50 protein-coding genes (1 of these 50 running past the window's edge) are annotated in these 57,470 nt (G+C 68.2%); 26 read left to right on the top strand and 24 right to left on the bottom strand.

The features are described from left to right. Positions 1-333, bottom strand: the start of a protein-coding gene (gene queG / locus ASD78_RS12205) for a tRNA epoxyqueuosine(34) reductase QueG (protein ID WP_056101701.1). Its footprint begins 762 nt before the window's first position; only the first 333 of its 1,095 coding nucleotides appear in the window; its start codon is at positions 331-333; its stop codon lies off the left edge, out of view. A 31-nt stretch (positions 334-364) separates the two neighbouring features. Here queG and ASD78_RS12200 point away from each other — a divergent pair, with 31 nt between their 5' ends. The 6 genes from ASD78_RS12200 to ASD78_RS12175 all read left to right on the top strand — a co-directional run bounded on the left by ASD78_RS12200 (position 365) and on the right by ASD78_RS12175 (position 8,162). After that, positions 365-1,849, top strand: coding sequence for a bifunctional ADP-dependent NAD(P)H-hydrate dehydratase/NAD(P)H-hydrate epimerase (locus ASD78_RS12200; protein WP_056101698.1), 1,485 nt, complete (start codon positions 365-367; stop codon positions 1,847-1,849). Positions 1,850-1,857: 8 nt separating this feature from the next. Continuing rightward, positions 1,858-2,373, top strand: coding sequence for a tRNA (adenosine(37)-N6)-threonylcarbamoyltransferase complex ATPase subunit type 1 TsaE (gene tsaE / locus ASD78_RS12195; RefSeq protein ID WP_056101913.1), 516 nt, complete (start codon positions 1,858-1,860; stop codon positions 2,371-2,373). 129 nt (positions 2,374-2,502) lie between these two features. Then, positions 2,503-4,095, top strand: a complete 1,593-nt coding sequence (locus ASD78_RS12190) for an N-acetylmuramoyl-L-alanine amidase (RefSeq protein WP_156087746.1) — start codon at positions 2,503-2,505, stop codon at positions 4,093-4,095. Positions 4,096-4,253: 158 nt separating this feature from the next. After that, positions 4,254-6,086, top strand: coding sequence for a DNA mismatch repair endonuclease MutL (gene mutL, locus ASD78_RS12185; protein ID WP_056101692.1), 1,833 nt, complete (start codon positions 4,254-4,256; stop codon positions 6,084-6,086). Positions 6,087-6,088: 2 nt separating this feature from the next. After that, positions 6,089-7,102 (top strand): DUF1684 domain-containing protein, encoded by a 1,014-nt coding sequence (locus ASD78_RS12180; protein WP_235566490.1) that lies wholly within the window; start codon positions 6,089-6,091, stop codon positions 7,100-7,102. A 22-nt stretch (positions 7,103-7,124) separates the two neighbouring features. Next, positions 7,125-8,162, top strand: coding sequence for a TraB/GumN family protein (locus ASD78_RS12175; protein ID WP_056101688.1), 1,038 nt, complete (start codon positions 7,125-7,127; stop codon positions 8,160-8,162). A gap of 136 nt (positions 8,163-8,298) precedes the next feature. Here ASD78_RS12175 and rnfB read toward each other — a convergent pair whose 3' ends face one another. The 5 genes from rnfB to ASD78_RS12150 all read right to left on the bottom strand — a co-directional run bounded on the left by rnfB (position 8,299) and on the right by ASD78_RS12150 (position 17,853). After that, a complete protein-coding gene (rnfB, locus tag ASD78_RS12170; RefSeq protein ID WP_082575598.1) occupies positions 8,299-8,745 on the bottom strand; it encodes an Rnf electron transport complex subunit RnfB in 447 nt (148 codons plus the stop codon). Positions 8,746-8,779: 34 nt separating this feature from the next. Continuing rightward, positions 8,780-10,870, bottom strand: coding sequence for a methionine--tRNA ligase (metG, locus tag ASD78_RS12165; RefSeq protein ID WP_056101685.1), 2,091 nt, complete (start codon positions 10,868-10,870; stop codon positions 8,780-8,782). Positions 10,871-11,091: 221 nt separating this feature from the next. After that, positions 11,092-11,526: a DUF2147 domain-containing protein gene (locus ASD78_RS12160; protein WP_056101680.1), complete on the bottom strand. Its 435-nt coding sequence runs from the start codon at positions 11,524-11,526 to the stop codon at positions 11,092-11,094. 165 nt (positions 11,527-11,691) lie between these two features. After that, on the bottom strand, positions 11,692-14,607 hold the full coding sequence (locus tag ASD78_RS12155) for a TonB-dependent receptor (protein WP_055899884.1): 2,916 nt from the start codon (positions 14,605-14,607) through the stop codon (positions 11,692-11,694). A 411-nt stretch (positions 14,608-15,018) separates the two neighbouring features. Further along, positions 15,019-17,853, bottom strand: coding sequence for a TonB-dependent receptor (locus tag ASD78_RS12150; protein WP_162250170.1), 2,835 nt, complete (start codon positions 17,851-17,853; stop codon positions 15,019-15,021). A 548-nt stretch (positions 17,854-18,401) separates the two neighbouring features. Between ASD78_RS12150 and apbC the strand changes: the two genes are divergently transcribed. Continuing rightward, a complete protein-coding gene (apbC, locus tag ASD78_RS12145; protein WP_082575596.1) occupies positions 18,402-19,469 on the top strand; it encodes an iron-sulfur cluster carrier protein ApbC in 1,068 nt (355 codons plus the stop codon). 99 nt (positions 19,470-19,568) lie between these two features. Next, positions 19,569-20,138, top strand: coding sequence for a dCTP deaminase (dcd, locus tag ASD78_RS12140; RefSeq protein WP_055899878.1), 570 nt, complete (start codon positions 19,569-19,571; stop codon positions 20,136-20,138). A 181-nt stretch (positions 20,139-20,319) separates the two neighbouring features. On the opposite strand, the gene ASD78_RS12135 is transcribed toward dcd, so the two are convergent. The 11 genes from ASD78_RS12135 to ASD78_RS12085 form a co-directional block, all read right to left on the bottom strand. Next, positions 20,320-20,622, bottom strand: a complete 303-nt coding sequence (locus ASD78_RS12135; protein ID WP_056101678.1) for a hypothetical protein — start codon at positions 20,620-20,622, stop codon at positions 20,320-20,322. A gap of 168 nt (positions 20,623-20,790) precedes the next feature. Next, complete coding sequence (gene pcp / locus ASD78_RS12130) at positions 20,791-21,447, bottom strand: pyroglutamyl-peptidase I (protein ID WP_056101675.1); 657 nt, start codon at positions 21,445-21,447, stop codon at positions 20,791-20,793. After that, entirely contained in the window at positions 21,444-22,397 is a 954-nt protein-coding gene (locus ASD78_RS12125; protein ID WP_055899869.1) for a DUF979 domain-containing protein, read from the bottom strand. The genes pcp and ASD78_RS12125 overlap by 4 nt, the downstream gene beginning before the upstream one ends. Continuing rightward, entirely contained in the window at positions 22,394-23,092 is a 699-nt protein-coding gene (locus ASD78_RS12120) for a DUF969 domain-containing protein (protein WP_055899866.1), read from the bottom strand. Before ASD78_RS12120 ends, ASD78_RS12125 begins: the two co-directional genes overlap by 4 nt. Positions 23,093-23,231: 139 nt before the next feature. Beyond that, the gene (locus tag ASD78_RS12115) at positions 23,232-23,999 is read right to left on the bottom strand and encodes a 5-oxoprolinase subunit PxpA (RefSeq protein ID WP_055899863.1); all 768 of its coding nucleotides are present in this window, start codon (positions 23,997-23,999) and stop codon (positions 23,232-23,234) included. 37 nt (positions 24,000-24,036) lie between these two features. Next, positions 24,037-24,219, bottom strand: coding sequence for a DUF5668 domain-containing protein (locus ASD78_RS12110; RefSeq protein WP_055899860.1), 183 nt, complete (start codon positions 24,217-24,219; stop codon positions 24,037-24,039). A gap of 104 nt (positions 24,220-24,323) precedes the next feature. Further along, positions 24,324-26,162 carry a DUF885 domain-containing protein gene (locus tag ASD78_RS12105; RefSeq protein ID WP_056101672.1) on the bottom strand — a complete coding sequence of 613 codons (1,839 nt, stop codon included), beginning with the start codon at positions 26,160-26,162 and terminating at the stop codon, positions 24,324-24,326. Positions 26,163-26,459: 297 nt separating this feature from the next. Then, a complete protein-coding gene (locus tag ASD78_RS12100; protein ID WP_055899854.1) occupies positions 26,460-27,434 on the bottom strand; it encodes a biotin-dependent carboxyltransferase family protein in 975 nt (324 codons plus the stop codon). After that, a complete protein-coding gene (gene pxpB, locus ASD78_RS12095) occupies positions 27,431-28,144 on the bottom strand; it encodes a 5-oxoprolinase subunit PxpB (RefSeq protein WP_056101669.1) in 714 nt (237 codons plus the stop codon). The genes ASD78_RS12100 and pxpB overlap by 4 nt, the downstream gene beginning before the upstream one ends. After that, positions 28,141-28,551, bottom strand: a complete 411-nt coding sequence (locus ASD78_RS12090; protein WP_055899848.1) for an HIT family protein — start codon at positions 28,549-28,551, stop codon at positions 28,141-28,143. The genes pxpB and ASD78_RS12090 overlap by 4 nt, the downstream gene beginning before the upstream one ends. Continuing rightward, complete coding sequence (locus ASD78_RS12085) at positions 28,548-29,210, bottom strand: dienelactone hydrolase family protein (protein ID WP_055899845.1); 663 nt, start codon at positions 29,208-29,210, stop codon at positions 28,548-28,550. Before ASD78_RS12085 ends, ASD78_RS12090 begins: the two co-directional genes overlap by 4 nt. A gap of 192 nt (positions 29,211-29,402) precedes the next feature. On the opposite strand from ASD78_RS12085, the gene rimO reads away from it, so the two are divergent. Further along, positions 29,403-30,776 (top strand): 30S ribosomal protein S12 methylthiotransferase RimO, encoded by a 1,374-nt coding sequence (gene rimO / locus ASD78_RS12080; RefSeq protein ID WP_055899842.1) that lies wholly within the window; start codon positions 29,403-29,405, stop codon positions 30,774-30,776. A gap of 13 nt (positions 30,777-30,789) precedes the next feature. Here the strand turns inward: rimO and ASD78_RS12075 are convergent, their stop codons facing one another. Continuing rightward, positions 30,790-32,025, bottom strand: coding sequence for a DUF4010 domain-containing protein (locus ASD78_RS12075; RefSeq protein ID WP_056101666.1), 1,236 nt, complete (start codon positions 32,023-32,025; stop codon positions 30,790-30,792). Positions 32,026-32,187: 162 nt separating this feature from the next. On the opposite strand from ASD78_RS12075, the gene ASD78_RS12070 reads away from it, so the two are divergent. Next, positions 32,188-32,856, top strand: coding sequence for a hypothetical protein (locus tag ASD78_RS12070; RefSeq protein ID WP_056101663.1), 669 nt, complete (start codon positions 32,188-32,190; stop codon positions 32,854-32,856). Between the two features lie 15 nt (positions 32,857-32,871). Here ASD78_RS12070 and greB read toward each other — a convergent pair whose 3' ends face one another. The 3 genes from greB to ASD78_RS12055 all read right to left on the bottom strand — a co-directional run bounded on the left by greB (position 32,872) and on the right by ASD78_RS12055 (position 35,541). Continuing rightward, complete coding sequence (gene greB, locus ASD78_RS12065; RefSeq protein ID WP_055899833.1) at positions 32,872-33,375, bottom strand: transcription elongation factor GreB; 504 nt, start codon at positions 33,373-33,375, stop codon at positions 32,872-32,874. A 10-nt stretch (positions 33,376-33,385) separates the two neighbouring features. Beyond that, entirely contained in the window at positions 33,386-33,883 is a 498-nt protein-coding gene (locus ASD78_RS12060) for a copper resistance protein NlpE (protein ID WP_055899830.1), read from the bottom strand. Positions 33,884-34,017: 134 nt separating this feature from the next. Then, the gene (locus tag ASD78_RS12055) at positions 34,018-35,541 is read right to left on the bottom strand and encodes a helicase HerA-like domain-containing protein (RefSeq protein ID WP_056101660.1); all 1,524 of its coding nucleotides are present in this window, start codon (positions 35,539-35,541) and stop codon (positions 34,018-34,020) included. Between the two features lie 156 nt (positions 35,542-35,697). Between ASD78_RS12055 and ASD78_RS12050 the strand changes: the two genes are divergently transcribed. The 4 genes from ASD78_RS12050 (at position 35,698) to ASD78_RS12035 (ending at position 40,292) form a co-directional block, all read left to right on the top strand. Further along, the gene (locus ASD78_RS12050) at positions 35,698-37,257 is read left to right on the top strand and encodes a transglycosylase SLT domain-containing protein (RefSeq protein WP_056101657.1); all 1,560 of its coding nucleotides are present in this window, start codon (positions 35,698-35,700) and stop codon (positions 37,255-37,257) included. A gap of 87 nt (positions 37,258-37,344) precedes the next feature. Beyond that, on the top strand, positions 37,345-38,034 hold the full coding sequence (locus ASD78_RS12045) for a lysoplasmalogenase (RefSeq protein WP_056101908.1): 690 nt from the start codon (positions 37,345-37,347) through the stop codon (positions 38,032-38,034). Between the two features lie 150 nt (positions 38,035-38,184). Continuing rightward, positions 38,185-38,859, top strand: coding sequence for a hypothetical protein (locus tag ASD78_RS12040; RefSeq protein ID WP_055899818.1), 675 nt, complete (start codon positions 38,185-38,187; stop codon positions 38,857-38,859). Between the two features lie 236 nt (positions 38,860-39,095). Further along, positions 39,096-40,292, top strand: a complete 1,197-nt coding sequence (locus tag ASD78_RS12035; RefSeq protein WP_056101654.1) for a hypothetical protein — start codon at positions 39,096-39,098, stop codon at positions 40,290-40,292. 155 nt (positions 40,293-40,447) lie between these two features. Here ASD78_RS12035 and asd read toward each other — a convergent pair whose 3' ends face one another. After that, positions 40,448-41,311 (bottom strand): archaetidylserine decarboxylase, encoded by an 864-nt coding sequence (gene asd / locus ASD78_RS12030; protein ID WP_056101651.1) that lies wholly within the window; start codon positions 41,309-41,311, stop codon positions 40,448-40,450. After that, positions 41,308-41,952: an SCO family protein gene (locus ASD78_RS12025; protein WP_056101648.1), complete on the bottom strand. Its 645-nt coding sequence runs from the start codon at positions 41,950-41,952 to the stop codon at positions 41,308-41,310. The genes asd and ASD78_RS12025 overlap by 4 nt, the downstream gene beginning before the upstream one ends. 557 nt (positions 41,953-42,509) lie before the next feature. On the opposite strand from ASD78_RS12025, the gene ASD78_RS12020 reads away from it, so the two are divergent. The 12 genes from ASD78_RS12020 (at position 42,510) to ASD78_RS11975 (ending at position 56,225) form a co-directional block, all read left to right on the top strand. Beyond that, a complete protein-coding gene (locus ASD78_RS12020) occupies positions 42,510-43,307 on the top strand; it encodes a hypothetical protein (RefSeq protein ID WP_235566489.1) in 798 nt (265 codons plus the stop codon). Between the two features lie 72 nt (positions 43,308-43,379). After that, the gene (locus ASD78_RS12015) at positions 43,380-44,411 is read left to right on the top strand and encodes a type IV secretion system protein (protein WP_056101645.1); all 1,032 of its coding nucleotides are present in this window, start codon (positions 43,380-43,382) and stop codon (positions 44,409-44,411) included. Positions 44,412-46,161: 1,750 nt separating this feature from the next. Continuing rightward, positions 46,162-46,503, top strand: a complete 342-nt coding sequence (locus ASD78_RS20750; protein WP_156087726.1) for a hypothetical protein — start codon at positions 46,162-46,164, stop codon at positions 46,501-46,503. 554 nt (positions 46,504-47,057) lie between these two features. Further along, positions 47,058-47,576, top strand: coding sequence for a DUF4189 domain-containing protein (locus tag ASD78_RS20055; RefSeq protein ID WP_162250167.1), 519 nt, complete (start codon positions 47,058-47,060; stop codon positions 47,574-47,576). A gap of 70 nt (positions 47,577-47,646) precedes the next feature. Next, positions 47,647-48,195 (top strand): hypothetical protein, encoded by a 549-nt coding sequence (locus tag ASD78_RS12010; protein ID WP_156087724.1) that lies wholly within the window; start codon positions 47,647-47,649, stop codon positions 48,193-48,195. A 93-nt stretch (positions 48,196-48,288) separates the two neighbouring features. Further along, entirely contained in the window at positions 48,289-49,218 is a 930-nt protein-coding gene (gene prmB / locus ASD78_RS12005; protein WP_235566488.1) for a 50S ribosomal protein L3 N(5)-glutamine methyltransferase, read from the top strand. A gap of 109 nt (positions 49,219-49,327) precedes the next feature. After that, positions 49,328-50,434 carry a chorismate synthase gene (gene aroC / locus ASD78_RS12000; protein WP_056101641.1) on the top strand — a complete coding sequence of 369 codons (1,107 nt, stop codon included), beginning with the start codon at positions 49,328-49,330 and terminating at the stop codon, positions 50,432-50,434. Then, positions 50,427-51,440 carry a D-glycerate dehydrogenase gene (locus ASD78_RS11995; protein ID WP_056101639.1) on the top strand — a complete coding sequence of 338 codons (1,014 nt, stop codon included), beginning with the start codon at positions 50,427-50,429 and terminating at the stop codon, positions 51,438-51,440. Before aroC ends, ASD78_RS11995 begins: the two co-directional genes overlap by 8 nt. Positions 51,441-51,649: 209 nt before the next feature. Further along, positions 51,650-52,690, top strand: coding sequence for an aspartate-semialdehyde dehydrogenase (locus ASD78_RS11990; protein ID WP_056101637.1), 1,041 nt, complete (start codon positions 51,650-51,652; stop codon positions 52,688-52,690). Positions 52,691-52,846: 156 nt separating this feature from the next. Further along, positions 52,847-54,679, top strand: a complete 1,833-nt coding sequence (locus ASD78_RS11985) for a FimV/HubP family polar landmark protein (protein WP_056101634.1) — start codon at positions 52,847-52,849, stop codon at positions 54,677-54,679. 3 nt (positions 54,680-54,682) lie between these two features. After that, on the top strand, positions 54,683-55,540 hold the full coding sequence (truA, locus tag ASD78_RS11980; RefSeq protein ID WP_082559507.1) for a tRNA pseudouridine(38-40) synthase TruA: 858 nt from the start codon (positions 54,683-54,685) through the stop codon (positions 55,538-55,540). 10 nt (positions 55,541-55,550) lie between these two features. After that, the gene (locus ASD78_RS11975; RefSeq protein ID WP_056101631.1) at positions 55,551-56,225 is read left to right on the top strand and encodes a phosphoribosylanthranilate isomerase; all 675 of its coding nucleotides are present in this window, start codon (positions 55,551-55,553) and stop codon (positions 56,223-56,225) included. 304 nt (positions 56,226-56,529) lie between these two features. Here the strand turns inward: ASD78_RS11975 and ASD78_RS11970 are convergent, their stop codons facing one another. Next, positions 56,530-57,426: a LysR family transcriptional regulator gene (locus ASD78_RS11970; protein ID WP_055899782.1), complete on the bottom strand. Its 897-nt coding sequence runs from the start codon at positions 57,424-57,426 to the stop codon at positions 56,530-56,532. Between the last annotated feature and the right edge of the window lie 44 nt (positions 57,427-57,470).

The following is a 57,470-nucleotide window of genomic DNA, read 5'->3' as shown; positions in this document are numbered from 1 at the left end:
GGCGCGTTCGCGGTCGGCGAGGGTGGCCCAGGCGTCGTCGTCGTCGTTGCGGCCGTAGTCCAGGCCGACCGAGATCACCCGCAGGGTTCCCGGGATCAGCTCCTGCGGCCGCGAACGCAGCTCGCCGTGGCGCGCCATCCAGTCCATCGAGCCGTACAGGCCCTGCGCCAGCCAATCGCGCAGATAGTCCTCGTCCGGCCCAAGCTCGATCCCGGCGATGCCGCAGCGCTGGAAACCCAGCTCGCGCGCCAGATCGCGGATACGCAGGGCCAGCGCCGCGTAGTCGGGTGCGGCGGCGGATGTCGGTTCCGGGCTGGCGGGGTGCGGACTCACGATATGGCAAGTATAGAATCGTGCGATGCCAATGCCCGTTTTTGCCGACGATTCCGCTCTTTACGACGCTGCCGCCCTGCGCGTGGCCGAGACGCGCGCGGCCGCCGAGCTCGGCGACGCGTTCGAGCCGATGCGCCGCGCCGGCGCGGCGGCCTGGCGCGAGTTGCTGCGGCGTTGGCCGGCGGCGCAGCGGATCGTGGTGGTCTGCGGGCCCGGCAACAACGGCGGCGATGGCTACGTACTGGCCGCTCATGCTCATGCGGGCGGGCGCGACGTGTGCGTGCTGCATCTGGGCGCGCATGCGCCGCGCAGCGAACTCGCACGCCGCGCCGCCGGCGACTACGCAAATGCCGGCGGACGCAGCGAGATCTACGACGGCGGCGCGCTGCAGGCCGATGTCGTGGTCGATGCTTTATTCGGTATCGGTCTGTCGCGCGCGCCGGATAGCGAAGCTGCGGTGTTGATCGAAGCGATCAATACGCAGCCGGCGCCGGTGCTGGCCTTGGACGTGCCCAGCGGCATCGATGCCGATCGCGGCGCTGCGTATGCCCCGGCCGTGGTCGCGGACTGCACCATCGAATTCATCGCGCGCAAGATCGGTTTGACCACCGGCGCGGCGCTGGACCATATCGGCGAACGCGCCCTGGCGGATTTGCAGGTCGGACCCGGCGCATTCGATCGCGCGCCCGTCGCGCGAGCCGTGCGCGCCCAGGATCTGCGCCGCTGGCTGTCGCCGCGCTCGCGCGATAGTCACAAGGGCCGCAACGGTCGCGTGCTCTGCGTCGGCGGCGATCACGGCAGCGGCGGCGCGATCGTGTTGTGCGCGCAAGCGGCGCTGCGCAGCGGCGCCGGTCTGGTCGAAGTCGCCACGCGTGCCGAGCATGTGACCGCGCTGCTGTCCCGTTTGCCCGAAGCGATGCCGCGCGAAGTGCGCGATGCGGCCCAGTTGCGCGAGGCTTTGCAACGCGCGGACTTCGTCGCTTTGGGCCCCGGCCTGGGGCAGGCGGATTGGGGCCGGGAGCTGTATGCCTGCGCGCTCGATAGCGGTATGCCTTTGTTGCTCGACGCCGACGCGCTGAATCTGTTGGCGCAACAGCCGCGACGCCTGCGCGAAGACAGTGTGCTCACGCCGCATCCTGGCGAAGCGGCGCGGCTGCTCGGTATGGACACCGCACAGGTGCAGGCCGATCGTTTCGCCGCGGCCTGCGCGTTGCGCGTTCGCTACGGCTGCGCGATCGTGTTGAAGGGGGCGGGCACCATCGTGGTCGCGCCCGATCTCGAGCCTTGCGTGATCGCCGCAGGCAATCCCGGCATGGCCGTGGGCGGCATGGGCGACGTGCTCAGCGGTACCATCGCCGCCTTGCGTGCGCAGCGATTGAATGCGTTCGATGCCGCAGTCTGCGGCGCCCTGCTGCATTCCGCTGCCGGCGATGCCGCTGCGCGCGACGGCGGCGAGCGCGGTTTGTTGCCCACCGATCTGATGCCGTGGCTGCGGCGTCTGGCCAATCCGGAGTAGTGCCGCCGATGTCGTCGAATACGACCGCCACCGCGTACGAACACGATGCGTTCGCGCTGACCTTGTCCGATGCCGATGCCACCGATGCCTTGGGCGCCGCGCTCGCGCGCACGCGGCCGGCGCGCGCCGTCGTACATCTCAGCGGCGATCTCGGCGCCGGAAAATCCACGCTCGCGCGCGCCTTGTTGCGCGCGCTGGGCGTGCAAGGCGCGATCCGCAGTCCGACCTACACCCTGGTCGAGCGTTATCCGCTCGCGGCGGGCAGCGAAGCCTGGCATTTGGACCTGTACCGCATCGGCGATGCCGGCGAACTGGAATTCCTCGGCCTGGACGGCGACGAAGCGGTGCTGTGGCTGATCGAATGGCCCGACCGCGGCCGCGGCGCGCTGCCGCCGGCCGACTTGCGGGTGGAGCTGGCGGTGGCCGGGGCAGGGCGTTCGGCCCGGCTGGTGCCGGGCTCGGCGGCGGGGCGGGGCTGGGTCCGGGCCGCGGTCGCCACCCCGGAGCTTGCGGCCGACTCCTGAACGTTTCCACAGGAAGTGGCGGCAGGTGCCGGATTCGTAAGGGAAAAGTGCTTGCTTTTATCGCGCCCTGGTGCTTGACTACCGCCCATGCGCGTAAAAGGGGCCACCGTCCAGAAATTCCTGCTCGGCATGGCGCTGCTTGCGGCGCTGGCCTGGAATCTCGCGCAGGCCAGTGAAATCAAGGGCTTGGAACTCGGCACCGGGGCCACCGGCACCCGCGCCGAGATCGCCCTGGACCGCGGCACCGAATTCAAGCTGATCTCGCTCAAGGGCCCGGACCGCCTCGCGGTCGACCTCCCGGCCTCGTCGCTGGCCAAGGGCCTGCGCCTGCCGGCCGGCACCGGCATCGTCAAATCGGTACGCACCGGCCAGCCTGCGCCGGGCACCGTGCGCATCGTGTTCGATCTCGCCCAGCCGGTCGCGGCGCTCAAGCCGCGCATCGAGCCGGGCGCCAACGGCGCGCGCCTGGTGCTGGAATGGCCGGGCGACGGCGCCGAGCCGCAAGCCGTTGCCGCCGCGCCGACCGCGCCGACGACTTCCGCACCGCCAGCTACTGCGCCTTCGATTCCCGCACAGCGCGCGCCTGCGCCACCGACGGCCACGCCGCCGACCGCCATCGCCACCGTGTCCGAAACCAGCGGCGTCGACCAGGCCGCCGCGTCCGCGGCCGCGACCACGCGCCTGATTTCCGAACTCGCTGCACGCAACGCGGCCGCTACCTCGGTGCCGGCCGCCGCGCCGCCGGCGGCTGCGCCCGTCGTTGCCGCGCCGTCGCCGCAGGTGCCGACCACCGTCGCCACTGGCGTGCCCACCCGTATTGCCACGGGCGTGCCTACCCGCGTCGCCACCGGCGTGCCGACGCCGATGCCCGGCGCCGCCGCGAGCAATCCGCCGCCGCCGGACATCGAGGCCATCACGCCCGGCGCGGTCAAGACCATGAGGGACGTGATGCGCGGCCGCGGCATGCGCCCGCTCATCATCGCCATCGATCCCGGCCATGGCGGCCAGGATCCCGGCGCGATCGGCCAGGCCGGCAAGCGCGAAAAGGACGTGACCCTGGCGATCGCGCGCGAACTGGCGCGCCAGATCAACGCCACGCCCGGCCTCAAGGCCTACCTGACCCGCGACAGCGACGTGTTCATCCCGCTGCCGCGTCGCGCCCAGCTCGCGCGCCAGGCCAAGGCCGACATGTTCGTCTCGATTCACGCCGACGCCGCCGAAAATCGCGCCGCCAAGGGTTCCTCGGTCTACGTGCTGTCGCTGAAGGGCGCGTCCTCGCAGCGCGCGCGCTGGCTCGCGGACAAGGAAAACTCGGCCGACCTGGTCGGCGGCGTGCGCCTGCAGGAAGCCGACAACACCCTGACCTCGGTGCTGCTGGACCTGACCCAGAGCGGCCACATGAAGGCCTCGGAAGACGCGGCCGCGCATGTGCTGGACGGCCTCAAGCGCGTCGGCAGCAACCACAAGCCGCAAATCGAGCGCGCCAATTTCGCCGTGCTGCGGACTTCGGACATGCCGGCGATGCTGGTCGAGACCGCCTTCATCTCCAATCCGGACGAAGAGCGCCGCCTGACCGATCCCGCGCACCAGCGCGCGCTCGCCCGCGCCGTGCTCGACGGCGTCAACACCTACTTCACCCGCCAACCGCCGCCGGGCACGATGTACGCCGCGCGCGCCGAGGCCGAGCCGGTGGCGATGGGCGCGGGCGGCGGCAGCCCCTGATCGGCCCATGCGGGCGATACCGGCCGCGACCGGTGTCGGCCTGGCGATCGCGAGTGCGGTCCTGCGTCGCGAAAGCGTAAAACGGATCGCGGAAGCCGCGGCCTAACCGCTATCATCGGCTTCGATCCTTTCCTGGCGCCGCTGCGGCGTCCGCATTCGTGGCCATCCGTCAACTTCCCGACACCCTCATCAACCAGATCGCGGCCGGCGAGGTCGTGGAGCGCCCGGCCTCGGTGGTCAAGGAGCTGGTCGAGAACGCGCTCGATGCCGGCGCCATGCGCATCGACATCGACCTGGAAGAGGGCGGCGTACGCCTGATCCGGATTCGCGACGACGGCGCCGGCATCGCCGCCGACGAACTGCCATTGGCGATCTCGCGCCACGCGACCAGCAAGATCGCCTCCCTAGACGACCTCGAAGGCGTCGCCACCCTGGGATTCCGCGGCGAAGCCCTGCCGTCGATCGCCTCGGTCAGCCGTTTCGCCCTGGTCTCGCGCCGGATCGACACCGAACACGGCGCCAGCCTGGAAGTCGACGGCGGCCGGGTCGGCGCGGTCGCGCCCAAGCCGCACCCGCAGGGCACCACGGTCGAAGTGCGCGACCTGTTCTTCAACGTGCCGGCGCGGCGCAAGTTCCTCAAGGCCGAACGCACCGAACTCGGCCACATCGAGGAATGGCTGCGCCAGCTCGCCCTGGCGCGGCCGGACGTGGAACTGCGCGTCTCCCACAACGGCAAGCCTTCGCGGCGCTGGAAAGGCGAGGGCGACCTGCTTTCGGACGCGCGCATCAACGAAACCCTGGGCGAGGAGTTCGCGCGCAATGCGCTGCGCGTCGACCACAGCGGCGCCGGCCTGCGCCTGCACGGCTGGATCGCGCAGCCCGCGTACAACCGCGCCAGCGCCGACCAGCAATACCTCTACGTCAACGGCCGCGCGGTGCGCGACCGCAGCGTCGCGCATGCGGTCAAGCAGGCCTACGCCGACGTGCTGTTCCACGGCCGTCAGCCGGCCTATGTATTGTTCCTGGAACTCGATCCGCGCCGGGTCGACGTCAACGTGCACCCGGCCAAGCACGAGGTCCGCTTCCGCGATTCGCGCCTGATCCACGACTTCGTCTACCGCACCCTGCACGATGCCCTGGCCGAGACCCGTGCCGGCGCCGCGCCGCTGCCGGCTCACGCCGATGCCGGCGCGATGGCGCAGGCGACCGATGCGCAGCCCTCGTACAACTGGAGCGCGCCGACCCGGCCGCTGGGCTTCCAGGTCGAGGAAACCCGCGCCGGCTACGCCGCGCTGTACGGCGCGCCCAACGGCACCGTCGCCGCGCCGTCCTATCCCAGCTACGCGCCGACGCCGGGGTTCGACAGCGCACCGCGGCCGGCGCTGCCGCACAGCGACGACGCCAGCCTGCCGCCGCTGGGCTATGCGGTCGCCCAGCTGCACGGCATCTACGTGCTGGCCGAAAGCGCCGAAGGCCTGATCGTGGTCGACATGCACGCCGCCCACGAACGCATCGGCTACGAGAAGCTCAAGGCCGCGCACGACGGCGAAGGCCTGCGCACCCAGCCGTTGCTGGTGCCGGCGACGCTGGCCGTGTCCGAACGCGAGGCCGAGGTCGCCGAGCGCGAAACCGACACCCTGGCCGCATTGGGCTTCGACGTGACCCGCAGCGGCCCGCAGTCGCTGACGCTGCGCGCGGTGCCGGCCCTGCTCGCGCACGGCGACGTCGAGGCGCTGCTGCGCGACGTGCTCGCCGACTTGCGCGAACACGGCGAATCGCGCCGGGTCGCCGCCGCGCGCGACGAGCTGCTGTCGACCATGGCCTGCCACGGCGCGGTGCGCGCCAACCGCCGCCTGACCCTGCCCGAAATGAACGCGCTGCTGCGCGAAATGGAAGCGACCGAGCGTTCCGGCCAATGCAATCACGGCCGGCCGACCTGGGCCCGTTTCAGCCTGTCCGAAATCGACCGCTGGTTCCTGCGAGGACGTTAAGAATGCGACTGCCGACTATGCCGCGACTGCTGCCGCTCCTGATGCTGCTGTCCCCGATCGTGCTCTGCCTCGGCCTGACCGCTTGCGGCGGCGGCGAGCGTTCCGAAAGCGACCTCGACGCCGCCGGCGCCGACACCCCCGCGAGCGCGCAAGCCGACGCGCCGCCGAGCAAGCCCACCAGTGCGGCCTTCGTCGGCGAGCAACAGGTCTGGCGCGACGAGCGTAAGGCCAATCTGACCAAGCCCGACGGTTGGACCAGCCTGATCGGCCTGCACTGGTTGGATCCGGGTCCGCATTATTTCGGCAGCGAGGCCGACAACGGCATTCGCGTGGCCATGGGCCCCGGCCACTTCGGCATGATCGATCTGAAGAAGGACGGCACGGTGCGCTTCGTGCCCGAGCGCGGCACCGCGTTCACGCTCGACGAGCAGCCGCTCAAGGGCGCGACCGCGCTGCGCATCGATACCGATCCCGCCGGGCCGAGCAAGCTCGGTTTCGACGAGGGCAAGGGCATCCTGACCGTGATCAAGCGCGGCGACCGTTACGCCTTGCGGGTCAAGCACGCGGACGCGCCCACCCGGAGCGGCTTCAAGGACATTCCGTACTGGCAGGCCGACGCCGGCTGGGTGGTCGACAGCAAGTTCGTCGCGCATCCGCCGGGCAAGACCCTGGCCATCGCCAACATCGTCGGCACCACCGAGCAGGTGCCCAATCCCGGTTATGTGGAATTCGAACGCGACGGCAAGAACTACCGCATCGAAGCCCTCGACGAAGGCGGCGACGAACTGTTCCTGGTCTTCGCCGACCGCACCAACGGCCACGGCAGCTACGGCGCCGGACGTTTCCTCGATGCGCCCAAGCCGGGCATCGGCGGCCGCGTGATGCTCGATTTCAACAAGGCCTATAACCCGCCGTGCGCGTTCACCGCGTTCGCGACTTGCCCGCTGCCGCCGCAGGAAAACCGCCTCGACCTGGCCGTCACCGCCGGCGAGAAGGCATACGCCGGCGCGCATTGACCCATTCCAAGGACGACACCTCATGCTCCGATCGAACCCACTCAAGCGCCTGCTGCCCTGCGCCCTGATCCTCGCCGCGCTGAGCCCGGCGATCGCCTCCGCGCAGGACGCAGCGCCGGACAAGACCGAGGCGCCTGCGACGGCCAAGGCACCGCCGGTGCCCTTGCTGTGGAAGGTGTCCGACGCCGACAACGCGGTGTATCTGCTGGGTTCGTTCCACCTGCTCAAGAGCGACGACTATCCGGTGTCGCCGGACGTCGACGCCGCGTTCGCGGCCGCCGACAAGCTGGTGTTCGAAGTGCCGCCGGAGCAGATCAACGACCCCGGCGCAGCGGCCAAATTCATGGCCGCGGTCGGTTACTCCGACGGCCGCAAGCTCAGCCAGGTGCTGCCTGCCGACCTGCGCGAAAAGCTCGCCCGCCTGCTGGGCAAGCAGGGCGTCCCGGTCGCCACGTTGGACGGCTACGAGCCCTGGTTCGTGAACCTGTCGCTGATGCTGGGCGTATCGCAGGCGATGGGTTTCAGCCCGAAGCTGGGCCTGGACCAGCACTTGATGGAGCGCGCGGCCGCGGCCAAGAAGCCCACCGGCGGCCTGGAATCGATGGACGAGCAGATCGCGGTGCTGGACTCGTCGCCGATGCCGGAACAGATCGAGGGCCTGCGCGACTTCGTCGACAAGCCCACCGAAATGCCGGGCATGCTCGCGGACATGCACAACGCCTGGCGCGCGGCCGACCTCGGCAAGCTCGACGAACTCACCCGCGTCGAGATGAAGCAGAAGGCGCCGGAGACGTATCGCCTGGTCAACGTCGAGCGCAACAACGCCTGGGTGCCGCAGATCCAGAAGATGCTGGACGAGTCGAAGAAGGACGACACCCTGATCGTGGTCGGCGCCTTGCACCTGCTCGGCCAGGACGGCGTGGTCGAGAAGCTGCGCGCCAAGGGTTACAAGATCGAGCGCGTGTGCTCGGCCTGCAAGGTCGGCACCGCCGATCTGGCGCCGGTCGCGCCGGCAACCGGCGCCCCTGCGCCGGCCAAGGGTCAGCCCAGCAAGCGTTGAGCCCGGCGTAGGGTGCGGTGAGCGCAAGCGAACCGCACCGTGCCGCGCAGTGAGAGAGATTCGATAGATCCGAGCGAAACGGGCGGACGATGCGCTTCGCTTGCGCTCCCCGCACCCTACGAAGCGTGGGTGCGACTTAGGCGGCCGGTCGCGCCGGTTCCAGCACGATGCAGTCCACCGGGCAGGCCGGCACGCACAGCTCGCAGCCGGTGCACAGCGGTTCGATCACGGTGTGCATGTGCTTGGCCGCGCCGATGATGGCGTCGACCGGACAGGCCTGGATGCACTTGGTGCAGCCGATGCAATCGGCTTCGACGATCACCGCCACCGGCGCCGGTTTGTGGCTGCCGCGGGTGCGGTCGTAAGGGCGCGCGGGCACGCCCAGCAAATGCGCCAATGCGCGCGCGCCGGCGTCGCCGCCGGGCGGGCAATGGTCGACGCCGGCTTGGCCCCGGGCCATCGCCTCGGCGTAGGGACGGCAACCGGCGTAGCCGCATTGGCCGCACTGGGTTTGCGGCAGCAGGCGATCGAGCCGCTCGACCAGGTCGGCGGCTTCGTTCGGAGCGGTGGGCGGCAGGGACATGGCTGCGGCCGGAGCGGGCCGTGGCTGGGCCGGCTTACTTGACCGGCATGCCCGGCTGCGCGCCGCTGTCGGCGTCGAGCAGGTGCAGACCGTCGCCGTCGAAACCGGCCGACAGGATCATGCCCTCGCTGAGGCCGAAGCGCATCTTGCGCGGCGCCAGGTTGGCGATGAACACCACGTTGCGGCCGACCAGCTTGTCCGGCTCGGCGTAGGAGCCGCGGATGCCGGAGAAGATCTGGCGCTTGCCCAGGTCGCCGGCGTCGAGTTCGAAACGCAGCAGCTTGTCGGAACCCTCGACGAACTCGCAGGCCAGCACCTTGCCCACGCGCAGGTCGAGCTTGGCGAAGTCGTCGATGCCGATGGTCGCGGCGGCGTTGCCGGCGGTGGCCGGCGCAGTCGCAGTCGCGGTGGCGGTCTTGGCGACGGGAGCGGCGACGACGCTGTCGCTGTCGGCGGGCTTCGGCGATTCGGGCTTCAAGGACTCGCGGGAGGCTTCGATCATGGTCTCGATGTGTTTGGGGTCGATACGGGTGAACAAGGGCGTGTAGCTGTGGATGCGCTGGGCGAGCAGCGGTGCGTCCAGATCGCTCCAGATCGCGACCGGCGCGGCCAGAAAGGCTTCGGCCTGGGCCGACACGCGCGGCAATACCGGCTTGAGCGCAGCGGCGAGCACGCGGAAGAGGTTCAGGCCCTGCGTGCACACCGACTGCAGTTCGGCGTCGGCGCCATCCTGCTTGGCCAGCACCCACGGCTTGCGTTCGTCGATGTACTTGTTGGCCTCGTCGGCCAGGGCCATGGTCAGGCGCAGCGCGGTCGCGGCTTCGTTGCGCGCGTAGGCCTGCGCGATCGGCTGCAACTGTTCGACGAAACGCGCATAGGTCGCCGGTTCCGGCAACGCGGCGGCGAGCCGGCCGTCGAAACGCTTCTCGATGAAACCGGCGCAACGGCTGGCCAGGTTGACGAACTTGCCGACCAGGTCGGCGTTCACGCGGGCGACGAAGTCGGCCAGGTTGAGGTCGACGTCGTCGACGCCGCCGCCGGTCTTGGTCGCGAAGTAATAGCGCAGCGCTTCCGGCTCCAGGCCGACGTCGAGGTAGGTGCGGGCCTGGATGAAGGTGCCGCGCGACTTCGACATCTTCTCGCCGTTGACCATCAGATAGCCGTTGACGTGCAGCCGGGTCGGCGCGCGGAAACCGACGCCGTGCAGCACCGCCGGCCAGAACAGGCCGTGGAAGGTGACGATGTCCTTGCCGATGAAATGGTGCAGCTCGGCCTGGCTGTCGTGGGTGAGGTAGGAGAAGAAGTCCAGGCCCTCGCGTTCGCACAGGGCCTGGAAGCTGCTCAGGTAGCCGATCGGCGCGTCCAGCCACACGTACAGGTACTTGCCGGGATGGCCGGGAATCTCGAAGCCGAAGTAGGGCGCATCGCGCGAGATGTCCCAGGCGCGCAGGCCGCCCTCGGCATCCAGCCATTCCAGCAGCTTGGCCTTGACGCCCGGGATCGCGACGTCGCCGCTCAGCCACTCGCGCAGGAAGGCCTCGAAGCCGCCGACCTCGAAGAAGAAGTGCTCGGACTCGCGCAGCTCCGGCGTCGCGCCGCTGACCACCGAACGCGGCTCCTTGAGCTCGGTCGGGGCGTAGGTCGCGCCGCAGTTCTCGCAGTTGTCGCCGTACTGGTCGGGCGTGCCGCAGTTCGGGCAGATGCCCTTGACGTAGCGGTCGGGCAGGAACATGCCCTTGACCGGGTCGTACAACTGCGCGACCGAACGCCGCGAGATATGGCCGTTGTTGTCGAGCTTGGCGTAGAACGCCTCGGTCAGGGCGCGGTTGCCGGCCGAGTTGGTCGAGTCGTAATGGTCGAAGGCGACGCCGAAATCGGCGAAGTCGCGCTCGTGGCTGGCCTGGATGCCGGCGATGAAGGCCTCCGGGCTGACTCCGGCCTTTTCGGCCGCCAGCATGATCGGCGTGCCGTGGGTGTCGTCGGCACAGACGTACCAGGCGCGGTGGCCCGACATGCGCTGCGCGCGGCACCAGATATCGGCCTGGGTGTAGCCGACCAGGTGGCCAAGATGCAGATGCCCGTTGGCATAGGGCAGGGCGCAGGTGACGACGAACTCGCGGGACATGGGCGGCGCATTGCGGTGGGAGGCCGGGAATTATGGCATGCGACCGATGCAGGGCCGCCCCGACCCCTCCCGCTTCCTGTGGGAGCGGCGTGAGCCGCGATCGGTCCCCGCCGCGGCCGCATATCGCGCGGTTGCCGCGTTTTTTCGCCCCTTCCGGCCGCCCCAAACGAAACGACCCGGCCGAGGCCGGGTCGTCGTTATCGCAACTGCAGCGCTGGCGGTTACTGGCGAACCCAGGTCTGGGTCCGGCCCAGCAGCGAGAAGCCCATGAAGCCGCGCACGTCCAGCTTCTTGCCGCCGTCGACAGGCGTGACCTTCACCGAGTAGATCTTGCCGGTGGCCGGGTCGAGGATCTTGCCGTCTTCCCAGGTATCGCCGTGCTTGCGCACGCCCCACAGGATGACCATGCCTTCGACCGGCTTGTCCTTGCGGTCGCCCGAGCACTTGTCGCAGACCGGGTGCGGGCCGCGGTCGGACTGCAGGACCTTGGTGACGCGGCCGGCGAGGCGGCCGTCCTTCGCTTCGTAGATTTCGACCACCGACTTGGGCTTCTTGGTCTTGTCGTCGATCGTGACCCAGTTGCCGACCGGCGTGGTCTGCGCGAACGCCGCCATGGGCAGCGCGAGCAGGAGCAGTGCTAACAGTTTGGTACGCATGTTCCCCTCCCAGGGATAGGCATGGTTCGAACCGCGCGGCGTTCCCGCGGCTGACCATCTTTATACCGCATCCGTCGGCGTATGGAACCCGGGGCGGGGCGGTCGGGAGGGGCAAAAAAGAAGCCCGGCTTGCGCCGGGCTTCTCGGGGACAACAATAGAATCGATCAGAACTTGTAGGTCAGGCTCAGGTAAACGCGACGGCCCAGCGGATCGGCGCCGATCGGGTAGTTGAAGAACGGATAACCGGTTTCGCTGTTGTCTTGACGGTACTGGTTATCCAGCACGTTGATCACGCTCAACTGGGCCATGACGCTCTCGCTGAACTTCTTCTGGACCTGCAGGTTGTACAGCATGTAAGGCTGCAGACGACGGCCGTATTCGCCACCGGCGGCGTTCACGCCGGAAGCTTCGGCATTGCTGAAAGCCGAACCGTAGCGGGTGCCGAACACCGTGGTGGACCAATCGCCTTTGGACCAGGTGATCGAACCGCGCACGCGGCTGCGCTCGGGGTAGAAGACCTGCGGCGGCAGATCGCGGTAGTCGATCAGCTCTTCGTCGTCGAACTGCTTGTACTTGTTGGTCAGCACCAGCGAGTAGCCCAGCGAGAGGTCGAAGTCGCCCCAACGGTCGGTGTCGAACTTGTAGCGATAGGTCGCATCGATGCCGCTGGTGTCTTGCAGGGCGGTATTGATGTAGGCGTCGTTGATGCGTTCCAGGCGGCCGTCGAGGCCGGTGCCGGGAGCGACGGTGCGCGTGACCAGGCCCATGATATTGGCGCAGAACGCCGCATTCGGGGCCGGACGACCATCGCTATAGGTGCCCAGGCGGCAAGCCGCTTCGGACTGCAGGATGTAGTCCGAACCCAACTGCGAAGCAGCATCTTCGAGTTCGATACGGTAGTAGTCGACCGAGATGTTCATGCCTTCCATGATGTCCCACACGAAACCGTAGCCGAACGACTTGCCCTTCTCTTCCTCGAGATTGGGATTGCCGGCGATGGTGGTCTGGACCTGATAGATGGTCGGGTCGGCGGTCACGTTGCACTGCGAGCGCGTACGCGGGCCCAGGCCAGCGGCAGGACCGGTACCGGAACGGCAGGAGTATTCGTCCAGTGCGCCAGCGAAGGACGCCGCGCCCTGTGCGTAGACGAGCTGCATGTCCGGTGCGCGGAAGCTGGTGGCATAGGAGCCGCGCAGCAACAGGTTCTCGAACGGACGGAACTCCAGGCCCAGGTTATAGGTAAACGCGCCGTCCACCTGAGTGATGTCGTCGTACTTGTCGTAGCGTCCGGCCAGCTGAGCGGTCAGCATGCTGAAGATCGGCACGCGGAGCTCGGCGCCGATCGCGTAGCGGTCGCGCTCGCCTTCGGTACGGCCCGAACTGACCAGGTTGTAGATCGTCTGGCTGTCGGCCGGGCGCAGCGGATCGGTGCGCGGATCGCTGCGCAGATCGACCGTCTGACGGGACGCTTCCAATGTGGCGGCAAAGCCGAGCGGGCCGGCGGGAAGGTCGAACAGATCGCCGCTCATGTTGAAGTTGAAGGACGCGGAGCTGGTGTCGCCTTCGTTGATCACGCGCGTGGCCACGGCCCGGTACTGCTCGGGCGTGAACGGCGTCGTCCAGCGGTTCAGATCCAGGCGGTAAATCGGATAGATGCCGGCGCCAGTGCCCGTGGAGTTGCTGAAGCCCAGGCGCGGGCCCAGGAAGTAGTCATGCACTGCCTTGGCCAGCAGTCGCGGGCGATCGGCCGTGTACTCGTACTTGGCGTACTGGCCGGACACTTCCCAGTCGAAGCGGTCGGCGAAGGTGCCCATCAAGCCGGCGCTGACATCGTAGGTGCTTTCGTCGAACTTCGTCGTCGCCGCTTCCGGGCCGCCGAGCTCGAACGGATTGAACACGCGCTGCAGCTGGATCAACGAGCCGAACTGCGGATCGTAGTAGAACGCGTTGGTGCCGCCGGTGCTGGTCTGGTTGAAACGATCGCCGGAGGTGCCCCAGAACTCCGTACCCGAGCTGGCCTTGGCCTGCGAATCGTAGTACGTGGCGCTGGCGAACGCCGTCAGGGTGTCGGAGATGTTGAAGGTGCCATAGCCGTAAGCCGAATAGAACTCGTTGGCGTTGGAGATCGAACGCGAAGCCGGCTGGGTGAACGAACCGCAGTAGGTGCCGCGAGTGGCTGTCGTGCGGGTGGTGTAGCCGAAGCGATCGCAGGCGGCCTGGCCCGGGTAATAGGCGTTGCGGTTGGCCGCGCCGTTGACCGTGGTGTTGCCGCGGATGGCGATCAGCGACAGCGCCGGATTGGTGAGGTTCGGACCCAAGGGGCCCTTGCGCGTGTCGGACAGGAAATCGCGCTGGCTAGCGAAGACCGGCTCCATATTGCCGTACTGGAGGGCCCACACCGCGCTCCAACGATCGCCGGTCGCGCCGCCGGTGTATTCGACGTTGATGCTGTCGCCGCCGCCGTTGCTGGTGGTACCAGCGGTCATGCGGACCTGATTGCCTTCGTAATTTTCGCGCAGAACGATGTTGACTACGCCGGCGACCGCGTCGGAACCGTAGATCGCCGATGCGCCGCCGGTCAGCACTTCCACGCGCTCGATGATCGCGGACGGAATGGCGCGGACATTGACCACGTTGTTGTCGCGGTTGTACGGCTGCGGATACTGCGCCGGACGACGGCCATTGATCAGCGTCAGCGTGTAGCCCGGGCCGAGGTTGCGCAGGTTCGCGACCTGGGCGTTCGGGGTGAATCCGCCGGTGGCCAGGTCGCCGGTGAACGAAGCCGTGGTGTTCTGCGTAAGGGTTTGCAGCATATCGCCGACGGTCTGGAAGCCCTCGCGATCGATATCGGCGCGGGTGATCACCGTGACGGGAGCCGGGCCTTCGATTTCAGTGCGCTTAATACGCGAACCGACGACGGTCACGCCGTCGATATCGGTGGCTTTTTCCTTAGCCGGTTCCTGAGCTTGCGTGGTGCTGTCCTGCGCGCTCGCCGTGCCGGCGACCGAAAGGACCAGGGCGCTGATAAGCGCCGCCGTCAGCCTGCTGCGCTGCAGGCCGTTTGCGTTGCGAACTGCCATTAGGTTGTCCCCCAAATGAACTAGATGTTTTCTTGTGTGCCGACCTTGGCGTAAAGCTGTCCCCTTACCGGCGAACTTAACATGCCGTTAACGCTGATGTCATCACACGATCACAAATTTTTGGTTGGTTCACTTGTCTATATAACTATTTGTTTTTATTAGATTTGTTTTGTTATTTGTACTTGAAGTTGGCATTTGCTGCACGTCGTAGTGTGCTTTTTGTGCCGCCCAGCGTATTGACGGCTCGGCCTGCGTTGTGGCTTCAAATCGGGGTGGGCCGGGATGCGCATAGGAATGTCGTGAGGCACGCTTTTGACTCTTCTCGCATGAGTCGGGTCTGCGGATTACGCCGCCCCAAAGAAAAAGGCCCGGCTTGCGCCGGGCCTTTCTTGTGCAGCGAAGTGCAGTGGATCAGAACTTGTACGACAGACGCAGGAAGAACGCGCGGCCGTACGGGTCGGCACCGATGAACGGGTTGAAGAACGGATACGCGGTGTTGCTCGGATCCTTGCGGTGGGTGTTGTCGAGCACGTTGTTGACGACGAACGCCGCCTCCATGTTCTCGCCGAACTTCTTCTCGATCGAGAGGTTGTAGAGCATGTACGGCTGCAGGCGCGCGCCGTAATAGACACCGGTGACGGCGTCCCGGCCAGCTGCTTCGGCCTCGTTCGGCGCCGAGCCCAGGCGCTGACCGAACACGGTCGTCGTCCAGTCGCCCTTTTCCCAGGTCACGCTGCCGCGGACGCGGCTGCGCTGGTTGTCGTTGTCCAGGCGGTCGCGGTAGTCGATCAGATCGTCTTCCTCGAACTGCTTGTACTTCTCGCCCAGGCTCAGGCTGTAGGCCAGGTTAAAATCGAAATTGCCCCAGCGGTCCGTGTCGAAGCGGTAGCGCCAGGTCGCGTCGATGCCGGTGTTCTCGGAGCGCGACGCATTGATGTAGCCCGCGCGGACATTGACGATGCGACCGTTGGGATTGCCCGGGGCAACCTGGCGGGTCACACGCGACAGGATGTCCTGACAGAACGCGGAATTCTGCCCCTGCGGGATCGGTGAGCCATCGGGCAGCGTGCCGATGCGGCAGTTGGCCTCGTTCTGCAGGATGTAGTCCAGGCTCAGTCGCGTGGCCTGATCGTCCAGCGTGATCTTGTAATAGTCGACGGACATCGACATGCCTTCGATCAGGTCGAGCACGAAGCCAGCGGTGAGTGACTTACCCTTTTCTTCCTGCAAATCGGGGTTGCCGACAGTCTGGTTCAGGGTTTGATACTGGCTCGGGTGGTTGTTGCTACGGCATTCGGTGACGGTGTCGCCGTCCGAACGGCAGCCGTAGTAGTCGACGATACCGGCGAACGAAGCCACGCCCTGGGCGAACACCAGCGGCATATCCGGCGCGCGGAAACTCGTGGAGTAGTTCGCACGCAGCAGCAAGCGCTCGATCGGACGGAATTCCAGACCCAGCCCATAGGTGAAGGCGCCGTCCACCTGCGTGATGTCGTCGTACTTGTCGTAACGGCCAGCGAGCTGGGCGCTCAAGGTGTCCAGCAGAGGCACGCGGAACTCGGCGCCGATCGCGTAGCGGTCGCGCTCGCCCTTGATGTTGCCCGAGCTCACCAAGTTGTAAGGCGTGGTCGCGTCCGGGGTACGGCCGGGATCGGTGCGCGGATCGCTCTTGAGGTCGATAGTCTGGCGACCGAATTCGACGGTACCCGCGAAACCGACCGCGCCGGCCGGCATGTCGAACAGGTCGCCGCTGACGACGAAGTTGGCCTGTGCCGAGGAGGTGTGGCCCTTGTTGATAACGCGGGTCGACATCGCACGATACTGTTCCGGGGTCAGCGGCGTGTGCCAGCGGTCCAGGTTCAGGGTGTGGTGCGCGTAGCCGTAGTCGTCGATCGTCTGTGGGCCGAGGAAGTAGTCGTGCACGCTCTGGGCGAGCAGGCGCGGCGAATCCGACTTGTAGTCGTACCGGCCATAAGAGGTCGACAGGTCCCAGTCGAAGCGATCGCCGAAGTCGCCGCGCAGGCCGGTGGCGAAGTCGTAGCTCTTCTCGTGGTACTTGGTGGTCACGGCCGTATTGCCGCCGACTTCCTTCGGCGTCAGCACGCGCTGCAGCTGGACATAGGTGCCCAGGCCTTCATCGAAGTAGAAGCTGGCGGGCAGGAACGGATCGCCGCCGGTGCCCCAGAACTCCGTGCCGCTGCTGGACGTCGAGTCGGAGTTGTTCAGCATCAAGCTGCTCCAAGCCTGCATGCCGTTGCTGAAGTCGTAGGTGCCGTAGGCATAGCCGGAGGTGGCTTCGCGCTTGTTCGAGAGCGATTGTGAAGCCACGGAATCGTACGACCCGCAGATCTGGCCGCGGGTGGCGGACAGGTAGGGCGTAAAGCCGAAGCGATCGCAAACTTCCTGGCCGGGGTAGTACGCGGCGCGGTTGCGGTTGAGCAGATCGATTGCGACCAGCGACAGGCTCGGGCCGACGCGATTGCCGCGCGGACCGTCGCGCAAATCGTCCATGAAGTCGCGCTGCGAGGCGAAGATCGGCTCGTTGTAGTTGTATTGCAGGGCGTAGGTCACGCTCCAGTTGTCGCCGACGCGGCCGCCCGAGTACTCCAGGTTGACGCTGTCGCCGCCGCCGGCGCCGGTGGTGCCGACGGTGCCGCGCAGCAGGTTGCCGTCGAAGTTGGTGCGGGTGACGATGTTGACCACGCCCGCGACTGCGTCCGAACCGTAAATGGCCGAAGCGCCGCCGGCCAGCACTTCCACGCGCTCGATGATCGAGGACGGGATGGCGCCGACGTTCACCGAGGAACGGTCGCTGTTGTAGGGCTGCGGGTAGTCGGCGATACGACGGCCGTTGACCAGGACCAGGGTGTAGCCCGGGCCGAGGTTGCGCAGGTTGACGACCTGGGCGTTCGGCGTGAACCCGTTGACGGCGAGGTCGCCGGTGAACGAGTTGGTGGTGTTCTGGGTCAGCGACGACAGCATGTCGGAGACCGTCTGGAAGCCCTGCTTGTCGATGTCGTCGCGGCTGATGACGGTGACCGGCGCCGGACCTTCAATCTGGGCGCGCTTGATGCGCGAGCCGACTACCGTGACGCCATCGACGTCGGTCGGCGTATCGCTAGCGGGTTGCGGCTGGGCAGGTGCGGCGTCCTGGGCGAACGCACCGCCGGCGGCGGGCGCGATCAAAGCCGCCAAAAGTGCAGCAGTCAGTCGGCTGCGATGCAGCCGCTTCTCGGTTACTTCCATGAGTTGTCCCCTAACTTTTTGGATGGGGCCTGTCCCTGGCCGTTTCTTCGTCGTCAATCCCCTCGACGCACTGGAACGTAACATGGCCTTAACGCAGTTTGCATGTGCTTATCGAACGGGCAAGTTATGCAAAGTGCTGGTCAACCGGTTCGGCGCAAAAAGGTAGGGAGGGCTCGCCTGTTTACGTTGCGGTCGGTGCGCAGCACTAGCCGCTGCATGCGCTGGATGTGCTTAAAAGCGTGGTTTCAGGCGGTTTAATACCGCGCCCATAGAGCATTTCGATATTCCGGTCCCGCGATCCGCGATTCGATTCAATACCGAATGCATCGATTCCGCATGGAGTATGTCTGCCGGTACCACGCCACCGATTCCGTGCGATTTACCCGATGCCGCGGCGATTACGCACTCGCCGAAGTTCTCCGCACCTGGTTCTTTGCTACTGAAAGGCACCGGTTTGGCGCCTTGCGACGGGGCGGGGCTTATCATGTCGGGTCCGCGCCGTATCGGCGTTGAAGGCCTTCCGTAATGACCAAGACCCAGGTGACCCGTTGAGCGACCAGCTGCAAACCCAAATCGCGGCCCTGCCGCTACCCGACACCGCCTTCACCCTCGCCGAAGCCGGCGCCAAAGTGCGGGCGGTGGACGCGGAGGGGCGGGTGGCGGTGTCGCTGACCTGCGGGTTCCCGGTCCAGGGCGTCGAGGCGGTGCTGCGCGAGGGCATCGCCGGGCTGCTCGCGGCGGAGGGCAAGACGCTCGCGACCCTGGAGATCAGCCAGCGCATCACCTCCCACGCCGTGCAGCCGAACCTGGCGCCGCTGGAGAACGTGCGCAATCTGATCGCGATCGGGTCGGGCAAGGGCGGGGTGGGCAAGTCGACCACGGCGGTGAATCTGGCCCTGGCGCTGGCGGCCGACGGGGCGCGGGTGGGCGTGCTCGACGCCGACATCTACGGCCCCAGCGTGCCGACCATGCTCGGGCTGAGCGGCAAGCCGGACAGTCCGGACGGCAAGACCATCGAGCCGATGCAGGCGCACGGGATCGCGGCGATGTCGATCGGGCTGTTGGTCGAGCAGGACACGCCGATGATCTGGCGCGGTCCGATGGCGACCTCGGCGCTGACCCAGTTGCTCAACGAAACGCGCTGGGGCGAGCTCGATTATCTGATCGTCGACCTGCCGCCGGGCACCGGCGATATCCAGCTGACTTTGGCGCAGAAGATTCCGGTCGCCGGCGCGGTGATCGTGACCACGCCGCAGGATGTGGCTACGCTGGACGCGCGCAAGGCCTTGAAGATGTTCGAGAAGGTGCAGGTGCCGGTGCTGGGCCTGATCGAGAACATGGCGGTGCATGTGTGCTCGAACTGCGGCCACGCCGAGCACGTGTTCGGCGAGGGCGGCGGGGCGCGCATGGCGGCCCAGTACGGGGTGCCGCTGCTGGGCAGCCTGCCGTTGGAGATCGCGATCCGCGAGCAGGGCGACGCCGGGGTGCCGGTGGTCGTGGCGGCGCCGGACTCGGCTGCGGCCCGGGCCTACCGCGCCGCGGCGCGCAATCTGGCGGTGCGGTTGGCGCTGCGGCCGCGGGTGGCGCCCTCGATTTCGGCCTCGCTGCTGGGCTGACCCAGGCGTAGCGGGCCGGCCCCGGGCCGGCTCGCTTACAATCGCCGGTCACGGCGCTTTCGCCCCAGTACGCCCCCCCTGAGACCCCGAGCCCCCCGCATGAGCATCAAGTCCGACCGTTGGATCCGTCGCATGTCCGAGCAGCACGGCATGATCGAGCCGTTCGAGCCCGGCCAGGTCAAGCACGCCGCCGACGGCCAGCGCATCGTCAGTTACGGCACCTCGAGCTACGGCTACGACGTGCGCTGCTCGCGCGAGTTCAAGGTCTTCACCAACATCAACTCGACCATCGTCGACCCCAAGCATTTCGACCCGGGCAGCTTCGTCGACATCGAGAACGACGTCTGCATCATCCCGCCGAACTCCTTCGCCCTGGCGCGCACGGTCGAGTACTTCCGCATTCCGCGCGACACCCTGGTGGTCTGCCTGGGCAAGAGCACCTATGCGCGCTGCGGCATCATCGTCAACGTGACCCCGCTGGAACCGGAATGGGAAGGCCACGTGACCCTGGAGTTCAGCAACACCACGCCGCTGCCGGCGCGCATCTACGCCAACGAAGGCGTGGCGCAGATGCTGTTCTTCCAGTCCGACGAAGTCTGCGAGACTTCGTACAAGGATCGCGGCGGCAAGTACCAGGGCCAGACCGGCGTGACGCTGCCGCGGACCTGAGCGGCTATCGGTCGAGGCCCGATCCAACGCGGCCTGGCCGCTGGCCGCCGGAGCGGCATGAGTCCGGCTCCGCGAATCGCGAGTGTGGTCGCGACGCGCCTGTCCCGAATGAGCCTATGCGTTGCGCGCTCCGCGAAAGGAGCGGCGCACGCCGCTCCCGCCCCCAAGCGCGGTACGCGACTCAGGGCTTCTGGTAGGTCACGAAGAAGCCCTGCAGGTCGCCGTTCTCGATATACGGCTCCACGCTGACCACGTTGTAGCCGCGCGTGGTGAAGGACTGGTGGGCGCGGCTGAGGTTGTTGGCGGCGCCCTGGTTGCGGAAGCCCCAGCTGGCTTCGACCCACAGGGTCACGGCGCGCAGGTTCTTGGTCACGGCTTCCTGCGCGACCTGGTCGGGATTCTTGTCGAACAGGCCGGCGTGCGCGGCGGGCGCGGCGAAAACGGCCAGGGTGCAGAGCAAGGCGGCGGACAGGGTCTGGCGCATGGGGTTCTCCGATGAGCGGGCAAGGGCGACATGATCGCGTTGCTTGGGCGAATGGAAGCGGAACGCAGGGCGGCTCCGGTGAGCGAACGCACTGTTGTTTGCCTTGCATCACACCCGGCCTCCTCCTTTTGCGAAGGGGAAGAAGAGCCGCGATCGATCGAGCGTGGCTCAGTGCTCCGCGCCCGCCGCCAGACGTCGGTCGTCGCGCGTCGACAGCGCAACCCGCAACGCTATCCGCAAGCCTTCGGCCACCGTCTCCACCGGCAGGCTAGGCGCGCCCGCGTGCAGTGCGGCCTGGGCCGGCGAATACGGGATGTGGACGAAACCGCCACGTACGCCGGGGCTGCGGCGCAGCGCGTGCATCAGGCCATAGAAGACGTGGTTGCAGACATAGGTCCCGGCGGTCTGCGAGACCTCGGCCGGGATGCCGGCCTCGCGCAAGGCCGCGAGCATCGCCTTGATCGGCAAATCGCTGAAGTAGGCTGCCGGGCCGCCGGCGACCACCGGTTCGTCGATCGGGCGGGCGCCGTCGTTGTCGGGGATGCGGGCGTCGTCGATGTTGATCGCGATCCGCTCCAGCGACAGCTGCGCGCGGCCGCCGGCCTGGCCGACGCAGAGCACCAGCGCCGGTTCGGTGTCGCGGATCGCCTGGCGCAAGGCCTGCAACGAGCTGCCGAACGCGGTCGGCAGGCAACGCGCGACGATGCGGTGGCCGAGCACCGACTTGCCGGCCAGACGCTGCACCGCTTCCCAGCTGGGGTTGCTGGTTTCGCCGCCGAACGGAGCGAATCCGGTCAGCAGTACGACGGGCTTGCGCGTGCTCATCGGAACGCGATCCAGTACATCAGCAGCACGTTGCAGGCCAGCAGCAGCGCGCCGGTCGGCCATTGCGCGCGGATCACGCCGTAGGGGTCCTTGAGTTCCAGCAGCGCCGCCGGCACCAGGTTGAAGTTGGCCGCCATCGGCGTCATCAGGGTGCCGCAATAGCCCGAGAGCATGCCGATCGCGGCCAGCGAGGCGGCATCGGCGCCGTGCTGATGCACCAGCAAGGGTAGGGCGATGCCGCCGGTCATGACCGGGAACGCGGCGAAGGCGTTGCCCATGATGATGGTGAACAAAGCCATGCCCAGCGCGTAGGCGACGACCACGACGAAGGCGTTGTCGACCGGGATCACCGAGCGCACCACCGCGGCCGTGGCCTGGCCGACGCCGCCGGCTTCGAACACGCTGCCCAGCGAGGCCAGCAGCAGCGGCAGCAGTGCGGCCCAGCCGATCGAGTCGACCAGGCGGCGCGATTGCTCGACGCTGCTCCACGGCGTCTGCCGGGTCAGCCGGCACGCGGCGGCCAGCGCGACCACGCAGGCGATCGCCAACGAGACCAGGGTGACGTTGGCGCTCTCGATCAAGGGCGTGCCGTTCCAGGACAGGCGCTTGAGCCCCATCGCGCCGATCAGGGTCACGATCGGGATCAGCAGCGCCGGCCAGAACAGGCGGTTGCCCAGGCGCTGGGCTTCGCTGCGTTTTTCTTCGGCGCTGCTCTGCTGGTAGCGGCCCATGCGCAATCCGCCGAAACCGGCGAGCAAGGCCAGCAGCACGACGATCGCGCCGACCAGTTTCGGCGGCAGGTGTTCGGCGGCGAACAGCAGGAACGACAGCAGGCCCCAGAACAGCGCGGTGGTGTGGCGGCGCGGATTGCCGAGGTCGCGCCAGCCGCGCCAGGCCAGGGCGGCGAGATAGGCGCCGAGCAGCCAGTAAACGTAAGTCAGGGTGATCATGGCGACGGCGCCTCGCGGTCCGCCTCGGCCATGCGCCGCGCCAGGCGGCGTTCGAAACGCAGCACGCGCCAGGCGTGGATGAGGAACGCGCAGATCGCGGTGGGAATGCCCCACAACGCGATCTGGATCGGGTCCAGACGGATGCCGTGCTCGACGTAGAAGCTCTGGATCAGCAGCACCGCACCGAAGGCGATGAAGATGTCCTCGCCGAAGAACAGGCCGACGTTGTCGGTGCCGGCGGACATCGCGCGGATGCGCTGGCGTTCGTCCTCGGGCAGATCGCCGTGGCGCGCCTGGGCCGCGCCTTCGGCCATCGGCGCCAGCAGCGGACGCACGGTCTGCGGATGGCCGCCCAGGCTGGTGAGGCCGAGCGCGGAGAAGAACTGGCGCATCAGCAGGTAGGCGATCAGCAGCCGACCCATGGTCGCGCCGCGCAGTTTCGCGATCCAGGCCTGGGCGTGTTCCTTGAGGCCGTGGCGTTCGAGCAGCCCGATCACCGGCAGGGTCAGCAGGAACAGCAGCAGGAAGCGTTTGTCGGTGAAGGCTTTGCCCAGCACTTCGAGCACGTCCAGCGGCGAGAGTTTGGCGGCCAGGCCGGTGACGAAACCGGCGGCCACCACGACCAGGGCGGGATTGAGGCGCAGGGCGAAGCCGAGCACGACGGCGGCGACGCCCAGCAAGGGCCAGTAGTTCATGCGGGAATCCTGCTTGGGACGGTGCCGTGGATGGGCGGCCGGCTCGGGGCGGGGACGTCCGTGTCGAGTGCGGGTGGCGCGCAAGCGCCGAGGAACGACGGCGGTGGGAAACGGCTGAGGATCGGGCTCTGCGCCGCGATCACGCGCGATCGACCGCGAGGATGCGGATGCCGTCGGCCTCGAGCGCGGCGCGCACCGCGCGCGCGAACGCGGGCGCGTCGGCGCGGTCGCCGTGCAGGCACAGGCTGTCGGCGCGCAGCTGCAGGACGCTGCCGTCGGCGGCGACGACTTCGCCGCGCGTGGCCAGGCCGTGCACCTGCGCGATCGCCTGCTCCAGCGTTTCCAGCACGGCGCCGGGCGTGCCGCGCGGCAGCAGGCGGCCGTCGGCGCCGTAGCCGCGTTCGGCGAACACCTCGTGCACGGCCTGCAGGCCGGCGGCTTCGGCGGCGGCGGTGAGTTCGGAACCGGACAGGCCGTACACCGCGAGGCTGGGATCGAAGGCCGCGACCGAGCCGACGATGGCTTCGGCGACGATGCGGTCGTCGGCGGCGAGGTTGTAGAGCGCGCCGTGCGGTTTGACGTGGCTCAGGCGCAGGCCCTCGTCGGCGGCGATCGCGGCCAGGCGCGCGAGCTGGCTGAGGACCAGCATGCCGATCTCGTCGCGGTCCAGCGGCAGCACGCGGCGGCCGAAATGTTCGCGGTCTTCGTAGCCGGGATGGGCGCCGACGGCGACGCCGTGCTCGCGGCACAGGCGCAGGGTCGCGCGCATGGTGGCTTCGTCGCCGGCGTGGCCGCCGCAGGCGACGTTGGCCGAGCTGACGTAGGGCAGGATCGCGGCGTCGTCGCCGCAACCCTCGCCGAGGTCGCAGTTGAAGTCGATACGGGGCGGATGGCTGGCCGGGTTCACACCGCGATTTTGCCTCAATGCGGCGCTGCAGCGGGCCTCAGGTTTCGGGGCGCTGGTGGTTGCGCCTGAACAGCAGGCTGATGCCGACCACGATCAGGATCGCCGGCCACCAGGTGCGGATCAGGTGGCCCAGGCTGATGTCGGCCAGGCCCAGATTGTCGAGCAGGAACACGCTGCCGATCACGATCAGCACTACCGCGCCGACGATATTGGATCTCATGGTTTCGCTCCCCCGAGTGAGCCGACAGTGTGCCATCAAGCGGGCCGTCGAGGCGGCCTCCTCACCGAGCGTGCCCGGCCGCCGCAGCGGCCGGGCACGTGGGTTCAGCCGCCCGGCGCGGATTGCGGCTTTTCGGCGTCGGCCGGTGCTTGTGCCGGTGCCGCGGCCGGCGTGGCGGCGACGGCCGGCGCCTGCCACAGCTTGGCTTCGGCCGGGCCGCCCATCATCTGCGCGCGCACCAGCGGTATCGGCGGGCCGCCGTAGCTCAGGAATTGGTCGTGGAAAGCCTTCCAGGCGCTGCGGCCGCCGCGGCTGGCGGTCCAGTCCTCGCGCAGCTGCATGATCATCAACTTGCCCAGGGTGTAGTTGAGGTAACCCGGATCGTAGGTACCGCGCGCGGCCTGCTGACGTGCATTGCCCGGGTCCTGGAACGCCTTCTCCTTGAACATCTGCTCGGACTGGGCCACGGTCATGCCGCCGGTGTGCAGGCCGATCGCGGAGATGAAGCGCACGTCGCGCAGCAGGGCGTTGCTGAGCTGGCCGATGTGGATCTCCGGCGTGGCGCCGCCGACGCCGGCGTCGTACATCATTTCCTCGGTGTAGTGCGCCCAGCCCTCGGCATAGGCGTAACCGACGAACAACTGGGCGAACTTCCACTGCGAGCGGTTGGCGTGCAGGAACTGCAGGAAGTGGCCCGGCCAGACTTCGTGCGCAGAAGTGAACAGCAGGTCGGCCTTGCCGGGCACATAGGCGTCCTGCTCGGCCTTGGGCCACTTCGGATCGGGCGGGGCGATGTAGTAGACCGAAGGCAGGTTCTTCTCGTACGGGCCCGGGATCTCGATGTAGGCGAAGTTGGTGCGGTTGAACGGCGGGGCTTCTTCGACCCGCGCTTCCTCGGTGCCCGGGATGGTGACCAGGTCCTTCTCGACCAGGAACTTGCGCAGGTCGACCAGCTGGGCGCGCGCGCCCTCGACCGCGCCGCCCTGCGGCTTGTCGGCGTTGACCTTGTCGATGCAGGCGTTGATGGTCTGGCCGGCGGCGTACTGGTCGCAGGCGGCCTTGAGCGCGGCCAGGTTGCGCGCCAGGTCGGCTTCGCCGATGGCCTTGAGCTGGTCCAGCGGGATGTCGACGCGTTCGGTGGCCTTGAGCATCTTGGCGAAGCGTTCGGCGCCGATCGCGTAGTCCTGCGTGGCCTGCGGCTTCTGCGCGCTCAGCCAGTCCGACAGGCCCTGCATGGCCTCGATGGCCTTGGCGTTGGAGGCCTTGAAGCGCGCCTGCAGCGCGGCGTCGGGGACTTCGGCGAAGGCCTTGGGCGCGTCGTTCTTGAAGAACTCGGCCAGGCCGCCGAAGACGATGTTGCCGTACTGGATGTAGCTGGCCGGCAGCGGGCCCTTGAGGTTGGCGCGGATCTGCTCGGCGGCCTTGGGCAGGGCTTCCTGGTAGGTCGCGAACGCGGCCATGCGCTGCGGCAGCGGCGCGTAGGGGCGGGTGAGGTACATGCTCGGCGACAGGTCGCCGGCGTAGAAGGCCGGGTTCTTGTGCGGGAAGCCGGAGTCTTCCAGATAGAACAGCTGACCGTCGATCACCGACAGCGCGTACTCGCGCTGGAAGCGCTGATTGGGATCGAGCTTGTCGTCGCCGAACGCGGCCAGTTTGGCGCGTTCCTGTTTGAGCCAGGCGCCGGTGGCGGCCAGGGCGTCGGGCGACCAGTCGGGCAGCTTGCCGTCGTACTCGTGCTTGCCGGCGCCGGCGGCGGCGGTCGGGTAGCGAGTGAAATAGCCGGCGATGAAGTCGTCGATGGCGGGCTGCCAGTCGGCGTTGACCGCGACGCTGGCGGCGGGCGCGTTGGCGGCGGTATCGGGTACGGCGGGCGTCTGCGCTTTGCACGCGACCAGCGCGAGCACGATGCAGGCGGACAGAGACAGCAGACGGACGGGACGCATGCGAACTCTCCGGAACGGGGGTCGAGCGGGCATGCTAAGCACGTCGCGCAAGCAGCGGCCAGTGCCCGAAGTCGTGCGCGATGAGAACCTCGTCGCGCGACGGTCCTGTGCTGCGGAGCCGGCCGTGGCCGCAGGGGTCCTGTGGGAGCGGCGTAAGCCGCGATCGCGTCACAGCGCTTGCGTCGATGTTCGATTACCGCGATGCGTTCAACTGGCGCAGTCGTCCGAATGACGCAATCGCGGCTTACGCCGCTCCCACAGTGGCAGGCTCAGCGACGGCGTCGGCTAACGCGCGGCTTACGCCACTCCGGCGGAGGCGGCGAGGAAGCGCGCCAATGGGCGCTCCAGCGCAAGGTACAGACGCTGCAGCCGCACCCGCGTCTCGATCGCGCAGGCTTGCGCTTCTTCGACCGAGCACGCCTGGAAGCGCAGGCTCGCGTGCGGCGGCAACTGCGCCAGGCGCGGCAGGTCGGCGGCGATGACATGGCCCAGGCGCGGGTAGCCGCCGACGGTCTGGGCATCGGCTAGCAATACGATCGGCTGGCCGTCGGGTGGTAGTTGCAGGGTGCCCGGTGCGACCGGTTCGGACAGGCCGCCCCTGCGTTCGCCTTTCAGCGCCACGCCGCGCAGGCGCAGTCCCTGGCGGTTGCTGGCGGCGCTGACCTGCCAGGACTGCCTCGCCAATGCGCTGGCCGCGGGATCGGCGCTGGGCAGGTAACGCACCGGTGCATCGCGGTTCTCGTCGAAGCCGGGATCGGCCCACCAGGCTGGAATGCGCGGCGCATCGATCGCAGGCGACGCCGCGGCGCCCAGCGCGAACGTATCGCCCGCACGCAATGCGCGGCCCTCGTGGCCGCCGAAGCCGCCGCGCAGGTCCGTGCTGCGGCTGCCGAGCACCTGCGGCACCGCGATCCCGCCGCCGATCGCGAGCCAGGCGCGTGCGCCGTAGCGCACCGCGCCCAAGCTCAGGGTACCGGCGGGCAGCTCGATCGGCCGGCCCATCGGCAGCGCGACGCCATCGAAACGCGCGGCGACGCTGCGGCCGATCAGCGCGATCCGCACCGGCGCGTCGAAGCACAGCGTCGGTCCGTGCAAGGTCAGTTCCAGCACCGCCGCGCCGGCATCGTTGCCGACCAGGCGATTGCCCAGGCGCGCCGCGTCCGGATCGAGCGCGCCGGCGCGGGCCACGCCGAGGTGACGCCAGCCGTCGCGGCCCAGGTCCTGCACCGTGGTCAGCAGCCCGGGCGCCAACACCTGCACTTGCCGGCTCATGCGGGCGCCAGCTGTGAGAGGCGTGCGAACTGCGCGGCGTCGATGGCGACGAAACGCACGCGATCGCCCGGCAGCAGTGCGGTCGGCGGATCGCGCTGGGGGTCGAACAGCGTCAACGGCGTGCGTCCGAGGATGCGCCAACCGCCGGGGCTGGCGCGCGGGTAGATGCCGGTCTGGGCGCCGCCGATGGCGACGCTGCCGGCGGCCACCTGGGTGCGCGGGGTCGCCAGGCGCGGCAGCGCCAGGGCCGGGTCCAGGCCCGACAGATAGGGGAAACCCGGGGCGAAACCGATCATCGCCACGGTGTAACGGCCGGCGGCGTGGCGTTCGGCCAGGGTTTGCGGCGTGAGGCCCAGCTCGGCCGCGGCCGAATCCAGGTCGGGGCCGTGCTCGCCGCCGTAAACCACCGGGATTTCGATTTCGCGCGCAGTTGCTACGCGTGCGTCCGCGGCTTCGTCGGCGTCCAGGCAGGCCAGCAGCCAGTCGCGCGCAGGCACGGCGTCGATCGCCGCGGTGTCGAAGAACACCGCCAGGCTGGCATAGGCCGGCACCAGGTCGCGCAGCCAGGCCGGCGCGGCCGCGCGCAGGCGCGCGGCGTCGGCGTGGACGCGGGCGTTGAGGGCGTCGTCGATTTCGCCGTCGCCGTCGCCGTAGCGCAGCAGCCAGGCGTCGTCGGCCAGCGCCAGCACGTCCGGCGCGCGCCGGTTCACGTCCGCAGCGCCTCCTGCAGACGCTGGATGCGGCGCACCAGTGCCTCGGGCGAGTACGGCTGCGCGGTGGCCATGCCCCAGACCGGGCGCGGCCAGGCGATGTCCTCGCGGAAGCGCGCGATCACGTGCACGTGCAGCTGCGGCACCAGGTTGCCGAGCGCGGCGACGTTGAGCTTGTGCGGCGAGAACGCCTGCTGTAGCGCGCGGCTGGTGGTGGCGACCTCGCGGGTCAGCTCGACCTGCTGGGCTTCGTCGAGGTCGATCAGTTCGACCGCGTCCTCGACCCGCGGCACCAGGATCAGCCAGGGGTGGTTGGCGTCGTCCATCAGGCGCAATTCGCACAGTTTGAACTGCGCGACCGGGTGGGTGTCGTCCGCCAATTGCGGGTGCAGGTGCCAGGGGTTCATTTCAGCGCATCCGCAAAGAAGTCCAGGGTACGCCTCCAGGCCAGGGCGGCGCTGTCGGCGTGGTAATCCGGGCGCGGTTCGCAATTGAAGCCATGGCCGGCGTTGTAGAGATAGATCGGCGCGGTCGGCATCGCCGCGCGGTGCCGGTCGATGGCCTCCGGCGGGATGCTGGCGTCGCGCTCGCCGAAGTGGAACTGGATCGGCGCGCGCAGCGGCTCGCCGAGGAAAGGCAGGGTGCGCGCGCCGTAGTAGCTCACCGCCGGCAGGCCGAGGCGGGTGTTGCACAGGAAGGCGAGGCTGCCGCCCCAGCAGTAGCCGACCGCGCCGGTGCGCAGGCCTTCGCTCTGCAAGCGCTGCGCGGCCGCGCCGGCGATGTCGATGGCGCGGTCGAAGCCGAGCTCGTTGCGCAACTCGACCCCGCGCGCCTGGTCCTCGCTGCCGTAGCCCAGCTCGATGTGCGGCCGGATCGGGGCGAACAGGTCCGGCGCCAGCGCGACGTAGCCGGCCTGGGCGAAACGCTCGGCGACGCTGCGGATGTGCTCGTTGACCCCGAATATCTCCTGCAGCACCACCACGGCCCCGCGCGAGGGGCCGCTGGGTTCGGCGCGCCAGGCCGCGATTGGCCCGTGCGGGGTGTCCAGATCGGTCCACTGGCCCATGGCGGCCTCCGTTCAGCTGCGGGAATCGAGTCCAGTTTAGCGCCGGGGCTATAATTCGCGACCCCGGCGGCATCAGGCGCCGGTTCCGCTTCCGTTGCGCCCGTCCTCGCGGGCCTCCGCACCCACTACTCAGCCCGTACGTCCGGCCTCGCGCGCATGCGCGACCGAGCGTCCCGCCAGGTCCACTCGCGCATGTCTTCAGTCAATCCCAAAGTCGGTTTCGTCAGCCTCGGCTGCCCCAAGGCCCTGGTCGATTCCGAGCGCATCCTGACCCAGCTGCGGGTGGAGGGCTACGACATCGTCCAGAGCTACGACGCCGCCGACGTGGTCGTGGTCAACACCTGCGGCTTCATCGATTCGGCGGTGACCGAGTCGCTGGACGCGATCGGCGAGGCGATCGCCGAGAACGGCAAGGTCATCGTCACCGGCTGCCTGGGCAAGCGCTCGGAGCTGATCCGCGACACCCACCCCGGCGTGCTCTCGATCAGCGGCCCGCAGGACTACGCCAGCGTGATGACCGCGGTGCACAGCGCATTGCCGCCCAAGCACGATCCCTTCATCGATCTGGTGCCGCGACGCGCGCTGGAGCTCGACGACGGCATCGGCGTCAAGCTCACGCCCAAGCACTACGCCTATCTGAAGATTTCCGAAGGCTGCAATCACCGCTGCAGCTTCTGCATCATTCCCTCGATGCGCGGCGACCTGGTCTCGCGCCCGGTGGACCAAGTGCTGCGCGAAGCCGAGAAGCTGGCGATGGGCGGGGTGCGCGAGCTGCTGGTGATCTCGCAGGACACCTCGGCCTATGGCGTGGATATGAAGTACGCCGAGCGCGAATGGCGCGGCAAGTCCTACCAGACCCGGATGAAGGCGCTGTGCGAAGGCCTGGGCGAGCTCGGCCTGTGGACGCGCCTGCACTACGTCTACCCGTATCCGCACGTGGACGAGATCATTCCGCTGATGGCGCAGACCGGCGCCAACGGCATGCCGATCCTGCTGCCGTACCTGGATATTCCGTTCCAGCACGCCAGCCCGCGCGTGCTCAAGTTGATGAAGCGTCCGGGCGCGGTCGACAAGACCCTGGAGCGGATCCAGCGCTGGCGCGGGATCGCGCCGGACATCACCATCCGCAGCACCTTCATCGTCGGTTTCCCGGGCGAGACCGAGGCCGAGTTCGAGGAGTTGCTGGACTTCCTCGACGAGGCCCAGCTCGATCGCGTCGGCGCTTTCGCCTATTCGCCGGTCGATGGCGCCCAGGCCAATGCGCTGCCCGATCCGCTGCCCGAGGAAGTGAAGCAGGAACGTCTGGCGCGCTTCATGGAGCGTCAGGCCGAGATTTCCGCGGCCAAGCTCGAAGCCAAGGTCGGCAGCGTGCAGCGCTGCATCGTCGATGCGCTCGACGGCGAACTGGCGATCGCGCGCAGCATGGGCGATGCGCCGGATATCGACGGCCTGGTCCAGATCCAGAACGGTTTCGAAGCCGGGCTGCAGCCGGGCGAGTTCGTCGACGTGCAGATCCTGGGCAGCGACGAGCACGACCTCTACGGTGAGGTCGCGTTCGAGGACTGAGCGCGCCGCGCGCCTAGGCGCCGGCCAGGGTCGCCGCGGCGCAGGCTGCGGCCATGCCGAGCAGGCCCGCGCCGACGTGCAGGGCGTAGCGGCGATTGCCGCTGGCGAAGGCGAGCGCGGTCTTGGTCACGGCGCTGGCCGCGAGCAGGCCGACCACGCCCCAACGCGCGTGCTCCAGGCTCAGGTCGCCGGCCTGACTGAGCTGGGCGACGCTGGCCGCGGCCGCGTGCAGTTCGGCCAGCGCGACCAGCATCGCGGTGATCAGCGCCCCGGCGTCGCCGAACAGGTGGCGCATCCATGCCGACAACAACAGCACCGCCGCGATCACCGCCGCCAACAGCAAGGCATGGCTCAGGCGGAAGGCGCGCGCCGGCGGCGCTTTCGGCAGGGCATGGCTGGCGCCGGGCTTGCGCAAGCCCAATGCGGCCGCGATAGCCAGCACCGCCGCGGCCGCCGCCAGCGGCCAGGCGCTGGCGCGCAGCAGGCTCGGCGCCGCGGTGCCGATCACGCCGGCGAACAAGGCCAGCGAGGCCAGATTGGCGAGCAGGGCGGCGGCCGCGGACACGCCGGTCAGCGCGGCCTCTTCGCGGCTGCGTTCGCCGAACCCTGCCACCGCCGCGGTCGAAGAGGCGAAGCCGGAGAAAAAACCCGCCACCGGCAGGCCCCAGCGCGCGCCGACGCTGCGCAGGGCGATGTGGCCGAGCATGCCCACGGCCATTACCAGCACCACCAGCTTCCACAGCGCCGACGGCACCAGCACGTCCCAGGGATCGACCGCGGTGTCGGGCAGCAGCGGCAGCACGATCAACGCCGCCGCGGCCAGCAGCAGCGCATCCTGCAGTTCGCGCTCGGACACGACCTGGCGGGCGAAGGCCTGCAGTGGCCGCTTGGCGAACAGCAGGCCGGCGACCAGCACGCCCAAGCCCGCGGCCAGGGCCGGCTCGCTCTGGGCATAGGCGGCGAGCAGGGCGGTCGCGCACAGCGCGACCTCGCCGGTCAGGCCGGGATCGTCGTGGCGCGTGTGCAGGTAGGCGGCCAGGGCCAGCGCCCCGACCACCAGCAGCAGCGCCGCCAATACCGCGGTGCCGAGCAGGGCCGCGGCCGCGGCCGCGATCGCGACCACCGCATGGGTGCGCACGCCGGCCACCGCGGCGCGTTCGCCGGCATGCGCGCGCTCGCGCACCACGCCGATCAGCAGGCCGATCGCGAGCGCGCTGAGCAGGCCGCGCAATACGCTGTCGAGTTCCAAGCGACGTCTCCGGGCGGGGTAGCGGCGATAAGGCCCATCTTAGGCGGCCGGCGTCGCGGCGGTCATCCCGGCCCTGGCCTGGGCGATGCAGGTTTTGCGTGATCCCTGGGAACGGCGCGGGAGTAGGATTCGCGCATTGGATCGGTACAGGGGGATTTAGGGATGAAGAGCAGGACCAAGGCCTGGCTGGGAATGGGATGCGCAGCCTTGCTGACCGGCGTGGCCGCGGCGCAGCAACCGCAGCCGGCCCCGATGACCGAACCCATGCTGCTGGACTATCTGCCCGACGATTCGCGGATCGAGGCGCGTCTGAATGGCGACTTCAATGGCGACGGCCTGGTCGATACCGCCTACGTGGGCGGCAACGACGACAAGCGCCTGTTGAAGGTGATGCTCGGTTACAAGGACGAACTCGAGTGGGGCACTACGCCCGCGGGCGAAGCCGAACTCGAGACCACGCCGCTGGGCGCGGCCGCGCTGTCGCTGAAGAAGAACGTGCTGATCGTCGAGGATCTCACCGGCGGCACCACCGCCACCGCGACGACCTACCGCTACCGCTACGACGCCCAGACCCGGCGCATGCGCCTGATCGGCCTGGATGCGGAGCGCTACAGCCGCACCAACAGTCACGACAGCCTGAAGTTCAGCTGGAACCTGCTGACCGGCGCGCGCATCGTCCAGGTCGGCCACGTCAACGACAGCGGCCAGGGCGACGAAGCCTACCGCTACGGTCCGGAACGCAAGCTCGCCGCCAAGTCGTCGCCGGTGTACATGGAAGACGCGCCGAACCCGGACGAGTTGCTGGACGCGGCGCTGGGGACGGGCGGCTGACGCGCCGCGTGAACCTCACTCCCCGTACCGCACCTCGACGATCGCGAATCGCGCGGGACCGCCCGGCAGCGTCGCTTCGAATTCGTCGTCGATGCGCTTCTTGAGCATGGCCCGGGCCAGCGGCGAATCGATGCTGATATGGCCCAGGCGCGCATCGGTTTCGTCGGGGCCGACGATGCGGTAACGCTGCAGTTCGCCGTCGGCGACGTTCTCCACTTCGACCCAGGCGCCGAAATAGACCGCGTCCGGGTCGGTGGGCGCGGTCTCGACCACGCGCAGCGCCGGCAGGCGCTTGCTGAGGTAGCGCACGCGGCGGTCGATCTCGCCCAATTGCTTCTTGCGGTAGGTGTACTCGGCGTTTTCCGAGCGGTCGCCCTCGGCCGCCGCGGCGGCCAGGGCTTTGACCACTTCAGGACGGCGCACGCGCCACAGCTCGTCCAGTTCCAGCTTGAGCCGGGCGTGGCCCTCCCGCGTGATCAGGGCGGTGCTGTGCTCCGCGGGAGGTCGCCATCGGCCCATCGCGCGGCCCTTACTGCGCGGCCGGCTGACGCTTGAGGCTGAGGTTGGCCTGGCTTTCGATCGCCTTGCCGTCCTTGTCCACGGCGCGGATTTCGTCGGCCGAAACCACCTGGTACAGGCGGTCGTCCTCGGTCTTGCTGTTCGGGTCCAGGCGCAGGCGCTGGCCGGCTTCCTCGGCGGTCCAGGTGCCGTCGCCCTTGTGGTTGCCGTCCTTGCGCGACTGGTAGGTCTCGTCGATGGCGTAGCTGCCGTCGGCCTTCAGTTCGATCTTGGTGTCGATGCCGGGGCAGTCCGCGCAGGGCAGGGTGCCGCTGAAGGTGCCGGCGAACGCCTTGGCGTCCAGCGCCGGTGCGGCCGGCGGCGGCGCCGCTTCCGGCACCGCCGCGGGGGCGACGGCGGCTTCGGCCTTGGGCGCATCGGCGGCGGGTTCGGCCGGCGGCTTGGGCTTGCAGCCGACGATGGCGACGCTGAGGACGGCGCTGGCGATCACGAGCAGCTTCGGGTTCATGCGGACACGCTCCGTATGTGGGTGAAGGGGGATTCGTAACTCGGAACTCAGAACTCAGAACTCGAAAGCCTTTGGAAATGCGGCCTCGCGGTGCGAACCGCCGTTACCGGCTCCCGGCTCCCGAATTCCGGACTTTAACGCTTACCGCCGAAGATTCCGCCGAGCAGGCCGCGCAGGATCTTCTGGCCGATCTGGTTGCCGACCGTACGCGCGGTCTGCTTGGCCATGGTCTCGACCATGCCCTGGCGGCGCTTGGTGCCGAACACGGCGTCCTTGACCGCCTGGCCGAAGCCGCCTTCCTCGGCTTCGTCCTGTTCGCGGGTCTTGGCCGGCGGCGCCTCGGCCTGGGCGGCGGCGGTTTCGGCGCGCTTGGCCAGCATTTCCGAGGCCGACTCGCGGTCGATCTCGGTGTCGTACTTGTGCCCGACCGGGCTGCCGGCCCGCACCTGCGCGCGTTCGGCTTCGGTGATCGCGCCCATCCGGCTGCGTGGCGGCGCGATCAAAGTGCGCTCGACCGGCATCGGCACGCCCTTGTCCTGCAGGGTCGACACCAGCGCCTCGCCGGTGCCGAGCTTGGAAATCGCCTCGGCGACGTCGAGCGCCGGGTTCGGCACGAAGGTTTCGGCCGCGGTCCTGACCGCTTTCTGGTCGCGCGGGGTGAAGGCGCGCAGTGCGTGCTGCACGCGGTTGCCGAGCTGGCCGAGGATGTCGTCGGGCACGTCGTCGGGGAACTGCGAGCAGAAATACACGCCCACGCCCTTGGAGCGAATGATGCGCACTACCTGTTCCACGCGCTGCTGCAAGGCCGGCGGGGCGTCGTCGAACAGCAGGTGGGCCTCGTCGAACACGAACACCAGCTTGGGTTTGTCGAGATCGCCGACTTCCGGCAGGTTCTCGAACAGCTCCGACAGCAGCCACAGCAGGAAGCTCGAATACAGCCGCGGCTTCATGATCAGCTGCTCGGAGGCGAGGATGTTGATCATGCCGCGGCCGTTGGGCGTGGTGCGCATCAGATCGCTCAGTTCCAGCGCCGGCTCGCCGAAGAAGGCGTCGGCGCCTTCCTGTTCCAGGCGCAGCAGCGAGCGCTGGATCGCGCCCACCGACTGAGCGCTGACCAGGCCGTAGGACGTCGAGATGTCCTTGCGCTCCTCGGCCACCAGTCCCAGCAGCGCGCGCAGGTCCTTGAGGTCGAGCAGCAGCAGGCCGCGGTCGTCGGCGAGCTTGAACACGATGTCGAGCACGCCCGACTGGGTGTCGTTGAGCTCCAGGATGCGCGCCAGCAGGGTCGGCCCCATCTCGCTGACGGTGGTGCGCACCGGATGGCCGAGCTTGCCGAACAGGTCCCAGAACACCGTCGGGTTGGCCTCGGGCGCGTAGTCGGGCACGCCCAGCTCGGCCACGCGCGCGAGCAGCTTGTCGTTCGGGCTGCCGGCCACGGCCAGACCGGCGACGTCGCCCTTCACATCGGCCAGGAACACTGGCACGCCCAGGCGCGAGAAGCCCTCCGCGATCGTCATCAGGGTCACGGTCTTGCCGGTACCGGTGGCGCCGGCGACCAGGCCATGGCGGTTGCCCAGCCGGGCCTGCAGGTAGACCTGGCCGCTCTCGGGCGTGGTCACGGCTTTGCCCAGGAGGATGGCGTTCTGCGTCGAGTCCATGTCGGCGTCCGTTGGAAGATCGGACGATTCTAGCGGCAGCGTCGCGCTTGCGCGGCGGCGGCGTTCATAAACGCTGCGGCTTCCCGGTCGCGTTTCCTTGCCCCGCATGGACCGCCGACGCTACCCTGCCCGGACCCCTCGCTGCCTTTGTCGTCCATGCCCTCATTTGTCCGTATTTCCGGCGCCTTCGCCGCTGCTGCCTTTTTCGCGCTGGCCGCGCTGCCCTTCGACGCCTCGGCCCTGTCCAAGCGCGATCAGGCTGCGGTCGACGCGCTCAATCAGCGCATGCAGGCCGCCGAGTCCAAGTACCGCGCCGCGCTGGTGCAGATCCGCAACGCCGATCCCGACGGCCAGAAGCTGAGCGATGCCGCGCTGGAGGACATGGAGGACGTGATCACGGCCTGCAACAAGCAGAAGGGCTGCCAGCTGACCACGATGCTGACCAGCTACAAGCGCCTGCTCAAGGCCAATGCCGATGCCGAATCGCGCGCCGACGCCGGCGACGAAGAGGACGAAGCCCCGCTGGACGCCGACGGTTCGTTCGCCGCCGACGTGCCGCAGGCCGCGCGCGCCGCCGCGCTGCTCAACGCCGACGGCCAGCGCTTCGTCAAGATGGTGCAGTACAACCCGGCCGTGCAGGCCGGTATCCGTCGCTGGCTCACCGACATGCGCGGATCGCTGATCCAGAGTCACGAGAACTACCAATACCTGCGCCAGATGATGTGGCCGCAGTACGAGCGCGCCGGCCTGCCCGAGGCGCTGCTGTTCGGGATCATGGCCAAGGAATCCAACGGCCGCGTGCACTCGACCTCGCGCGCCGGCGCGGCCGGGCCGATGCAGTTCATGTACGCGACCGGCAGGCGCTTCGGTCTGGGCGACGACGGCACCGGTTTCGACACCCGCTACGACGCGCGCGCCTCGGCCCAGGCCAGCGCGGAATATCTCAACGAACGCATGGGCGCGCTCAACAACAGCATCGAACTGTCGCTGGCCGCCTACAACGGCGGCGAAGGCCGCGCCCAGCGCGTGTTCAACGCCAGCGGCGGCCGCAACTTCTGGGACGAGTCGGTCTACAACCAGTTCCCGGCCGAAACCCGCGACTACGTGCCGATGGTGATCGCCGCGGCCTGGCTGTTCCTGCACCCCAAGGAATACGGCCTGAGCTTCCCCAAGGTCGATCCCAAGCCGGCCACCCTGCGCCTGAGCCAGCCCAGCTCGATCTACCAGCTCACGATCTGCCTGGGCAACGGCGGCAGCCGCGACGGCTATATGCGCGCGCTGCGCAACCTCAATCCGCGCTACCAGGCCGACAGCTACCTGGCCGCCGGCACCAGCCTCAACGCCACCACCCGGATCGTCGGCCTGTACAACCGCTGGTGCGTGCAGGGCGCGCGCGCCGATCTGGCGCGCACCCTGATGCTCAGCGACCCGAACAACGCGATCGTGCGCACCGGCCCGGTGACCATGGTCGATTCGCCCGATTCCAGCGACGGCACGCTGCCCGTCGCGGCCGCCGCGACGCCCGCGCCGAAGCCGGACAAGCCGAGGGCCCCGTCGGCGCCCAGCAGCTACCGCGTGCAGCGCGGCGAAACCCTGACCTCGATCGCGCAGAAGTTCCAGTGCGACACCGGCCGGCTGGCCAAGCGCAACGGCCTCAAGGCGCCGCGTTACGCGATCCGTCCTGGGCAGAAGTTGAAGCTCGACGACTGCAAATAAGGCGCGAACGGGCATGGACGCCTTCGTCGTAACACCGCGCCGCGGGCCTGTCGTCGCAGATGCGCGCCTCGTGCTCGGGGGATGGGCATGAACATCGAAACGAACCCGGCGCCGTCGCGCGCCGGGATCCCGAACCGCGACCGCAGTTGGCTGATCGCGGTGGCGACCGCCGCGGTCCTGGCGATCGTCGGCGCGACGGCGCCGCTGCCCTGGCTGCACTACCTGAGCAAACCCGCCGCGACGTTGCTGGTGCTGGCGATGGTCTGGACGATGCCGGCGACCTCGGCACCCGGCTACCGGCGCGCGATTTTGGCCGGCCTGGCATTGTCGACGCTGGGCGATGTGTTCCTGATGCTGCCCGGCGATTGGTTCGTGTTCGGCCTGGGCAGCTTCCTGTGCGCGCACCTGGCCTATCTGGTCGCGTTGACGCGACGCGCGCGGCCGTTCGCGGCGGTGTGGCCGTTCCTGGCTTACTCCGCGCTCGCCGGCGCCGTGCTGTCGGTGCTGTGGCCGCATCTGCCGGGCGAGCTGCGCGGGCCGGTGGTGGTCTATGTGCTGGTGCTGGCGGCGATGGCCGCGCAGGCCGCGGCGGCGTGGTGGCGCCGGCGCACGCGCGCGACCGCCCTGGCGGCGCTGGGCGGCCTGAGTTTCGTGATTTCGGACGCGACCCTGGCGATCGACCGCTTCGCCGCGCCGTTCGCGACGGCGAGCGTGGTCGTGCTGGCGAGCTACTGGGTCGCGCAGAGCCTGATCGGCCTGTCGGTGCGCGACCGCTAAGGGCGGTCTCCCTTATCGCGAGGCATCGTCGCGTGCGCGGCGGCGACCGCCAAACCGCCATCGGCCGCTTCAGCGACGAATGTTGTAACCGTAGGCCAGCACCGCCCATGTCAAGATGCGGCGAACCGATCACCGACCCGTTCCGGCCCCATGACCGCATTGTCCGCACTGTTCTACCTGCTCGCCCACCACCCGTTCTGGTCCTGGTTGGGCATGATCGTGCTGGCCGTTCTTGTGAGCTTCCTGATGGCGCGCTGGACCGGCAGGGGCTGGTGGCTGGCGCTGGTATTGGTGGCCTTCATCGGCGGCCAGCTCAACTTCTTCACCGGGCATATCCTCAACGCGCTGTTCCTCAACGCCTGCGGCAGCACCGGCACGGCGGTGGTCGTGCATTCCGAGGAGACCAGCTCCACCCTCAACGACCAGTCCATTTACGATTACTGGGCGGTGCTGCGTACCGCGGAGGGGCGCGAGGTCAAGGTCGAGTTCGACACCATGTCGGCGAGCATCTATCCGATCCGCAACACGATCCTGATCCCGCCGCAGGGCCAGCCTTTCGTCGCCAAGTACGTGCCGGGCTTCGAGCGCAACATCGCGATCATGAGCGACGAGTCCGACTACGGCCGCGTCTGGGTGGTCGGAGAGGCGCGCCGGCCGGTGGACAAGGCCGCCGCGCAGCTGGAGGTGAGCCCGACCAATCCCGAGTTCATCCAGGAGTACCGCGATGCGGTGCGCGAGTTTCTCGACGCTCATCGCAAGGACGCGGATCCCGCGCTGGTCGCCGAGCTGGAACGCAAAATCGGCGAGCTGGAGCGTCGCCGCTAGGCGCGAAAACCTTGAAATCGCAGGCTCCGCACACGCGGCGCGCATTGCCGACACGCGCAAACGACAACGAACGCAGGGGCGGATGAAGTCGTCCGAAAACGGCGAGTAATCCCCTATGCGCCGGCGCATAAGAACGCTGCGCCGCTAGCGCGCAACCCTCATCACCGTCGCTACATCCCACGCCGATCGCGTCCGCGCATCGCGACGACCGCGCTCGGCCTCAAGGAGCACCTGCCATGAAGCTCACGCTGCCGATTTCGCTATTGAGTCTGAGCCTGTTCGCCGCCGGCGCCGCGCAGGCCGCGCCGCCGCGTTATCGCATCGACTATTTGCCGTCGCTGGGCGGTTCCAGCACCGCCACCAGCATCAACGACCTGGGCTGGGTCGCCGGCCGCTCGACCCTGACTGTGCCCGCGCCTTCGCATCGTCACGCGGTGCTGTGGCGCAACAACCAGATCACCGACCTGGGCACGCTGGGCAGCCCGGAGCGACAGAGCGCCGTGGTATGGCCGGTCAAGAATGTGCGCGGCATGATCACCGGCATCGCCGAAACCAACACCATCGACGTCGAGAACGAGGGCTGGAGCTGCTCGGCGTTCCTGCTCGGGCGACCGGCCGGTTCGCCGCGCTATCAGTGCCTGGGTTTCGTCTGGGAGAACGGCCGCATGCAGGCCCTGCCGACCTTCGGCGGCACCCACGGCTTCGCCGCCGGCTCCAACAATTTCGGCCAGGTCGTGGGCTGGGCCGAGACCGCGGTGCGCGACCCGGTCGGTTGCGTGCTGCCGCAGAAATTCCAGTTCCGCGCGGCGTTGTGGGAACCGCGCCGCAACCGCATCAAGGAACTGCCGCCGGTGATCGGCGCCGGCGATACGGTCAGCTCGGCTACTGCGATCAACGACCGCGGCCAGGTGGTCGGCATCTCGGGCATCTGCGACGACGCGGTCGGCAAGTTCAGCGCGATCCGCGCGGTGATGTGGGAAAACGGCCGGCCGACCGTGCTGGGCGATATCGGCGGCGAAGCCTGGAACACGCCGATGGCGATCAACCCGCAGGGCGACGTGGTCGGTTTCGGCAACCAGTCGGTCACCCAGGACGGTGCGCCGGATTGGGGCGCGTTCCTGTGGACGCGTCGCGACGGCATGAAGGCGCTGCCGAAACTGGCCGGCCATCTCAACGCACAGGGCAACTCATTGAACCTGTGGCGGCACGCGGTCGGCCGTTCCTGCACGGACGCCAGCATGTCGGTCTGCGATGCGGTGCTGTGGCGCGACGGCGGCGTCCATCGGCTGCGCGATCTGGTGCCGGATTTCCCCGCCGACGGTCCGCGACCGACCACCGCCACCGACATCGACGACTTCGGCCGCATCAGCGGCCAGGCGATCGATCCGCAAACCGGGCTGGGCATCGCCTACGTGGCGACACCGGTGTACTGACGGCGCGAGCGGAAGTCCGTCGCTGCGTGGTCTTCAAGCCCCTCTCCCGGCGGGAGAGGGGTTGGGGTGAGGGGCCGGCGCATGCGGGCACTCGAAATTGAGTTCGAAACCCCATGCGACCCTGCCGTTCGCGAGCAGCAGGGTCGCTTCGTCTCTTAAACCGGCGCCGCGCCTCCATCCACCCGCGTCGCCAGGGGTTGGCCCAGCCGAACCGCGACTTCCGCGGCCAGCGCCGGCGACAGCGTGGCCACGCCCGGAGGCAGCAGCACGATCACGGTCGAGCCGTAGTTGAAGCGCGCCATTTCGTCGAAGCGTTCCAGCGCGATGCCGGCGCCGCGGTAATCCTTGACCGTGACGGTATCGGCGTAGCGCGGAATCTCGACCCCGCTCCAGACTGTTTCCACGCCCGACACCAGCAGCGCGCCGACCATCACCACCGCCATCGGCCCGAAGTCGGTGTCGAAGTGGCAGACCAGGCGCTCGTTGCGCGCGAACAGGCGCGGCACGTTGCGCACCGCGTCCGGCCCGACCGAAAACAGGCGGCCGGGCACGTGCACGGTTTCACGCAGAGTGCCGGACCAGGGCATGTGCACGCGGTGGTAATCCTTCGGCGACAGGTAGACGGTCGCGTAGACGCCGTCCGCGAACGGTTCGGCGGCCTCTTCGTCGCCCAGCAGTTCGGCGGCGGTGAAGGACTGGCCCTTGGCCTGGAAGATGTCGCCGGCTTTGATCGGTCCGCACTGGCTGATGCGGCCGTCGGCGGGCATCAGCAGCGCGCGCGGGTCGGGATCGGCGACGCGCGCGCCGGGCTTGAGCGCGCGGGTGAAGAAGGCATTGAAGCTCGGGTAGGCGCGCGGGTCCGGCTCGGCGGCCTCGGACAGGTCGACGCCGAACTTGCGCGTCACCGTGTCGATCAGCCACTGCTTCACGCCGGGGCGGGTCGAATAGGCGAGGGAGCGTGCGATCGAGGACAGCGCACGATGCGGCAGCAGGTAGGTGAGGGTGGTCACCAGGCTCACGGTGCGGCCCCGGTCAGCGCGGCCATGTCGGCGGCGATCGCCTTGGGGTCCAGCGGCGGCTGGATCAGGCCGGCCATGCGGCCCTGCGGGTCCAGCACCGCCATCGAGGCGCTGTGGTCGACCGAGTACTGGTCGGCCGGAATGCCCTCGGGCGGCGGCACCTTGGCGAACACCATGCTCAGCGACTTGGCGAAACGCTCCAGCGCCGGCAGGTCGGCGGTCGCGGCCAGGGTGTCCTTGTGGAAGGCGTGGGCGTATTCGCCGATGCGGTCGGGCGTGTCGCGCTCGGGGTCGACCGACACGAACAGCACCCGCGGCCGCATCGCTTCCGGGATCGACGCCCACTGCTTCTGCGCCTGCGCCATTTCCGCCAGGGTGGTCGGGCAGACGTCGGGGCAATGGGTGAAGCCCAGGAACACCAGGGTCCAGTGGCCCTTGAGTTCGCCCGGCACCAGCGCGGTGCCGTCGGACTGGCGCAGCGAGAAATCCGGCAGTTCGCGCGGCGGCGAGAACAGGCGCACGGCCTGGGTCTGCGGCCACTGCGTGGGCGCGGCGGAGCCGAAGTGGCGTTGCGCGGCCCACAGGCCGAGCGCGGCGGCGAGCGCGGCGATGAGGATGATGACGGTGGTGCGGTTGAACATGGCCGATCCAGCGGAGGTATCCCGATCATGATACCGACGAAGGCGCATGCGGCGTGCCGCGGCCTGGCGCCGCGGAGGCGTGCGGACCGATCGGGCGCTGTTCCGAACCTCGCGAGTAGCGGCGTTTGCCGCTGTGGCGCCGTCGACGTTTACGAACCGATTCGATCCTGAGCCGCGTCGGCGAGAGGTCTGTCTCGCGTCGGCTCGTCGGTGCGTGGCGCACGCACTTAATGGGGATACTTGATGCAATGAGTGATCTTAATGTGCTGATTTAATTTACTCATTCTGAACACGGAATTGTGATTATAAAATCAAGTGCAGTGCATGGCGGCACAAGTAATCGGTAATTAATACTTAAATGGCTCCAGGTCATGGGCCAATGCGAAAAATTTCGCTTGCAAAGCGCGCATAACGCTGGCAAAACTGCGATCGCCGTCATGGATTGGTTTCTAAATCCGATTGTGGCGATCAGGTTGAATAAATCCACATTTGTTGTGCGGTATTCAACGGCAGCCCGGTGCTCCGGCATTGCATTAACTTTAGATTCGGACTTTTCGATGGAACGGATATTCCACCTCCACGCCCGCAGCTGCGGTTTCATCCTCCTGTTGCTGGCCTCAGGTTTGACCCCGGGCGAGGCGGCCGCCCAGATGGTCGTGCAGGACCCCGCGGTGATCCTCGGTCAGGCGCGCCAGACCTTCGCCGACGCCAAGGAGTTCGGCCTGCAGGCCAAGCGCTGGAACGACACCTACAAGTCCTACACCGACACCTACAAGCACTATCAGCAACAGTTGATCCGCCTGCAGCGCCTGAACTTCGGCGATCCGCAGATGGAGGACGCCTTCCCCGAGCGTGCGTTGAACTACGGGATGGAAGACAGCTGCCCCGCCAAGGGCAATACCGACGGAGTCCCCGGCGGCGTGTTGACGCGGATCTTCAATGCGGCGCAGCCGAAAATGGACGGCGCCGTGCTCGACGAGCAACAGAAGGTCTGCGAACGCATGGTCCAGGCCGAGAACGCCAGGTACAACGAGTCCGTGCGCATGCTCAAGACGCTGATCCAGCGCAATCGCGAGTTCCAGGCGGTGCAGCGCCAGCGCGATCAGGGCGGCCAGGACCAGGGCGCGCTGGCCGCCAACGACAACGAAGTCCAGCGCTTCGTGGCCCGCATCGCGATGGACCTCGACTATTGGCAGGCACGCATGACCGCCTACCAGGGCTACATCGAGTCCTTGAAGTTGGACCAGACGCGCCTGGCCAAACGCGCGATGCGCGGCAAGAAGGGGCAGGGCGCAGCGGCGATCGCCGGTCAGGTGGTCCAGGCGGCGGCGCTGAAGGCGGCATTGGGCTATTGAGTCGGCAACCGCCGCGCCGGCGTGTTCGCGGCGTAGCGCATTGGGGCGACGCGCCCCCGCAGGAAGCAGGATATGCAGGCAGTGATCGAATGGGGCGGCAGTGTGGGAGCGTGGTGGGATGCGTGGTCGCCGCGCGTGGCGGGGGTCGGCGAATTCGCCTTCTTCAAGCTGGTCAACGACTACCTCAGCCACAAGGTCGATGAGTTCGGCCTGCAATTGATGGGGCGCTTCATGGCCTGGGCTTCCGGCATCGCCCTGACCCTGGTGACCTTGTGGATCCTGATCGCGGGCTACCGCATCGTCACCGGGCAGTCGCGCGAGCCGATTCTGGCCCTGGTCACCCAGCTGACCCGGATCGCGGTGATCGTCGGCGTCGCGACCAGCATGTCGGTGTTCGGTGGCAGCCTGCAGCGCGCTTTCACCACCGACCTCGACCAGGAAATCCATACGCTGTTCACCGGCGAGACCAGCCGCAGCTCGGCCGATGCGATCGACGAGAACCTGGCCTACATGCAGGTAGCGCTGAGCGCGATCGACGCGGTGCAGGTCGTCGACGGCGACCAGCAGACCTACGACGAGAAAACACGCGCGCTGCTGTTCGCCGGCTTCGGCACGGCCAGCCCGCCGATGACCGCCGGCGCGATGCTGCTGCTCTACAAGTTCACCCTGGCATTGTTCATCGGCCTCGGGCCCTTGTTCATCCTGTGCCTGATCTTCGACCAGACCAAGGAGACTGTTCCGCAAATGGCTGATGTACGGCATCGGCACCTTGTTCTCGATGGCGATGCTGAGCGCGGTCACCGCGATCGCGCTGGAACTGGCTTCGCGCGTGGCGGTGGCGCTGTGGATGGCCAAGGCCGCCAACGGCCTCCTCGGCTCGGACACCGAAGGCCTGACCACGCAGGCGATGCAGCAGGGCGGGATCGGATTGTTGCTGACGGTGTTGATCGTGACGGTGCCGCCGGCGGCTGCGATGTTTTTTCAGGGGACGGTGGGGAGCTTTGCGAGCTTCTCGGCATTTGGTGGCGGAGCTGCTGGAGCGTCGGGGGCGCCAAATGTTGGGGCAGTACCTGCAGTGCCGCAGCGCGTGCGAGATCGGCTTGATGAACAGGATACGGCAGCAAGTCAGATTTCTAGTCCTCGCGTGTTTGGCTCGCCGGAGGCTTCTACCGCCAATCAAGAGGTTGTAAGGCAGGGGAGGAGCGAGCGTTGAGACCATCGAATCTGTGGAGGCGAATGAACATTGTCAGGGAGTTGTGCCTGGTCCTCATTTCCTATCTGTTCTTGACGAGTGTTCGCGCGGAAGGGGCTTGCCCCCCCGGGTTACTACCCCACCGATGACGGCTCGAAAGGAGTAATCAACTGTGCCCCTATTCCGGTAGGAGATGCCACCGTGCCCCGGGGGCCGAAATGGCAGCTAACTTGGGGCGCGGTTGCAATCGATGCTATCTCCGGCGATATCGGGACTGTCGTCGGGGAGGCTTCGAAGGCAAGTGCGAAGAAAGAGGCAATGAAGCGGTGTGCAAGGGGTGGTTCTCGGAAATGCTCGTTAAAGCTGGCATATAAGAATCAATGTGCAGTAGTCGCTTGGCCTACTGTCATCGGAGGGTACAACGTCACCCAAACCGGCCCTTCTATTGAGGATGCGACCAGTCATGCGCTCCCAAAGTGCAAGAAGGCGTCGAGCGCCGAATGCAAGATCGTGTATGCCGAGTGCACGGATCCGGTGTTGGTTCAATGATGCCGAGTAGAGAAATTCTGGCTGTGTACGGGATATCTACAAGAAGGAGAGCAATGATGAAAGTTCCATGTGCTCTCTTCATTGCGATCATGTGGCTCTGTACGAGCTCGCGCGCGAGAAGTGAAGGAATGTGTCCTGGCGGCTACATTCAAGCGCCCGGGCCAGAGAATGGAGTGATCAATTGCATGCCGTTGCCCGGTACGGGCGATGCACCTTCCCGCGAGAATGGGCCCGGTTGGTCGAGCAGGTGAGGTGCTATCGCAATCGACTTCGCGCCGAGCAATGTCGGGATCGGCGTTTCGGTGGCTGCGATGTTTTTCCAGGGGACAGTGGGGGGCTTCCAGTCTTACTCTGCTTTTGCGGCCAGCACGACTCCGGCCGCACAGAGGCCTATCGAACACGGTACTAGCGGTGCGGGTGCTCCTCTGGCGTCAGGGGGCGCGCCGAGTACACGCGTATTACCTGGTCTCGCGCATCGAAATCCACCAGCTAGAACGGATTCTAGTTGTAAGGGGGCCAAGTCATGAACGGAAGATTTCGTTGTCTCCTCGCAGTCATCCTCATTGCGTTCTATGGCGCGGCCTTCAGCGAGGGAAATTGCCCTGCTGGGTACTATCCGACCTCTGGTTTCCGAGACGCTGTGCAAGGCTGCGCCCCTATTCCATCCAATAGCAAGAGTGCAGTCGAATCCCGCGAAGTTTCCCGGCGAAGTTGGGGCGCGATCGTGTTTGATCTTGGTCCAAGTAATGTCGGAATGGGCGTTTCTGTGGCTGCTGGCAGCAAGCGGAAAGCCACGCGGGAAGCATTGGAACACTGCCGACAAAAAGGCGGCAAGGGGTGCAAAGTCGACTTGGTCTACAGCAACCAGTGCGCCGTAGTTGTCGCGGGAGTTCCGTACTCTCAGTCACTACCAGGGCCTACAGTGGAGATAGCTGCGAATCAAGGTTTACGAATGTGCAGGGCGGCAGGGGCGCAGGATTGTCAGGTTTACTACAAAGCTTGCAGCCTTCCGCTATAGGACTACTGAGGTGTTGTGAGCATGAGCACTCCTGCTTTTTTGACTCCGTTCGGACTCACCGTCAGGAGGAACAAGCTGATGAAAGGCCTAGTAAGTTGCTTCTCGGCTCGGACGCCGAAGGCCTGACCACGCAGGCGATGAAGCAGGGCGGGATCGGCTTGTTGCTGACGGTGTTGATCGTGACGGTGCCGCCGGCGGCTGCGATGTTCTTTCAGGGGACGGTGGGGAGCTTTGCGAGCTTTTCTGCGTTTGGTGGTGCCGGTGGGCAGGCAGGGGGCACAGGCGGCGCGGCGCCTGACATGCCGCAGCGCGAGCGAGACGGACCTGCAGAGCGGGGCGCGACAACGAATCAGGCCATTGGCCCTCGTGCGCATAGTCCGGCAGAGGCTTCGATTGCCAACGGAGAGGTTATAAGAAAAGGAAGGAGCGAACGTTGAGAAGATCAAACTTTCAGGGGCGGACGCACATGGTCAGGAAATACGGTCTTGTACTCGTGTCCTATCTGTTCTTCGGAACTGTTTGTGCTGAGGGATCTTGTCCTCCCGGCTACTACCCTACCGATAACGGTTCGAAGGGCGTCATCAACTGTGCGCCGATTCCCGTGGGAAGCGGAGGGGCGCCAAGAGAGCCGAGATGGAAGCTCACTTGGGGGGCGGTCGCCATTGATTCGGCGACAGGCGATATGGGTACTGCCGTAGGTGAATGGTCAAAGTCGAGCGCGAAGAAAGAGGCGATGAAACTTTGTGCACAGTACGGTTCGGAGAAGTGCGTGGTCCAACTGGCGTATAGAAACCAATGTGTGGTGGTCGCTTGGCCAAATGCTATCGGAGGGCACATCTATACCCAGGGCGGCCCGTCTATTGAAGACGCAACCAGTCATGCGCTACCGGCGTGCAAGGAGGCGTCTCGCATCGAATGCAGGATCGTATATGCCGAATGCACAGAACCCGTGCTGGTTCAGTGACGCCCAGCGGGAGTGTCGGTCGTGATCATGAAGTCGCATCGCTTCGCTGGTCTAGTCTTCCTGGTCGTGAGCACACAGGCGGTCGGCGAAGGCAAATGCCCTGAGGGTTACGTACAGGCCCCAGGACCGGAGAATGGGGTGGTGAACTGCATGCCTCTGCCCGGTGCGCAAGGTGACGATAGAGGCAATGGCGGCCCTCGCTGGCAGGGGCGCTGGGGCGCGATTGCGTTCGACTTTGGCCAAAGCAATGTAGGTATCGGAAGCAATGTAGGTATCGGAGTCTCAGTTGCGGCCAGGAATAAGCGACAGGCGAAGAATGAGGCGCTTGCCGACTGCTGCGCTAAAGGAGGGCAGAACTGCAGGATCAATTTGATCTACGACAATCAATGCGCGGTTGTCGTCGCAGGCATCGGATACGGCCGCTCGCAAGGTGGGGCGACAGTTGAAATAGCCGCGTCTCACGGCCTGAGCATGTGCGAAGAGGCTGGGATCAAAGACTGTCAGATCTACTACAAGGCCTGCAGCTTGCCTGTGCAGGTACAGTGATCTTCCGCCATGCAATCAGTATGCGCAGCATTCGGTGTTCGTCCCGCGGCAAGACAGGACGGAAAGCGCAGTGAATCGTGAATCTGGCCTGCCGGATCAAGCGCATGCCCATGTCGACCAAGGCTGGCCCTCCGCAGCCCGCACCGTACAAGCCGGCGCCATGGCCGGATTCGTGGTGCTGCTGTTGGCGATCATGCTCGCCGTACTCGGCATACGCGGCGTCGATCTGAGTCTGGTCGAGCTGTCGAAGTGGGGCGCGGTGACGGCGGGGTTGCTGCAGCTGCGGGCGGCGGTGCTGGCGACTTGCCTGGTGGCGTCGGCGCGGCGACGTCTGGCACGGGATCGCGATCGTGAGTTGCGGGCCGTCGCGGACGCGGCGAGGCCGCTGCGGACGGCGCGCCTGCTGGCGCGGACGGCTTGGCTGCTGGCCCTGTCCACGGTCAGCTTGCCGCTGATGATGGAGTTGCCGCTGCACGTGCCGGAGACCGGGGTGGTGTTCGGATTGCTGTTGATGGCCGCTGCCGTGCAGGTGCTGGCTGGGGCGACGAGCTATCGGTCGCTGGCGGCGGCGCTGGCCGGGCAGGGCGCCGGGGACGGGCCTTATGCCGTGAAGCTATAAGCGACTATGGTTCAGCGCCGATCCGGGCGGGCCGCGGACCCGGGTCGGCCCGGCCGCTATAATGCCCGGCCCTGCAACGCCCCCGGACCTATCGTGCCCCCCGTTTCCTTCGAGCCGCTGACCGTCATCGACCTGATCCGCTACGGTGCCAGCCGCTTCAATGCGGCCGGGCTGACCTTCGGCCACAGCTACGACAACGCCCTGGACGAGTCGACCCAGCTGGTTCTGCACGCGCTGCACCTGCCGCACGACCTGAGTCCGGTCTATGGCGCGGCCAAGGTCACCACGGACGAGAAAGACGCGGTGCTGGCGCTGTTCAAGCGCCGCATCGGCGAGCGCATCCCGGCGGCGTACCTGACCGGCGAGGCCTGGTTCGCCGGCCTGAGCTTCAAGAGCGACCGTCGCGCCCTGGTGCCGCGCTCGCCGATCGCCGAGCTGATCGAATCTGGCTTCGAGCCCTGGCTGGGCGGCCGTCCGATCGAGCGCGCCCTGGACCTGTGCACCGGTTCGGGCTGCATCGCCATCGCCACCGCGCACTACCACCCCGACTGGGTCGTGCACGGCGCCGACATCAACGACGACGCGCTGGCGCTGGCCGCCGAGAACAAGGCCCGCCTGCACGCCGACAACGTCGAGCTGCGCAAGTCGGACCTGTTCGCCGGGTTGCAGGGCGAGGTCTACGACCTGATCGTGACCAATCCGCCCTATGTCACCAACGAAGAGACCGACGCGCTGCCGAAGGAATACTCCTACGAGCCCGAGCTCGGTCTGCGTGCCGGCGACGACGGCCTGGACCTGGCGCTGAAGATCCTGCGCGACGCGCCGGACCATCTCAGCGAGCACGGCCTGCTGATCTGCGAAGTCGGCGAAGCCGAGCGCGCCCTGGTCGAGCTGCTGCCGGAGCTGCCGCTGGCCTGGGTCGAGTTCAAGGTCGGGCAGATGGGCATCTTCGTCGCCGAGCGTAACGACCTGGTCGAGCACCATGCCCGCATCGCCGAGCTCGCGCGCCAACGCGGCGGCTGAGCGCGCCGGGAATGGACAGGAAGGCGCGCAGGCTGTCGGGCGGGTCTGAAACCGAAACGGCGGTATGCGCACTGTGAATCGCGCGCGCCGCGGCTGACGAGAGAGACGCATGTCGAACAACACCTTCGGCCGCCTGTTGCGGGTGACCACCTTCGGCGAAAGCCACGGCCCGGCGATCGGTTGCGTGGTCGACGGCTGTCCGCCGGGGCTGGCGATCGCGCCGGAGGAGTTCCGCCACGACCTCGACCGCCGCGCCACCGGCAAGACCCGCCATACCTCGGCGCGGCGCGAGGCCGACGAGATCGAGATCCTCAGCGGCGTCTACCAGGGCCTGACCACCGGCACCCCGATCGCGCTGCTGATCCGCAATACCGACGCGCGCAGCAAGGACTACGGTTCGATCGCCGAGCAGTTCCGCCCCGGCCACGCCGACTACAGCTATTGGCAGAAATACGGCCTGCGCGACCCGCGCGGCGGCGGGCGCTCGTCCGCGCGCGAGACCACGATGCGGGTGGCCGCCGGCGTGATCGCCAAGAAGTGGCTGGCGCAGCGCTACGGCGTGCGCGTGCGCGGCTTCATGTCGCAGATCGGCGAGATCTTCCCCAATGGCTACGACCTGGGCGTGGTCGAGGACAACCCCTTCTTCTGGCCCGACGCGGCCCAGGTCGCCGAACTGGAGGCGTTCATGGACGCGCTGCGCAAGTCCGGCGATTCGGTCGGCGCGCGCGTGGACGTGATCGCCGACAACGTGCCGCCGGGCTGGGGCGAGCCGATCTACGGCAAGCTCGACGGGGAGCTGGCCGCGGCCCTGATGAGCATCAACGCGGTCAAGGGCGTGGAGATCGGCGACGGTTTCGCCGCGGTCGCCGCACGCGGCACCGAGCACCGCGACGAGATGTCGCGCGCCGGTTTCGCCTCCAACCACGCCGGCGGCATCCTCGGCGGCATCAGCACCGGCCAGCAGCTGCATTGCTCGACCGCGTTCAAGCCGACCTCCAGCCTGCGCCTGCCCGGGCGCGGCCTGGACGTGCACGGCAACGAGGTCGAAGTGGTCACCACCGGCCGCCACGACCCCTGCGTCGGCATCCGCGCCACCCCGATCTGCGAGGCCATGGTCGCGCTGGTGCTGATGGACCAGGCCCTGCGCCATCGCGCCCAATGCGGCGACGTCGGCGAAGTGACGCCGCGCATCCCGGCCGGCGACGCGGATGGCTGAGCGTCCGCGGGTCTGGGTCTCGCAGCCGCTGTTCGCCGACATCGTCGGACGGCTGGGCGAACACTTCGAGGTGAGCGCGACCGAAACGGTCGTCCAGCACGCGCCGGACGCGGTCGCCGCGGCCCTGCGCGAGGCCGACGGCGCCCTGGTCACGCTCAACGACGCCATCGGCGCGGCGCAGGTCGCCGGCGCCGGCCGCCTGCGCGCGATCGCCAACGTCGGCGTCGGCTACAACAACCTGGACCTGCCGGCGCTGAGCGCGGCCGGGATCCTGGCCACCAACACGCCCGACGTGCTGACCGAAACCACCGCCGACTTCGGCTTCGCCCTGATGATGGCGACCGCGCGCCGGATCACCGAAGCCGAGCGCTGGCTGCGCGACGGCCATTGGCGGCAGTGGAGCTTCGAGTCACTGCTCGGCGGCGACATTCACGGCGCGACGCTCGGCATCCTCGGCATGGGCCGGATCGGCCGCGGCATCGCCCGGCGCGCATCCGGTTTCGGCATGCGCGTGCTGTACCACAACCGCAGCCGCCTGCCCGAGGCGGTGGAGCGCGAGCACGCCGCCCAGTACGTCGGTTTCGAGGCGCTGTTCGAGCGCGCCGATCACCTGGTTCTGGTGCTGCCGTACGCGCCCGAGCACCATCATCTGGTCGACGCCGTGGCTCTGGCCCGGCTGCGTCCTCACGCGACCCTCACCAACATCGCCCGCGGCGGCCTGATCGATGAGGACGCGCTGGCCGATGCGCTCGGCGCCGGGCGCCTGGCCGCGGCCGGGCTGGACGTGTTCGAAGGCGAGCCGGCGATCAATCCGCGCCTGCTGGCGCTGCGCAACGTGGTCCTGACCCCGCACATCGCCAGCGGCAGCCTGGCCACGCGCCGGGCCATGGTCGCGCTGGCGGTCGACAACCTGATCGCCGCCCTGGGCTACGGCCCCGACGCCGGCCGCCCGCCGTCGCCGCTGAACGCCGACGCGCTTACCCACGCCCGAAAACGCGGCGCCTGAACCAGCCTCGCGTTCGCGATGCGCACGCCGATCCGCCTTTCTCGCCGCGCTTAGCCGATAATCGGCAGGCCTGGATTGGGATTCGATGCAGCGGCCAGTCGCCCGACCCGCTTCGACGAATCCCCAATCCCGAATTCCGAATCCCCGCCTTCAAGCAACACCCGCCGGAAATGGGTCCGGCGGCCCCCAAGCCAGGTAAATCGAAACTGATGAACGCCAAGACGTCCTGCAATGTCGCCGTGGTCGGTGCTACCGGAGCGGTCGGTGAAACCATGCTGAAAGTCCTGGCCGAGCGGAAATTCCCGATCGGCCGTCTGCATGTGTTGGCGAGCGAACGCTCGGCGGGCGAGAAAATCCAGTTCGAAGGCAAAACCCTGGTGGTCGAGGACCTGACCACGTTCGACCCGACCGGCGTCGACATCGCCCTGTTCTCGGCCGGCGGTTCGGTGTCGAAGGAATACGCGCCCAAGTTCGCCGCGGCCGGCGCGGTGGTGGTCGACAACTCCTCGGCCTTCCGCTACGACGACGACGTCCCGCTGGTGATCAGCGAGGTCAATCCCGAGCAGATCGCCCACCGCCCGCGCGGCATCATCGCCAACCCGAACTGCTCGACCATGCAGATGCTGGTCGCGCTGGCGCCCATCCACCGCAAGGTCGGGATCGAGCGCATCAACGTGGCGACCTATCAGTCGGTGTCCGGCACCGGCCGGCGCGCGCTGGAGGAACTGGGCCGGCAGACCGCGGGCCTGCTGAACTTCCAGGAGACCAAGGCCGAGGTCTACCCGGTGCAGATCGCGTTCAACGTGATCCCGCACGGCGGCGACTTCACCGACAACGGCTACACCACCGAGGAGATGAAGCTGGTCTGGGAGACCCGCAAGATCCTCGGCGACGACTCGATCGGCGTGAACGCGACCGTGGTCCGGGTGCCGGTGTTCTACGCCCACTCCGAGGCGGTGCACATCGAAACCCGCGAGAAGCTCAGCGCGGCCGATGCGCGCAAGTTGCTGGAAGCCGCGCCGGGCCTGGAAGTGGTGGACGAGGCGGTCGGCGGCGGTTATCCGACCCCGGTCACCCACGCTTCCGGCCACGATCCGGTCTACGTCGGTCGCATCCGCGACGACATCTCGCATCCGCGCGGTCTGGCGATGTGGGTGGTGGCCGACAACATCCGCAAGGGCGCGGCGCTGAACGCCGTACAGCTGGCCGAGCTGGTGTGGGCCGAGCAGCGCGCGCAGAACGCGGCCTGAGCGGCGCCTCGGCCGGATAAACAGGCGACGGGCGGCCCGGCTCGGGCCGCCCGAAACCGGGGCTTACGGCGCAATGTGACCGTATTACGTTCGGATTGCGTAATAACCATGGCGGCGGCTAGAGTCGCCGCCAGGGGACAGGGAGTGGCATTCAGAGTGAAGCATCGTTTCACGCGCACCGCGTTGGCATTGGCGCTGGCTCTGGCCAGCGGCGGCGCCTGCGCGCTCGGCCTGGGCCAGATCGAGGTCAAGTCGCGCTCCGACCAGCCGCTGCTGGCGGAAATCCCGATCGTCTCCAGCGACCCGGCCGAGCTCGAACAGCTGCAGGCGCGCCTGGCCTCGCCCGAAACCTTCACCCGCATCGGCCTGATGCCGCCGCAGGGCATCGTCTCCGACCTGCAGTTCCAGGTCGCCCTGGACGCGCGCGGCAACCCGGTGATCCGGGTGACCAGCCAGCAGCCGGTGAACCAGCCGCTGGTGACCTTCCTGGTCGAGGTCGACTGGGGCCAGGGCCGCCTGGTGCGCGAGTACTCGGCCCTGATCGATACCCCCAAGACCGTGTCGGCGCCGTTGCAGCCGCCGATCGAGGCGCCGGTGACGGCGCCGTCCAATCTGATCGAACGGCCGCTGGACCCGGCGGCGGTGATCGCCAGCGACAGCCCGGCCGATCCGGCCGCGGTGACGCCCGACGCGGTCGACCCGATCCCGGTCGTGCCCGCGCCCGCACCCGGCAACGCCTATCCCGCGCAGCCGACCGCCATCGCGATCGCGCCGCCGCCGCCGTCGCCCGCACCGCCGCTGGACGCCGCGCCGGCGCGCGAGGACGGCTCGATCGCCGTCAAGCGCGGCGATTCGCTGTCGCGCATCGCCAGCGGCCTGGAGCTGGGCGACGGCTATTCGCTGGACCAGACCATGGTCGCGCTGCTGCGCGCCAACCCCGACGCCTTCATCGGCGGCGACGTCAACCGTCTCAAACAAGGCGCGGTGCTGCGGGTACCGCCCGGCAACGAAGTGGCCAGCATCGACGCCGGCGAAGCCAGCGCGCTGGTGCGCAGCCAGATCCAGCAATGGCGCCAGGCGCGCCGTCCGGCGCCGCAGCCGGCGGTGGAAGCGGTGCCGCTGGCGGTGGCGCCGCGTGCGGCCGGCAACAGCGCCGGCACAGCGACGGACGCGGCGGCTGCGGCCGGAGCGCGTCTGGAAATCGTTCCGCCCGGCGCCAGCCGCGCCGCGCGGGCGGGTACACAATCCGGCATCAACGCCGGCGGCGGGGGCGAGATGCTGCGACAGGAACTGCAAGAATCCAAGGAGTCGCTGGCCGCCCGCGAAGCCGAACTCCAGGACCTCAAGGGCCGGGTCGCCGAGCTGGAGCAGTTGCAGAAGCAGCAGCAACAGCTGATCCAGCTCAAGGACACCGAACTGGCCGCGGCGCAGCAGCGCCTGAGCGAGTCCAATCAGAAACAGGCCGCCGCCCAGGGCGGGGCGATGCTGCCGTGGGCGATCACCGGCGCGGTGCTGCTGCTGGCGGTGCTGGGCGCGTGGTTCATGCGCCGGCGTCCGTCCAAGCCGGTGTTCCGCGCACCGCTCGCGGCCGGCGCTGCGCCATCGATTGCCGACGCCTTCGCCGAATCGGCGGCTGCGCCCGCAGCGGTCGAGCCTGCAATGGCCGAGCCCGAGCCAGCCGAAACCCCGGCCGCAGCGCCTGCCGCTGCCGCCGCGACCCCCGTACCGTTCTGGAGCGCGGCCCAGTCCGCGCCCGCCGAGCGCAAGGTCCCGGCCTGGCACGTCGCCGCGGTCGGCCACGGCGACTCCGCACCGGTGCAGGAACCCTTGCTGGCCGCGCAGCCGGGCCAGGAGCGCCTGGAACTGGCGCGCGCCTACATGGACCTGGGCGATCACGAGGGCGCGCGTCAGCTGCTCGGCGAAGTCGCGGTGACCGGCGATCTGGCCGCGCGCCAGCAGGCCGCGCGGATGCTGCGCGAACTGGAGTAACGAGTGGCGGCTGAGGTTCCGACGCCGCCCGCGGCGGCGGATTCGACGGGAAAGGCCCCGGCCGCGACGCGGCGCTATGCGGCGGGCATCGAATACGACGGCGGCGAATTCTCCGGCTGGCAGCGCCTGAGCCGGCCGGGCGAACCCGACCTGCGCGGCGAGCCGACGGTGCAGGGCGCGGTCGAGGAGGCCTTGTCCTTCGTCGCCGGCCGCCAGATCGACGTGACCTGCGCCGGCCGCACCGATGCCGGCGTGCATGCGTCCTGCCAGGTGGTGCATTTCGACGGCCCGGCGACGCGCGAACCGCGCGGCTGGGTGCTGGGCACGACCTCGCGCCTGCCGCCGTCGGTGTGCGTGCGCTGGTGCGTGCCGGTCGCCGACGATTTCCACGCGCGCTTCTCGGCGCGCGCGCGGCGCTATCGCTACCGTATCCTCAACCGGCCGGTGCGGCCGGCGCTGCAGCGCCAATACCTGAGCTGGGAACGCCGTCCGCTCGACGCCGACGCCATGCACCGCGCGGCCCAGGCGCTGCTCGGCGAGAACGATTTCTCCGCATTCCGCACCGTGCACTGCCAGGCGCCGCACGCGCGCCGCGACCTGCAATACATCGCGGTGCGCCGCGACGGCGACATCGTCGAGATCGAAGTCCAGGCCAACGCCTTCCTGCACCACATGGTCCGCAACATCGTCGGCAGCCTGCTGCCGGTCGGGCGCGGCGAGCAGCCCGAGGCCTGGATCGCGCAGTTGCTGGCCGGTCGCGACCGTACCGTGGCCGGGCCGACCGCGCCGTCGGCCGGGCTGGTGTTCGTCGGTCCGCGCTACCCTGCGCAGTGGTCATTGCCGGCCGAGGTGAGCTTGTGAAGGTGATCCTGTGAAGCACGCGCCCAAGTCCCTGTTCCGTACCCGCATCAAGTTCTGCGGCTTCACCCGGCCGGGCGACGTGCGCCTGGCCTGCGAACTCGGCGCGGACGCGATCGGCTTCGTGTTCGCCGAGTCCAGCAAGCGCCGGGTCGAAGCCGAGGAAGCGCGGGCGATGCGCCAGGCGCTGGCGCCGCTGGTCGACGCGGTGGCCTTGTTCATGGACAACCCGGCCGAACAGGTGCGCGAGGTGGTGCGCCAGGTCCGGCCCAGCCTGCTGCAGTTCCACGGCGACGAAAACGACGGGTTCTGCCGCTCGTTCGGCGTGCCGTACCTGAAGGCGGTGGCGATGGGCGAGGGCGGCGAGCCGGCCTCGGCCAGCCCGGGCCTGGCCCTGCATGCGCGCTATCCGGCCGCGGCCGGCTTCCTGCTCGACAGCCACGTCGCCGGCGGCAGCGGCGGCAGTGGTAAAACCTTCGACTGGTCGCGGATTCCGCTCGGCATGCACAAGCCGTTCCTGCTCGCCGGCGGGCTGGTGCCCGACAACGTCTACGAAGCGATCCTGGCGACCCGGCCCTGGGGCGTGGACGTGTCCAGCGGCATCGAAAGCGCGCCCGGACTCAAGGACGGCGACCTGATGCGGCGCTTCGTCGAGGAAGTGCGGCGCGCGGATTGCCACAGCGACTGATCGGCGGTTGCGCCGAAGTGCGCAACTCCGCGCCTGCTGCGGAAGCGTGATCGCTCCGCGATATACCCGGCTCGCGTATCGCCGCGTTCGATCGGCAAGGTGCCTATGCCGCCGTTCGGATTGTCGTGGTCGCGGCTTACGCCGCTCCTACCCCAGAGCCTGGCACCGATTTGGGGTAGGAGCGGCGTAAGCCGCGACCGTGCTACATCGCATCCGACGTGCGCACCCCAGCGCCCGAACTTCAGCCGGATCGCCTCAGCTTCCTTATAAAACGCCGCAACGCGAGCGCGCGCATGTTCCGCACTCAATCTTCAGCCCGCGCCAAGGCCTCGCGCAGCCACGCCGCCAAGTCCGCCACGCGCGCGTCCTCGCGCCGCCGCGGTGCGCACAGCGCCCAGCGCGCATCGGTGTCGACGAAACCCCACGGCGCGAGCAGGCGCCCGGCGGCCAGGTCCTCGGCCACCAACGGCTGCGGTGCGATCGCCACGCCCAGCCCGGCGTTGGCCGCTTCCAGCAGGTAATACAGGTGGGCGAAGCCGGTCCCCGGGCGCAGCGACGCCGGGTCCACTCCGACCCGCGCGGCCCAGTCGCTCCAGGCCTGCGGGCGCGAGACGGTGTGCAGCAGTTCCAGCCCGCGCAGTGCGTCCGGCGCGGCCGAGCTCAGCGCCGCGGCGCCCGGCCAGCGCGGGCTCAGCACCGGGCCGATGCGCTCCACCGCCAGCTCGCGTACGTTCCAGTCGGCCGGCCAGGGCGGCGATGCGATCAGCAGCGCCGCGTCCAGGCCGGCCAGGGCGGCGTCGGGCGCGGTGTCGTTGGCGGCCAGATGCAGGCGCAGGGCAGGGCGCTCGCGCGTCAGCCGTTCCAGGCGCGGGATCATCCAGCGCGCCAGCACGCTGCCGGGACAGCCCAGCACCAGCGGCGCCTGCGCCGGCCGCCGCTGCAGTTCGGCCCAGGCCGCGCGCAGCGGCGCGAAGCCGTCGGCGGCGGCCTCGTACAGGCGCTGCCCGGCCGGCGTCAGCGCCAGCCCGCGGCCTTCGCGCAGGAACAAGGCCGTGCCCAGCGCCTCTTCGAGCACACGCAACTGGCGGCTGACCGCGCCATGGGTGACGTGCAGTTCGGCCGCGGCGCGGCCGACGCCGTCCAGCCGCGCCACCGCCTCGAAGGCGCGCAAGGCATTGAGCGGGGGCAGGTCGCGGCTCATCCGATCTGTGAGTTTTTCTGACGGGTCGAACCGATTTTATTCGT

Origin of the sequence: Lysobacter sp. Root667 (assembly GCF_001427715.1) — a bacterium.
Lineage (GTDB): Bacteria > Pseudomonadota > Gammaproteobacteria > Xanthomonadales > Xanthomonadaceae > Lysobacter.
Note: the sequence above shows the minus strand (reverse complement) of the source record. Positions and strands in the feature narration are given on the sequence as shown.

What these genes read in the sequence shown, in the direction of transcription:
- ASD78_RS12150 (WP_162250170.1), bottom strand. Translation starts at nt 17,853, where the DNA reads ATGGAAGTAACCGAGAAGCGGCTGCATCGCAGCCGACTGACTGCTGCA.
- ASD78_RS12020 (WP_235566489.1), top strand. Translation starts at nt 42,510, where the DNA reads ATGGAACGGATATTCCACCTCCACGCCCGCAGCTGCGGTTTCATCCTC.
- ASD78_RS12105 (WP_056101672.1), bottom strand. Translation starts at nt 26,162, where the DNA reads ATGCGTCCCGTCCGTCTGCTGTCTCTGTCCGCCTGCATCGTGCTCGCG.
- aroC (WP_056101641.1), top strand. Translation starts at nt 49,328, where the DNA reads ATGTCGAACAACACCTTCGGCCGCCTGTTGCGGGTGACCACCTTCGGC.
- rimO (WP_055899842.1), top strand. Translation starts at nt 29,403, where the DNA reads ATGTCTTCAGTCAATCCCAAAGTCGGTTTCGTCAGCCTCGGCTGCCCC.
- ASD78_RS11970 (WP_055899782.1), bottom strand. Translation starts at nt 57,426, where the DNA reads ATGAGCCGCGACCTGCCCCCGCTCAATGCCTTGCGCGCCTTCGAGGCG.
- dcd (WP_055899878.1), top strand. Translation starts at nt 19,569, where the DNA reads ATGAGCATCAAGTCCGACCGTTGGATCCGTCGCATGTCCGAGCAGCAC.
- ASD78_RS12180 (WP_235566490.1), top strand. Translation starts at nt 6,089, where the DNA reads ATGCGACTGCCGACTATGCCGCGACTGCTGCCGCTCCTGATGCTGCTG.
- ASD78_RS12155 (WP_055899884.1), bottom strand. Translation starts at nt 14,607, where the DNA reads ATGGCAGTTCGCAACGCAAACGGCCTGCAGCGCAGCAGGCTGACGGCG.
- ASD78_RS20055 (WP_162250167.1), top strand. Translation starts at nt 47,058, where the DNA reads ATGAAGTCGCATCGCTTCGCTGGTCTAGTCTTCCTGGTCGTGAGCACA.
- metG (WP_056101685.1), bottom strand. Translation starts at nt 10,870, where the DNA reads ATGTCCCGCGAGTTCGTCGTCACCTGCGCCCTGCCCTATGCCAACGGG.
- ASD78_RS12070 (WP_056101663.1), top strand. Translation starts at nt 32,188, where the DNA reads ATGAAGAGCAGGACCAAGGCCTGGCTGGGAATGGGATGCGCAGCCTTG.
- ASD78_RS12120 (WP_055899866.1), bottom strand. Translation starts at nt 23,092, where the DNA reads ATGAACTACTGGCCCTTGCTGGGCGTCGCCGCCGTCGTGCTCGGCTTC.
- ASD78_RS12090 (WP_055899848.1), bottom strand. Translation starts at nt 28,551, where the DNA reads ATGAACCCCTGGCACCTGCACCCGCAATTGGCGGACGACACCCACCCG.
- ASD78_RS12100 (WP_055899854.1), bottom strand. Translation starts at nt 27,434, where the DNA reads ATGAGCCGGCAAGTGCAGGTGTTGGCGCCCGGGCTGCTGACCACGGTG.
- ASD78_RS12050 (WP_056101657.1), top strand. Translation starts at nt 35,698, where the DNA reads ATGCCCTCATTTGTCCGTATTTCCGGCGCCTTCGCCGCTGCTGCCTTT.
- ASD78_RS11990 (WP_056101637.1), top strand. Translation starts at nt 51,650, where the DNA reads ATGAACGCCAAGACGTCCTGCAATGTCGCCGTGGTCGGTGCTACCGGA.
- ASD78_RS12110 (WP_055899860.1), bottom strand. Translation starts at nt 24,219, where the DNA reads ATGAGATCCAATATCGTCGGCGCGGTAGTGCTGATCGTGATCGGCAGC.
- ASD78_RS12040 (WP_055899818.1), top strand. Translation starts at nt 38,185, where the DNA reads ATGACCGCATTGTCCGCACTGTTCTACCTGCTCGCCCACCACCCGTTC.
- ASD78_RS12175 (WP_056101688.1), top strand. Translation starts at nt 7,125, where the DNA reads ATGCTCCGATCGAACCCACTCAAGCGCCTGCTGCCCTGCGCCCTGATC.
- greB (WP_055899833.1), bottom strand. Translation starts at nt 33,375, where the DNA reads ATGGGCCGATGGCGACCTCCCGCGGAGCACAGCACCGCCCTGATCACG.
- ASD78_RS12160 (WP_056101680.1), bottom strand. Translation starts at nt 11,526, where the DNA reads ATGCGTACCAAACTGTTAGCACTGCTCCTGCTCGCGCTGCCCATGGCG.
- pcp (WP_056101675.1), bottom strand. Translation starts at nt 21,447, where the DNA reads ATGAGCACGCGCAAGCCCGTCGTACTGCTGACCGGATTCGCTCCGTTC.
- ASD78_RS12015 (WP_056101645.1), top strand. Translation starts at nt 43,380, where the DNA reads ATGCAGGCAGTGATCGAATGGGGCGGCAGTGTGGGAGCGTGGTGGGAT.
- ASD78_RS12085 (WP_055899845.1), bottom strand. Translation starts at nt 29,210, where the DNA reads ATGGGCCAGTGGACCGATCTGGACACCCCGCACGGGCCAATCGCGGCC.
- ASD78_RS12025 (WP_056101648.1), bottom strand. Translation starts at nt 41,952, where the DNA reads ATGTTCAACCGCACCACCGTCATCATCCTCATCGCCGCGCTCGCCGCC.
- ASD78_RS12125 (WP_055899869.1), bottom strand. Translation starts at nt 22,397, where the DNA reads ATGATCACCCTGACTTACGTTTACTGGCTGCTCGGCGCCTATCTCGCC.
- ASD78_RS12135 (WP_056101678.1), bottom strand. Translation starts at nt 20,622, where the DNA reads ATGCGCCAGACCCTGTCCGCCGCCTTGCTCTGCACCCTGGCCGTTTTC.
- ASD78_RS12200 (WP_056101698.1), top strand. Translation starts at nt 365, where the DNA reads ATGCCCGTTTTTGCCGACGATTCCGCTCTTTACGACGCTGCCGCCCTG.
- ASD78_RS12060 (WP_055899830.1), bottom strand. Translation starts at nt 33,883, where the DNA reads ATGAACCCGAAGCTGCTCGTGATCGCCAGCGCCGTCCTCAGCGTCGCC.
- tsaE (WP_056101913.1), top strand. Translation starts at nt 1,858, where the DNA reads ATGTCGTCGAATACGACCGCCACCGCGTACGAACACGATGCGTTCGCG.
- ASD78_RS12045 (WP_056101908.1), top strand. Translation starts at nt 37,345, where the DNA reads ATGAACATCGAAACGAACCCGGCGCCGTCGCGCGCCGGGATCCCGAAC.
- rnfB (WP_082575598.1), bottom strand. Translation starts at nt 8,745, where the DNA reads ATGTCCCTGCCGCCCACCGCTCCGAACGAAGCCGCCGACCTGGTCGAG.
- ASD78_RS12035 (WP_056101654.1), top strand. Translation starts at nt 39,096, where the DNA reads ATGAAGCTCACGCTGCCGATTTCGCTATTGAGTCTGAGCCTGTTCGCC.
- ASD78_RS11995 (WP_056101639.1), top strand. Translation starts at nt 50,427, where the DNA reads ATGGCTGAGCGTCCGCGGGTCTGGGTCTCGCAGCCGCTGTTCGCCGAC.
- ASD78_RS12190 (WP_156087746.1), top strand. Translation starts at nt 2,503, where the DNA reads ATGGCGCTGCTTGCGGCGCTGGCCTGGAATCTCGCGCAGGCCAGTGAA.
- ASD78_RS12055 (WP_056101660.1), bottom strand. Translation starts at nt 35,541, where the DNA reads ATGGACTCGACGCAGAACGCCATCCTCCTGGGCAAAGCCGTGACCACG.